Source organism: Amycolatopsis rifamycinica (assembly GCF_000695625.1).
In the GTDB taxonomy this organism is placed as follows: Bacteria; Actinomycetota; Actinomycetes; order Mycobacteriales; family Pseudonocardiaceae; genus Amycolatopsis; species Amycolatopsis rifamycinica.
The window spans coordinates 1-56,122 of sequence record NZ_JMQI01000002.1 but is presented as its reverse complement, the minus strand read 5'-3'; the positions used below and the strand labels follow the sequence as shown (position 1 = coordinate 56,122).

55 protein-coding genes (1 of these 55 cut by a window edge) are annotated in these 56,122 nt (G+C 72.9%); 19 read left to right on the top strand and 36 right to left on the bottom strand.

Features of this window, described 5'->3' with window-relative positions; all coding sequences use genetic code 11:
• The 3 genes from DV20_RS01115 to DV20_RS01105 all read right to left on the bottom strand — a co-directional run.
• A protein-coding gene (locus tag DV20_RS01115) for a hypothetical protein (protein ID WP_043775467.1) crosses the window boundary here: on the bottom strand, window positions 1-236 show its 5' end (the start). The gene continues 937 nt to the left of window position 1, outside the view; 236 of the gene's 1,173 nt are visible here — the first part of the coding sequence; its start codon is at window positions 234-236; its stop codon lies off the left edge, out of view.
• 4 nt (window positions 237-240) lie between these two features.
• On the bottom strand, window positions 241-1,476 hold the full coding sequence (locus tag DV20_RS01110; protein ID WP_051735738.1) for an SAM-dependent methyltransferase: 1,236 nt from the start codon (window positions 1,474-1,476) through the stop codon (window positions 241-243).
• Between the two features lie 72 nt (window positions 1,477-1,548).
• A complete protein-coding gene (locus DV20_RS01105; RefSeq protein WP_051735737.1) occupies window positions 1,549-1,935 on the bottom strand; it encodes an STAS domain-containing protein in 387 nt (128 codons plus the stop codon).
• A 249-nt stretch (window positions 1,936-2,184) separates the two neighbouring features.
• Between DV20_RS01105 and DV20_RS01100 the strand changes: the two genes are divergently transcribed.
• From DV20_RS01100 to DV20_RS01090, 3 genes are all read left to right on the top strand, one after another.
• Window positions 2,185-3,078, top strand: a complete 894-nt coding sequence (locus DV20_RS01100; protein WP_043775464.1) for a TIGR03619 family F420-dependent LLM class oxidoreductase — start codon at window positions 2,185-2,187, stop codon at window positions 3,076-3,078.
• Window positions 3,079-3,327: 249 nt separating this feature from the next.
• Window positions 3,328-3,990, top strand: coding sequence for a lytic polysaccharide monooxygenase auxiliary activity family 9 protein (locus DV20_RS01095; protein WP_043775461.1), 663 nt, complete (start codon window positions 3,328-3,330; stop codon window positions 3,988-3,990).
• Between the two features lie 171 nt (window positions 3,991-4,161).
• Window positions 4,162-5,616 carry an RICIN domain-containing protein gene (locus DV20_RS01090; RefSeq protein ID WP_051735736.1) on the top strand — a complete coding sequence of 485 codons (1,455 nt, stop codon included), beginning with the start codon at window positions 4,162-4,164 and terminating at the stop codon, window positions 5,614-5,616.
• Window positions 5,617-5,682: 66 nt separating this feature from the next.
• Here DV20_RS01090 and DV20_RS01085 read toward each other — a convergent pair whose 3' ends face one another.
• Entirely contained in the window at window positions 5,683-6,240 is a 558-nt protein-coding gene (locus tag DV20_RS01085; protein ID WP_043775459.1) for a TetR/AcrR family transcriptional regulator, read from the bottom strand.
• A gap of 130 nt (window positions 6,241-6,370) precedes the next feature.
• Here DV20_RS01085 and DV20_RS01080 point away from each other — a divergent pair, with 130 nt between their 5' ends.
• From DV20_RS01080 to DV20_RS46315, 3 genes are all read left to right on the top strand, one after another.
• Complete coding sequence (locus DV20_RS01080; protein ID WP_043775455.1) at window positions 6,371-7,825, top strand: aldehyde dehydrogenase; 1,455 nt, start codon at window positions 6,371-6,373, stop codon at window positions 7,823-7,825.
• Window positions 7,822-8,175, top strand: coding sequence for an MFS transporter (locus tag DV20_RS47140; protein WP_051735735.1), 354 nt, complete (start codon window positions 7,822-7,824; stop codon window positions 8,173-8,175). The genes DV20_RS01080 and DV20_RS47140 overlap by 4 nt, the downstream gene beginning before the upstream one ends.
• 181 nt (window positions 8,176-8,356) lie before the next feature.
• Window positions 8,357-8,593 (top strand): hypothetical protein, encoded by a 237-nt coding sequence (locus DV20_RS46315; protein ID WP_051735734.1) that lies wholly within the window; start codon window positions 8,357-8,359, stop codon window positions 8,591-8,593.
• Here DV20_RS46315 and DV20_RS01070 read toward each other — a convergent pair.
• Window positions 8,551-9,042, bottom strand: coding sequence for a carboxymuconolactone decarboxylase family protein (locus DV20_RS01070; protein ID WP_043775453.1), 492 nt, complete (start codon window positions 9,040-9,042; stop codon window positions 8,551-8,553). The two genes, DV20_RS46315 and DV20_RS01070, sit on opposite strands and share 43 nt — an antisense overlap.
• 126 nt (window positions 9,043-9,168) lie before the next feature.
• Here DV20_RS01070 and DV20_RS01065 point away from each other — a divergent pair, with 126 nt between their 5' ends.
• Window positions 9,169-9,777: a GNAT family N-acetyltransferase gene (locus DV20_RS01065; RefSeq protein ID WP_051735733.1), complete on the top strand. Its 609-nt coding sequence runs from the start codon at window positions 9,169-9,171 to the stop codon at window positions 9,775-9,777.
• A gap of 128 nt (window positions 9,778-9,905) precedes the next feature.
• Here DV20_RS01065 and DV20_RS01060 read toward each other — a convergent pair whose 3' ends face one another.
• The 8 genes from DV20_RS01060 to DV20_RS01025 all read right to left on the bottom strand — a co-directional run bounded on the left by DV20_RS01060 (window position 9,906) and on the right by DV20_RS01025 (window position 20,656).
• Complete coding sequence (locus DV20_RS01060; RefSeq protein WP_043775448.1) at window positions 9,906-12,650, bottom strand: bifunctional YncE family protein/alkaline phosphatase family protein; 2,745 nt, start codon at window positions 12,648-12,650, stop codon at window positions 9,906-9,908.
• A gap of 5 nt (window positions 12,651-12,655) precedes the next feature.
• Window positions 12,656-13,981 (bottom strand): ABC-2 family transporter permease, encoded by a 1,326-nt coding sequence (locus DV20_RS01055; protein ID WP_043775445.1) that lies wholly within the window; start codon window positions 13,979-13,981, stop codon window positions 12,656-12,658.
• A complete protein-coding gene (locus DV20_RS01050) occupies window positions 13,978-14,874 on the bottom strand; it encodes an ABC transporter ATP-binding protein (protein ID WP_084093258.1) in 897 nt (298 codons plus the stop codon). Before DV20_RS01050 ends, DV20_RS01055 begins: the two co-directional genes overlap by 4 nt.
• Window positions 14,875-15,139: 265 nt before the next feature.
• Window positions 15,140-15,793, bottom strand: coding sequence for a response regulator transcription factor (locus DV20_RS01045; RefSeq protein ID WP_043775439.1), 654 nt, complete (start codon window positions 15,791-15,793; stop codon window positions 15,140-15,142).
• 124 nt (window positions 15,794-15,917) lie between these two features.
• Entirely contained in the window at window positions 15,918-16,580 is a 663-nt protein-coding gene (locus DV20_RS01040) for a polysaccharide deacetylase family protein (protein WP_043775437.1), read from the bottom strand.
• Between the two features lie 2 nt (window positions 16,581-16,582).
• Window positions 16,583-17,248 carry a glycoside hydrolase family 11 protein gene (locus DV20_RS01035; protein WP_043775435.1) on the bottom strand — a complete coding sequence of 222 codons (666 nt, stop codon included), beginning with the start codon at window positions 17,246-17,248 and terminating at the stop codon, window positions 16,583-16,585.
• Window positions 17,249-17,387: 139 nt separating this feature from the next.
• Window positions 17,388-19,928, bottom strand: a complete 2,541-nt coding sequence (locus tag DV20_RS01030) for an ABC transporter permease (protein ID WP_167344352.1) — start codon at window positions 19,926-19,928, stop codon at window positions 17,388-17,390.
• Window positions 19,922-20,656 carry an ABC transporter ATP-binding protein gene (locus DV20_RS01025; protein WP_043775433.1) on the bottom strand — a complete coding sequence of 245 codons (735 nt, stop codon included), beginning with the start codon at window positions 20,654-20,656 and terminating at the stop codon, window positions 19,922-19,924. Before DV20_RS01025 ends, DV20_RS01030 begins: the two co-directional genes overlap by 7 nt.
• Before the next feature lie 122 nt (window positions 20,657-20,778).
• Between DV20_RS01025 and DV20_RS01020 the strand changes: the two genes are divergently transcribed.
• The 3 genes from DV20_RS01020 (at window position 20,779) to DV20_RS01010 (ending at window position 22,891) form a co-directional block, all read left to right on the top strand.
• Window positions 20,779-21,978 (top strand): sensor histidine kinase, encoded by a 1,200-nt coding sequence (locus tag DV20_RS01020; RefSeq protein ID WP_043775432.1) that lies wholly within the window; start codon window positions 20,779-20,781, stop codon window positions 21,976-21,978.
• Window positions 21,966-22,622, top strand: coding sequence for a response regulator (locus DV20_RS01015; RefSeq protein WP_043775431.1), 657 nt, complete (start codon window positions 21,966-21,968; stop codon window positions 22,620-22,622). The genes DV20_RS01020 and DV20_RS01015 overlap by 13 nt, the downstream gene beginning before the upstream one ends.
• A gap of 71 nt (window positions 22,623-22,693) precedes the next feature.
• A complete protein-coding gene (locus DV20_RS01010; RefSeq protein ID WP_043775429.1) occupies window positions 22,694-22,891 on the top strand; it encodes a hypothetical protein in 198 nt (65 codons plus the stop codon).
• Here DV20_RS01010 and DV20_RS01005 read toward each other — a convergent pair.
• The 9 genes from DV20_RS01005 to DV20_RS00965 form a co-directional block, all read right to left on the bottom strand.
• Window positions 22,864-23,955, bottom strand: a complete 1,092-nt coding sequence (locus tag DV20_RS01005) for an MFS transporter (RefSeq protein WP_407638306.1) — start codon at window positions 23,953-23,955, stop codon at window positions 22,864-22,866. The genes DV20_RS01010 and DV20_RS01005 overlap by 28 nt on opposite strands.
• A 125-nt stretch (window positions 23,956-24,080) precedes the next feature.
• Window positions 24,081-24,500 (bottom strand): HPF/RaiA family ribosome-associated protein, encoded by a 420-nt coding sequence (locus tag DV20_RS01000; protein WP_235190672.1) that lies wholly within the window; start codon window positions 24,498-24,500, stop codon window positions 24,081-24,083.
• 69 nt (window positions 24,501-24,569) lie between these two features.
• Window positions 24,570-25,136: a TetR/AcrR family transcriptional regulator gene (locus DV20_RS00995; RefSeq protein ID WP_043775423.1), complete on the bottom strand. Its 567-nt coding sequence runs from the start codon at window positions 25,134-25,136 to the stop codon at window positions 24,570-24,572.
• Between the two features lie 59 nt (window positions 25,137-25,195).
• On the bottom strand, window positions 25,196-26,509 hold the full coding sequence (locus tag DV20_RS00990) for an ABC transporter substrate-binding protein (protein WP_043775421.1): 1,314 nt from the start codon (window positions 26,507-26,509) through the stop codon (window positions 25,196-25,198).
• Complete coding sequence (locus DV20_RS00985) at window positions 26,496-27,560, bottom strand: branched-chain amino acid ABC transporter permease (RefSeq protein WP_043775420.1); 1,065 nt, start codon at window positions 27,558-27,560, stop codon at window positions 26,496-26,498. Before DV20_RS00985 ends, DV20_RS00990 begins: the two co-directional genes overlap by 14 nt.
• A complete protein-coding gene (locus DV20_RS00980) occupies window positions 27,557-28,408 on the bottom strand; it encodes a branched-chain amino acid ABC transporter permease (protein ID WP_043775418.1) in 852 nt (283 codons plus the stop codon). The genes DV20_RS00985 and DV20_RS00980 overlap by 4 nt, the downstream gene beginning before the upstream one ends.
• Window positions 28,409-28,446: 38 nt before the next feature.
• A complete protein-coding gene (locus tag DV20_RS00975) occupies window positions 28,447-29,154 on the bottom strand; it encodes an ABC transporter ATP-binding protein (protein ID WP_043775416.1) in 708 nt (235 codons plus the stop codon).
• Entirely contained in the window at window positions 29,147-29,953 is an 807-nt protein-coding gene (locus tag DV20_RS00970; RefSeq protein WP_043775414.1) for an ABC transporter ATP-binding protein, read from the bottom strand. The genes DV20_RS00975 and DV20_RS00970 overlap by 8 nt, the downstream gene beginning before the upstream one ends.
• 262 nt (window positions 29,954-30,215) lie before the next feature.
• Window positions 30,216-31,193: an ABC transporter substrate-binding protein gene (locus DV20_RS00965; RefSeq protein ID WP_043775412.1), complete on the bottom strand. Its 978-nt coding sequence runs from the start codon at window positions 31,191-31,193 to the stop codon at window positions 30,216-30,218.
• A 297-nt stretch (window positions 31,194-31,490) separates the two neighbouring features.
• On the opposite strand from DV20_RS00965, the gene DV20_RS00960 reads away from it, so the two are divergent.
• Complete coding sequence (locus tag DV20_RS00960) at window positions 31,491-32,531, top strand: Shedu anti-phage system protein SduA domain-containing protein (RefSeq protein ID WP_152603600.1); 1,041 nt, start codon at window positions 31,491-31,493, stop codon at window positions 32,529-32,531.
• On the opposite strand, the gene DV20_RS00955 is transcribed toward DV20_RS00960, so the two are convergent.
• Together DV20_RS00955 and DV20_RS00950 are read right to left on the bottom strand one after the other, a co-directional pair.
• Entirely contained in the window at window positions 32,528-33,772 is a 1,245-nt protein-coding gene (locus DV20_RS00955) for an MFS transporter (protein WP_043775410.1), read from the bottom strand. The genes DV20_RS00960 and DV20_RS00955 overlap by 4 nt on opposite strands.
• 82 nt (window positions 33,773-33,854) lie before the next feature.
• A complete protein-coding gene (locus DV20_RS00950) occupies window positions 33,855-34,463 on the bottom strand; it encodes a thioesterase II family protein (protein ID WP_043775408.1) in 609 nt (202 codons plus the stop codon).
• 86 nt (window positions 34,464-34,549) lie between these two features.
• Between DV20_RS00950 and DV20_RS00945 the strand changes: the two genes are divergently transcribed.
• Window positions 34,550-37,621 carry an AfsR/SARP family transcriptional regulator gene (locus DV20_RS00945; RefSeq protein WP_043775406.1) on the top strand — a complete coding sequence of 1,024 codons (3,072 nt, stop codon included), beginning with the start codon at window positions 34,550-34,552 and terminating at the stop codon, window positions 37,619-37,621.
• A gap of 771 nt (window positions 37,622-38,392) precedes the next feature.
• Entirely contained in the window at window positions 38,393-39,163 is a 771-nt protein-coding gene (locus DV20_RS00940) for a GntR family transcriptional regulator (protein ID WP_043775405.1), read from the top strand.
• A 13-nt stretch (window positions 39,164-39,176) separates the two neighbouring features.
• Here DV20_RS00940 and DV20_RS00935 read toward each other — a convergent pair whose 3' ends face one another.
• From DV20_RS00935 to DV20_RS00920, 4 genes are read right to left on the bottom strand one after another with little or no spacing between them, the layout of a single operon-like run.
• Window positions 39,177-40,487: a hypothetical protein gene (locus tag DV20_RS00935; protein WP_043775403.1), complete on the bottom strand. Its 1,311-nt coding sequence runs from the start codon at window positions 40,485-40,487 to the stop codon at window positions 39,177-39,179.
• Complete coding sequence (locus DV20_RS00930; RefSeq protein ID WP_043775401.1) at window positions 40,484-40,873, bottom strand: PTS sugar transporter subunit IIA; 390 nt, start codon at window positions 40,871-40,873, stop codon at window positions 40,484-40,486. The genes DV20_RS00935 and DV20_RS00930 overlap by 4 nt, the downstream gene beginning before the upstream one ends.
• 9 nt (window positions 40,874-40,882) lie before the next feature.
• Entirely contained in the window at window positions 40,883-42,502 is a 1,620-nt protein-coding gene (locus tag DV20_RS00925; RefSeq protein ID WP_043775399.1) for a PTS system mannose/fructose/sorbose family transporter subunit IID, read from the bottom strand.
• Between the two features lie 7 nt (window positions 42,503-42,509).
• Complete coding sequence (locus tag DV20_RS00920; RefSeq protein WP_043775398.1) at window positions 42,510-42,986, bottom strand: PTS sugar transporter subunit IIB; 477 nt, start codon at window positions 42,984-42,986, stop codon at window positions 42,510-42,512.
• A gap of 339 nt (window positions 42,987-43,325) precedes the next feature.
• Between DV20_RS00920 and DV20_RS00915 the strand changes: the two genes are divergently transcribed.
• Window positions 43,326-44,282: an MBL fold metallo-hydrolase gene (locus DV20_RS00915; protein WP_043775396.1), complete on the top strand. Its 957-nt coding sequence runs from the start codon at window positions 43,326-43,328 to the stop codon at window positions 44,280-44,282.
• Here the strand turns inward: DV20_RS00915 and DV20_RS00910 are convergent.
• A complete protein-coding gene (locus tag DV20_RS00910; RefSeq protein ID WP_043775394.1) occupies window positions 44,279-44,776 on the bottom strand; it encodes a MarR family winged helix-turn-helix transcriptional regulator in 498 nt (165 codons plus the stop codon). The two genes, DV20_RS00915 and DV20_RS00910, sit on opposite strands and share 4 nt — an antisense overlap.
• 76 nt (window positions 44,777-44,852) lie before the next feature.
• Between DV20_RS00910 and DV20_RS00905 the strand changes: the two genes are divergently transcribed.
• The gene (locus DV20_RS00905) at window positions 44,853-45,758 is read left to right on the top strand and encodes an EamA family transporter (RefSeq protein WP_043775393.1); all 906 of its coding nucleotides are present in this window, start codon (window positions 44,853-44,855) and stop codon (window positions 45,756-45,758) included.
• On the opposite strand, the gene DV20_RS45725 is transcribed toward DV20_RS00905, so the two are convergent.
• On the bottom strand, window positions 45,753-45,929 hold the full coding sequence (locus tag DV20_RS45725) for a hypothetical protein (protein WP_051735749.1): 177 nt from the start codon (window positions 45,927-45,929) through the stop codon (window positions 45,753-45,755). The two genes, DV20_RS00905 and DV20_RS45725, sit on opposite strands and share 6 nt — an antisense overlap.
• 207 nt (window positions 45,930-46,136) lie before the next feature.
• Between DV20_RS45725 and DV20_RS00895 the strand changes: the two genes are divergently transcribed.
• A complete protein-coding gene (locus DV20_RS00895) occupies window positions 46,137-46,943 on the top strand; it encodes a lipase family alpha/beta hydrolase (protein ID WP_235190671.1) in 807 nt (268 codons plus the stop codon).
• On the opposite strand, the gene DV20_RS00890 is transcribed toward DV20_RS00895, so the two are convergent.
• The 4 genes from DV20_RS00890 to folP all read right to left on the bottom strand — a co-directional run bounded on the left by DV20_RS00890 (window position 46,933) and on the right by folP (window position 50,797).
• Window positions 46,933-47,775 (bottom strand): ABC transporter permease, encoded by an 843-nt coding sequence (locus DV20_RS00890; protein ID WP_043775390.1) that lies wholly within the window; start codon window positions 47,773-47,775, stop codon window positions 46,933-46,935. The two genes, DV20_RS00895 and DV20_RS00890, sit on opposite strands and share 11 nt — an antisense overlap.
• Window positions 47,772-48,683: an ABC transporter ATP-binding protein gene (locus DV20_RS00885; RefSeq protein ID WP_043775388.1), complete on the bottom strand. Its 912-nt coding sequence runs from the start codon at window positions 48,681-48,683 to the stop codon at window positions 47,772-47,774. The genes DV20_RS00890 and DV20_RS00885 overlap by 4 nt, the downstream gene beginning before the upstream one ends.
• Window positions 48,680-49,798: a hypothetical protein gene (locus tag DV20_RS00880; protein ID WP_043775386.1), complete on the bottom strand. Its 1,119-nt coding sequence runs from the start codon at window positions 49,796-49,798 to the stop codon at window positions 48,680-48,682. The genes DV20_RS00885 and DV20_RS00880 overlap by 4 nt, the downstream gene beginning before the upstream one ends.
• Before the next feature lie 117 nt (window positions 49,799-49,915).
• On the bottom strand, window positions 49,916-50,797 hold the full coding sequence (folP, locus tag DV20_RS00875) for a dihydropteroate synthase (protein ID WP_051735731.1): 882 nt from the start codon (window positions 50,795-50,797) through the stop codon (window positions 49,916-49,918).
• 97 nt (window positions 50,798-50,894) lie between these two features.
• Between folP and DV20_RS00870 the strand changes: the two genes are divergently transcribed.
• A complete protein-coding gene (locus DV20_RS00870) occupies window positions 50,895-51,542 on the top strand; it encodes a rhomboid family intramembrane serine protease (protein WP_043775382.1) in 648 nt (215 codons plus the stop codon).
• Window positions 51,543-51,647: 105 nt separating this feature from the next.
• The gene (locus tag DV20_RS00865; RefSeq protein ID WP_051735730.1) at window positions 51,648-52,400 is read left to right on the top strand and encodes a trypsin-like serine peptidase; all 753 of its coding nucleotides are present in this window, start codon (window positions 51,648-51,650) and stop codon (window positions 52,398-52,400) included.
• A 64-nt stretch (window positions 52,401-52,464) separates the two neighbouring features.
• Here DV20_RS00865 and DV20_RS00860 read toward each other — a convergent pair whose 3' ends face one another.
• Together DV20_RS00860 and DV20_RS00855 are read right to left on the bottom strand one after the other, a co-directional pair.
• A complete protein-coding gene (locus DV20_RS00860; RefSeq protein ID WP_043775381.1) occupies window positions 52,465-53,292 on the bottom strand; it encodes a DUF11 domain-containing protein in 828 nt (275 codons plus the stop codon).
• Between the two features lie 177 nt (window positions 53,293-53,469).
• Window positions 53,470-54,102: a TetR/AcrR family transcriptional regulator gene (locus DV20_RS00855; protein ID WP_043775379.1), complete on the bottom strand. Its 633-nt coding sequence runs from the start codon at window positions 54,100-54,102 to the stop codon at window positions 53,470-53,472.
• An 86-nt stretch (window positions 54,103-54,188) separates the two neighbouring features.
• On the opposite strand from DV20_RS00855, the gene DV20_RS00850 reads away from it, so the two are divergent.
• Complete coding sequence (locus DV20_RS00850; protein ID WP_043775377.1) at window positions 54,189-55,925, top strand: TIGR03086 family metal-binding protein; 1,737 nt, start codon at window positions 54,189-54,191, stop codon at window positions 55,923-55,925.
• Window positions 55,926-56,122: the final 197 nt, after the last annotated feature.

The following is a 56,122-nucleotide window of genomic DNA, read 5'->3' as shown; positions in this document are numbered from 1 at the left end:
CCGTCGAACCGCGCCGGGGCCCGCACCACCGCGGCGATCGCCGACGGCTCCTCCGACGTGGTGATCAGCACCTGCTGCTGCCCCGCGAGCGCGAGGATCACCAGCGCCGCGCTCACGCCGAACGAGTTGAAGCCGGCCTTCGCGCGCAGCGGGCGCGCCGACCCGGTCAGCAGCCGGTTGCGGCCGAACGACCGGCCGATCAGCTGGGGTTTGAGGCTGTCCAGCGACACCGCCATGGCCTCACCTCGCCTCCGCGAGCACCTGGGTGACGTCGATGGTGCCGTCCTCGAACCGCCGCCGGGAACCGGCCAGGTAGGCCCGCCAGGCCCGCGTCCGCTCGAGCCCGGCGGCCGCGACGCAGGCGTCCCAGTGGCGTTCGAGGTTGCCCAGCCAGGCGCCGGTGGTCCGCGCGTAGCCTTCGCCGAAGCTCTCGGTGGACAGCACCCGGAACCCGGCCCGGTCGAGGTCGGCGAGCTGCCGCGACAGCGGGAGCAGCTGGCCGTTCGGGAAGACGTACCGCTGCGCGAAGGCGTTGGCGCGCAGCCGCCGTGGCCCGGTCTCGCGGCGCGTGATCGCCTGGTTGAGGTAGCGGGCACCGGGCCGCAGCGAGCGGCGGACGAGCGAGAAGAACTCCCGCGAGCGGCGTTCCCCGACGTGTTCGTACATCCCGATGCTGGCCACGGCGGTGATCCCGGCAGTGCTGCCGGAAAGCGGCAGCTGCTGCCGGTAATCGCCGTACCGGACGCAAACCCCGGGACGACCGGAAAACCTGCGCGAGGCGTATTCGTATTGCTCCCGCGACGCCGTGAACCCGATTCCGCGTGATCCGTGCGCGGTATCGGCGTGGTCGAGGAAACTGCCCCAGCCGCAACCGATGTCGAGCACGGTCGAATGCTCGCCGAGGCCCAGTTTCCCGGCGATTCGCGCGTGTTTGCGGTCCTGTGCGGCTTCGAGGGAATCCCCGGGTCCGGCGAACATCGCCCCGGAATAGGTCATCGACGGGCCGAGCAGCAGGCGGTAGAAATCGGCGGTCAGGCCGTAGTGGAAGTCGAGCTCGGCCCGGTCGCGGCCGACGGTGTGCCGTCCCGGCCGCGCCGCGCGGTATTCGCTCGCCGTGGCTCCGGCGGTGGCCAGGTCGCGGAACCCGCGCCGGGCCGCCACCCGCAGGGCGGTGGTGAGCACGGTGACGGCGACGGCCGGGTCGTGCAGATCGGGTTCGTGCGCCGCCACCGGCGTGATGTCGCCGGAGATGTCGATGTCCCCGGCGACCCACGCCCGGGCGAGCCCGAGCCCGCGCGGCGCCCGCAGCACCCGGGCGAACGCGGCGGGCGTGCGGATCGCGATCGTCGTCGCCGCGTCGGGAGGACCGCTCCGGCTGCCGTCGTAGGCGGTGACCGCGACACCGGGCAGGTGGCGCGAAAGGCGCTCGACCAACGGCTGGAGTTCCGGGCCCGGTACGCGCACGGTGTCCCCCACTTCGCCGGATCCGACGTCGGCGGGAGGATGCGGATTCCCGCGCTCGGTCAGTCGCGCAGCGAGTCCCGTTCGTTACGGTGAGTCGACGCGGTCGGCCAGTTCGAGCGCGTCGGCGAACCGCACCGGCAGCATCCGGATGACGCGCAGCACCCGGCCGCCCGGGGCGACGCGCACCGTGCTGACGATGCCCCGTTCGGTGGCGAGCAGGTAGCTGTGTTCGAGGGCCGCCAGGCCAGTGGCGCTGAGGAACCGCACCCCGCGGAGGTCGATCACGAGGCGGGTCAGCGTGCCGGCCACCTCGGCCGCGATCAGCTCCCGCACCCGCGGGGCCGTGACGAGGTCCAGGTCGCCGTCGATTTCGACGACCCCGGTGTCCGGCGCCGGCCGGTGGGCGGTGAGCCGGAACGCCGGGGAGGCGCCGGGGGAATTCGTGGGCAGCGTGCTTCGACAGCGGGTCATGGTGGCCTGCTCAAGTCGGCCACACCCCAGGTAAGACGCTGAAGCGAAATCACGGAGAACCGCGCGACAACTGATACCCCGAGCGCAGGGGGAGCATTTCGGGTCGGCCGTTGTCTCGACCGCTCGCCCCAGCATAGGCCATCCGGGACATCCGCGACAGGACCCCGGGATTTACTTGAACGAGCAACTAGACGCGAGTAGTAGTGGCAGCAGGACGATCACGTCCGTTCACTCTTCAGGGGAGAAGCAATGCCACTTGGGTTCAGCCTTCCGGTGTTCGGCAAGGCGGCGGCCACGCCCGGCGGGATCGCGCGGTACGCGCGCGAGGCGGAACGGGCCGGCGCCGCCGGTCTCTGGGTCGGCGACCGGCTGCTGTCGCCGGTCGCCCCGACGGTGCCGTACCCCGGCTACGACACCATGCCCGAGGAGTTCCACACCGCGCAGGACCCGTTCACCGCGCTGGCCATCGCCGCGGCCGTGACCGAAACCGCGGTCCTCGGTTCGAGCACCATCAACGCGACCCAGTACCAGCCCGCCAACTTCGCCCGGCTGCTGACCAGCATCGACGTCGCGAGCAACGGACGGCTGCTGCCCGGGCTGGGCATCGGCTGGTCCCCGGAGGAGTACGCGGCCGTCGGCGTGCCGATGTCCGAACGCGGCAAGCGGCTCGACGACCTGCTCGACCTGCTCGAGACGTGGTGGTCCGAGGACACGGTGACGCATGAAGGCGTCGGCTACCGGATCGCGGAATCGAACGTCGCGCTGAAGCCGGTGCGCAAGCCGCCGATCCACCTGGCCGGCTTCGGCGAGCGGTCGCTGCGCCGGGTCGCCGAGCGGGCCGACGGCTGGCTCCCCGTCTGGGCGGTGCCCGAGCAGTTCCCGGCGGACGTGATCACCTCGACACTGGCCAAGCTCCGCGCCGACGCCGAAAAGGCCGGCCGCGACCCGCGGGCGCTGGGCGTGGCCCTGCGGGTGAACGCCGACCCCGGCACGGCTCCGGAGGCCATCGCCGAGTCCGTCACCAGGATCGTCGAGCTGGTGAACCCGGACCACATCTTCGTCGACCTGACCTACCTGACCAGCAGCGTCGAAGAGCACCTCGACCTCACCGGCCGGCTGCTCGAGCTGACCGCCAAGGGCTGACCGCGCGCGGGAGTCCCCCGGACCGGAGGGACTCCCGCCGTCCCCGCCGGCGAACCCGGCCCGCCGCGAAACTTTCGCCGCGAATTCCGTTCTTTTCGAAAAGCACCCCCGCCGCCGGAGAATAACCACACTCCTTTTCCGGAGTTTGGTTGAAGTTTGTCCGGATCAGGGATAAGCTGCTGCCACCCTGGGAGCGCTCCCACAATGAACCACCACCACTCGCTCTTTTCCGAGAATGGAGGCTCATCCATGCGCAAGCGCACCTTCTCCGGGTGGGACACCGGACGACGGGGCCTGATCGCCCTGGTCGTCGCCGGGCTGGCCTGCCTGTTCGCCGGGGTGCCGACCGCCTCGGCGCACGGGACCATCGTCGGCCCCGCCACCCGGGCCTACCAATGCTGGACCGACTGGGGCAGCCAGCACACGAATCCCGCCATGCAGCAGCAGGATCCCATGTGCTACCAGGCCTTCCAGGCCAACGCCGACACCATGTGGAACTGGATGAGCGCCCTGCGGGACGGCCTCAAGGGCAACTTCCAGGGCGCGACGCCCGACGGGCAGCTGTGCAGCAACGCCCTGTCGCGCAACAACTCCCTGAACACCCCCGGCCCGTGGCGGACCACCAGCGTCGGCAGCAGCTTCTCGATGCACCTCTACGACCAGGCCAGCCACGGTGCCGACTTCATCCGGGTCTACGTCAGCAAGAACGGGTACGACCCCACCACCCAGCGCCTCGGCTGGGGCAACCTCGACCAGGTCACGCAGACCGGCCGCTTCGCCCCCGCCAAGGACATCACCTTCAACGTCCAGACCTCCGGCGGCTACCGGGGCCACCACGTCGTCTTCACGATCTGGCAGGCTTCGCACCAGGACCAGACGTACATGTGGTGCAGTGACGTGAACTTCGGCTGACCCGGTTCCGGGCCGCATTGAACGGACGCGTTCCGTTCAATGCGGCCCGGCCGTGTTCTTTCCTGACCGATCCTGAGCGTTTCGCTTCGGAACACTGGCCGCTTCCCCGCGATCGGTGTTACCAGTGTCTCGAACATTCCGGCTGCGCGAGGATCCGGGAGGACCTAGCCGATGAGACCGACCCATTCCGTGCTCCGCAGAACGCCGGCGGCGGCGTTCCGGTTCCTGGCGCTGGCCGCGCTCGCCTGCGGACTGCTGACCGCCGTCCCGGCGCAGGCCCAGGCGTCCACGGCCGGGTTCAAGGGCGTCAACTGGGCCGACGCGCGGGACAACTTCGTCAACGGCGTGCTGTACGTGTCCGGGCTCGGCGCGTCGGACACCTACGCCTCGGCCGCCACCACGGCGAACCAGGTCGTCGGCCAGCTGTTCTCGATCACCGGGGCCGACACGGTCCGGATGCCGATCAACGAACCGACGGTCTCCGGCTACTGGGGCACCTACACCGGCGCCATCGACGCCGCGCTCGGCAAGGGCAAGGTGATCCTCGCGTACTGGGCCTACACCGGCGGCAAGCCACCGGACACGGGCCGGTTCCAGCAGATGTGGGACACGGTCGTCGCCAAGTACGGCAGCAACCCGAACGCCTACTTCGAGGTCATCAACGAGCCGCACGCCTACAGCGCCGGCGACCTGAACAACTTCTACTCCGCCTGGCTGGCCCGCTACCCCGGCGTGCCGCGCGGCCGGGTGATCCTCGACGGCGCCGGGCTGGCCCAGAACGTTCCCGCGGTCGGCGGCGACCGGCGGCTCGACGGGACGCTGCTGGCGGCCCACGACTACTCGTTCTTCGCGGGCTACGAAAGCGAAACCGAGTGGGCCGACCACATCGGCGGCTACATCGGCGCGTACGCGGACCGGACGGTCGTCACCGAGTGGGGCGGCCCGATGTCGCCCGGCAGCAAGAACGGCGTGCAGTACAACACCATCGACTACAGCGTCCCGAGCGGCTCGTTCTTCGCCGACTACATCCGCGGCGTCAGCGCGAAACTGCGGAGCCTGGGCGTGGGCAGCGTGTACTGGCCGGGCCTGCGCGACGGCGACTGGTACAGCATGACGACCAAGGCGGGCACCGGCCCGGGCATCAAGCTGTCGCTGTCGAACGCCAGCGGCCTGACGAGGCTGCGGTACGCGTGGGGCGTGGGCGACGGCGGCGGCACGTACGTCCGGATCGTCAACGCGGCCACCGGGCTGTACCTCGACGGACTGGGCCGGATGTCCAGCGGCGCCACCACCGGCCAGGCGAGCGGCGACCCGGCCCGGTACGACCAGCAGTGGGTGATCGAGAACTCGGGCAACCGGGTGCGGATCAAGAACCGCGCGACCGGCCTCTACCTCGACGGCGCGGGCCGCACCGCCAACGGCGCCGCGGTGAGCCAGTACGCCGCTTCGGGAAGCGGCAACCAGCAGTGGTCGGTGGTGACGGACGCGAACAACGTCCGCATCCGCAACAGCAGCAGCGGGCTCTACGTCGACGGCATGGGCCGCACCGGCAGCGGCGCCGACCTCGGTCAGTACGCCGACAGCGGCAGCGCCAACCAGCGGTGGCGCATCGTGGCCGCCGGCTGAGCACCCGTCCGGCCCCCGCCGCGGCTGGTCGTGAGCGGTAAGGCGGGTTCCCGCCCGCCTTACCGCTCACGACGGGTGCGCGTCGCCCTTGCCGAACGACCGCAGGAACGTCTCCACGATCACGTCCGCGGCCTGCGCGTCACTCAGCCCGGGCAGGTCCCGCGTGGACAGGTGCACCAGTGACCCCAGCACGTGGCCCGGCCAGCGCGCCGGGACGTCCGTGCGGAGGAACCCTTCCTCGGTCGCCCGCTCCAGGAACCGGTCCACCTCCTCGACCGCGCGCAGGCGCCGGGCCCAGATCTCCGGGTCCGAGCGCATCCGGCTCACCTCGGCCGGCCACGTGCGGTTGACCCCGACGATCTCCTCCACGTACCGGTGCAGGGCCACCGGCACCGGCGCCTCCCGCAGCCGGGCCGCCTCGATCGCCGCCTCGATCGCGGCCAGGCGCGCCTCGTAGACCGCCGCCAGGAGTTCCTCGCGGCCGGTGAACCGGCGGTACACCGTTCTGCGGTCCACCCCCGCCTCCGCCGCGATCGCCGCGATGCTCGTGGCCGGGTCCTCGGCGAGCATGCGGGCGCCCGTGGTCAGCAGCAGTTCGAGGTTGCGTGCGGCGTCGGCTCTCACGCCCCCACCATACGTCACACCACTGAGACACTCCGGCGCGCTACTGCCCCTGTGTAGTGACTCACAGACGCGCTGCCTGTCGCAGGCAAGTGCTACGTTGATGTGACAGATAGCCGCACAGGAGGCAGCAGTGCTCACCTACGAACACCTCTTCATCGGCGGCGTGTGGACCACCCCGAGCCGCACCGACCTGCTCGACATCCGGTCCCCGCACGACAACTCGGTCATCGGCCGGGCCGCGCAGGCGCTGCCCGCCGACGTCGACCGGGCCGTGGCCGCCGCCCGGACGGCCTTCGACGACGGCCCGTGGCCGCGCACCTCGCCCGCGGACCGGATCGCCGTCGTCCGGAAGCTGGCCGCCCTGCGCGAGAAGCGCGCCGACGAGATCGCCGCGCTCATCTCCGCGGAGAACGGCTCCGCGCTGTGGTTCACCCAGGCCGGCCGGCCCGGCCTGACCCGGCAGGCCAACGCCTACCTGAAGGCGGCCGAGGAATTCGGCTGGGAGGAAACCCTCGAGCCGTCGGACCCGGCCGCGCCGTTCCGCTCGGTCGTGCGCCGGGAAGCGATCGGCGTGGTCGCCGCGATCATCCCGTGGAACTCGCCGTTCTCCTCGGCGTCCGCCAAGATCATCCCCGCGCTGCTCGCCGGCAACACCGTGGTCCTCAAGGTTTCGCCCGAGAACTCGCTGAGCATGAACCTCCTCGCGGAACTGCTCGCGGAAGCCGGCCTGCCCGAGGGCGTCATCAGCGTCCTGCCCGCCGACCGCGAGACCAGCGAATACCTGGTCAAGCACCCGGATGTCGACAAGATCGCCTTCACCGGCTCCACCCGCGCCGGACGCCGCATCGCGTCGCTGGCCGGGGAACAGCTCAAGCGCGTCAGCCTCGAACTCGGCGGCAAGTCGGCGATGATCATCCTGCCCGACGCCGACCTCGGCGCGGCCATCCAGGGCGTGAAGTTCGGCTCCCTGCTCAACAACGCCGAATCCTGCATCGCGCAGACGCGCGTTCTCGCCCCGCGCGGCCGTTACGAAGAGGTCGTCGCCGGCCTGAAGGAACTGGTCGAGTCCCTCGGCGTCGGCGACCCGGCCGACGACGGGACGTTCATCGGCCCGATGATCCGCCGCGACCAGCAGCAGCGCGTCCTCGACTACATCCGCCTCGGCGTCGAAGAGGGCGCGCGGCTCGTCACCGGCGGCCCGCAGGTCCCGCCGGGACTGGAAGCGGGCAACTACGTCACGCCGACGCTGTTCGCCGACGTCAACAACGCCATGCGCATCGCGCAGGAGGAGATCTTCGGCCCGGTCCTGGTCGTCATCGCCTACGACGACGAAGACGACGCCGTCCGCATCGCCAACGACTCCGAGTACGGCCTGTCCGGCGGGGTGTGGTCGGCCGATCCGGAGCACGCGCTCGCCGTCGCCCGCCGCGTGCGGACCGGCACGGTCACGGTCAACGGCGCCCCCATCGGCTTCGACGGCCCGTTCGGCGGGTTCAAGGCCAGCGGCCTCGGCCGCGAGTACGGCGCCGTCGGGCTCGGCACGTACACCGAGTACAAGACGATCACCGTTCCGGACGCGAAATGACCCTCGACGCCCCCCGCAGACCCGCGGTGCGGCCGGCGATGGCGGCACTGGTCCTCGCCGCCCTGCTTGCGCTCGTCGGCGACGTCGCCACCCCCGCCGACCGCGGGCGCCACCAGGGCCGGTTCGGCTCGGTCTACGGCGTCGCCGGCATCGCCGGGCCGCTGCTCGGCGGCCTGTTCACCGACCACCTTTCGTGGCAGTGGGCCTTCCTGGTCAACGTGCCCGTCGGGCTGGTGCCGTGGTGCTGGCGGCGCGGGCCCTGCCCGCCGCGGCCCGGCCGCGGCACCGCGCCCGGATCGACTACGCCGGTGCGCTGCTGCTGGCCGGCGCGGCCACCGCGCTGGTCCTGATCACCTCCTTCGGCCCGCGGTGGGGCTGGACGGCCCCGGGCACCCTGGCGCTCGCGGCGGCCGCAACCGTCCTCATCGGACTCGTCGTGCCGGTCGGACGCCGCGCCACCGCACCGGTGCTGCCGCCGGCGGTGTTCGCCTCGCGCACGGTCGTCGTCGCCGCGCGGCGGCGCAGAACGCGGTGCCGTCCGCCGACATCGGCGCCGCGAGCGCGGTGGTCACCTTCGCCCGGTCGATCGGCGCCGCGTCCGGAGTCGCCGTCTTCGGCAGCCTGCTCGGCGAGGACGTGGCCGGGCACATCGGGGGCGCGTTCCTCGCGATCACCCCGGTGGTCGTGCTCGGCACCGTCCTCGCCGCGCTGCTCGGGCGGCCCGCTCAGCCGCGTCCGGCGAAGCCCGCGAGCATGCCGGGCTCGTAGGAGCCGCCCTTCTGGTGCACGATCACGGCGAGCCGGTTGGCCGCGTTGATGAGGGCGACCAGCGCGACCAGCGCGGCGACCTGCTCGTCGTCGTAGTGCTCGCGCACCCGGGCCCAGGTCTCGTCCGATACGCCTTCGGCGGCGTCGGCGAGCCGGGTGCCCTCCTCGGCCAGCGCGAGCGCGGCCCGCTCGGCCTCGGTGAACACGGTCGATTCCCGCCAGGCGGCGACGAGCGCGAGCCGGACGGGCGACTCCCCGGCCGCGGCGGCCTCCTTGGCGTGCATGTCGAGGCACCAGCCGCACCCGTTGAGCTGGCTGGCCCGCAGGCTGACCAGCTCCCGGGTGAGCTTCGGCAGCGGCGAGGATTCGATGACCTGACCGAGGTTCGCGAACCGCTTGCCCAGCCGGGAGCCGGTTTCGGTGCTGAACAGGTCGAAGCGGGTGTCCATGGCTTTGTCCTCCGGTGTCGTCGGGGTGCAACGACCTCGAGACACCGGCCGGGCGGAGCTTGTGACAGCCGGGCCGTGCTGTCCGTCACCCGTGCCGGCGGCTGCCGGGCTGTACCATCTCTCCCGATGAGCTGGGCGGGGTGGAAGGTGCGGTTGCGGGAGGTCCGCCCGGCGGATCACCGCACCCTGATCGGGTTCGACCGCGATTCGGACCGGCAGATCGGCGGCTACCGCCACTGGGCGACGCACCGCGGCGCGAACGGCTCCGGCGACGACTTCCACTTCGCGATCGAGACGCTGCACAACCGGACGCTGGTCGGGTCGATCTGGATCCAGGCCGACCCGGCTTCCGGCCGCTTCAGCTACGGCATCGGGATCGGGCCGCAGTACCGCCGCTGCGGGTACGCCGCCGACGCGATCACGGTCCTGCTGGCGTTCATGTTCGAGCAGCGGTACCACAAGTGCGAGGTCAGCATCAACGGCAGCAACTTCGCCTCGCTGGCGCTGCACGGAGAGCTGGGCTTCCGCGAGGAGGGCCGCCCGCGCGACACGGAGCTGAGCCGCGGCGAGGTCCGCTACCCGGTGCTGATGAGCATCACCGCGGACGGCTTCGCCGAGCACCAGCCGGCGTTCCTGGCCGCCCGTGGCCCGGTCCGGCCGTGGCGAGGACGCCACTGGCGCACGCCGCGGCGGGGCCGGCACTGGCGCACCGACCACCTGCGCCCCGCCCGCTGAGCGCCCCCCCTCGCCCCACGCGGCACTTTCACGTGAAAGTGCCGCCCTCGCGGCTCCTCGAACCGGCACTTTCACGTGAAAGTGGCGGCTGACCGGGAGGCCCTCGGCGAGGACCTCCCGGCCGGCGCTCAGCCGTCCGATTCCGCGGACGGCAGGTACGCCCCCGGGACCTGATCCGGGGCGTACACCTGGTTCTCGCCCGGGTAGGGCAGCTGCCACCCGTGCGTCTGGTACCACGTGAAGTGGTTCATCTGCGCGGGGTTCGCGTAGTCCGCGACGGCGTCCGGGCCGGTCAGGCGCTGGTGCGTCGTCCACTCCTGCCACTGCGCCGCCAGCGGCCGCTTGTCCGACGGCACCGCCGAGGACGGCACCGGTGCGGCGGCCGGGTCCGGGGCCGCCGGGGTGTCCGCGCCGCACGGGGGCTGGGCCGGCAGCCCGCCGGTCAGCGATGTCCGGTTCGGGAGCGCGGTGAACGGGGTGTAGTCCGGCCGCTGGGTGAACGCCGCGCTCATCGGCGTCGCCGCGCTGTCCTTCTGGTTCATCGGCTTGACGCCGAGGATCTGCTCGATCGTGCGGATCATCGTGATCTGCGAGTAGTAGTGGCTGTCGACGACGCCGCGCTGGGCGTACGGGCTGATGATCTGCACCGGCGCCCGGTGGCCGTCGACGTGGTCCAGACCGGCCTGGGAGTCGTCCTCGACGACGAAGACGGCCGAGTCCTTCCAGTACGGGCTGTGCGAGATCGTGTCGACGATCCTGCCGACGGCGAGGTCGTTGTCGGCGACCTGGGCGGCCGCGTTCGGCGGGCCGCCGGTGTGGTCGCTGGAGAGCCAGAACATGTTCAGGTTCGCCGGCCCGTGCTTCTCGAAGTCGTCCTTCCAGATCTGGTAGCGGTAGACGTCCGGCACCGCCGTGTCGAACTTCGGGAAGCCCGGCACCGAAACGTCGTTCAGCGACGGGATCGGCGAGGACGACACGAGCGGGTAGGCGGTCGGTTCCCCGGTCGCGGCCATGTTCTTGGCGTCGCAGTACAGGTTCTGCCAGCTCGCGCCGGCCGGCTTGGTCAGGAACTGCTGGAACTCGCCGAAGTCCCGCACCGACTTCCCGGCCGCCAGCGCGCCGGTCCAGAGGAACCCGGAGGTCTGGTGGCCGAGCGCGTCGTCTTCGGTGTCGTAGCTGCGCAGGTACTCCCCCGCCGACGATTCGGTGTACTCGGGGTTGTCGGCCTGCATCAGCCAGTTGTGGCCCTCGGCGGAGTTCGTGCCGATGTCGTAGGTGTTGTCGTACAACCCGAACTCGCGGGCCAGTGCGTGCTGGTTCGGCGTGACGTTCTCGCCGAACTGCGTCACCGACGCATCGCCGTTGCCGCGCGGGTCGTCGCCGAGCACCTGGTCGTAGGTGCGGTTCTCCTTGACCAGCAGGAAGACGTGCTTGATCGTCGACGGGTCACCGAGCCGCCGCGGGACCGGCACCGGCTTGCGGTGGCCGTTGTCGTGGGCCACCTCGACCGAACCGGGCGTCCAGCCGTTCTGCCGGAACACCTTGGCCGTGTACCCGCGGATCGCCGGGTCGGCCGGCAGGCGGAACTTCTGCAGGCTCGACGTCGTGTCGTGGGTGCCGTGCCCGGCCGCCGTGGTCGGGCGGCGGGCGTCGATGCCGCGGGTGTTGGCGACCAGGACGTCCTGGCCGGTCGCGGTGATCGCCGTCGGGAAGTAGTCCGTCGGCAGCAGGCCGACGTAGCTCACCGGCTCCTGCGCGCCGGTGAAGCGGTAGACGGCGACGGCGTTGGCCCGCCCGAGCGTCACCAGCAGGTGGCCGTCGCCGGTGAGGGTGACGCCGTCCGGCTCGTAGCCGACCGTCGCCTCCGGCCACGGCTGGGTCGCGATGGTCTGGACGACCTGGTCGCGGCGGGTGTCGATGACCGAAACCGTGTCGCTCGCGGTGTTGGTGACGAACAGCGCGCCGTCCTTGGCGTACAGCGCGGTCGGGTGCAGGCCGACGTCGATGCTCTTCGGCGCGGCGGCCGCGTCCGCCAGGTCGATCACGCTGACCGTGCCGCTGGTGGTGGCCCCGGTGAACCCGCTGGCCGGCACCTGGGTGTTGTACGAGTTCAGCGTCGGCTCGCCGGGCCGCGCCGGGCGACCGCCTTCGTTGCCGACGTACAGCTTGCCGCCGACGCGGACCAGGTCGCGCGGGGCGTTCCCGACGGCCCAGCTCCGCTTGATCGCGCCGGTCGCCGCGTCGAGGGCGACGACCCGGTTCTGGCCGTTGACCGCGGAGTACACAGTGGACCCGTCGGCGGAGAACACCGCCTGCGCCACCAGGGCGTGCTTCGCGCCGTCCGCCGGGATCTTGACCGCCACCGGGGCGGCGACCGAGCCGTCCGGGTGCACCGTGAACTTCGTGTAGCCGTCGGTCTGGGCCAGCCACAGCGTCTTGCCGTCCGGCGAGTACGACGGGCCTTCCTGGCCGACGTCGTTGCCGGGGATGCGCAGGTTCGCCGTCGCGGAGTTGCCGACGAGCTGCTGCACCCGCCAGTTCTTCAGGTCGACGACGGTCAGCGCGATGCCGCCGTCGGTGGTCAGCGCGGCGAGGTGGCCGCCGTCCGGGCTGACCGCGGACGCCATGATCTTCCCGTTGTCCACGACCAGCCGTTCGCCGATCGGGTCGAGGTACTGGTCGGCGGCCACCACCCGGCCGTTCTCGGTGACCTGCCCGACCTGGTCCTCGCCGAACGGCCGCGTCGACGCGACGCCGGCGCCGGTGCCGGTGGCGACGAGCACGAGCGTGATCGACGCGGCCGTCGCGAACCGGACCCGGTGTGCGGCCCGGCCGGCCGTCCCGGCCCGCCGTCTGCGGCGTGCTACCTGCATGGGGTTCATCCCTTCGTGGTGGCGAGCAGTTCGACGTTGGCGTCGAACTGCCAGAGCGGGTTGGGCTGGTCCCCGTCGGGGGTCCGGACCTGGAAGTAGCCGTTGACCTCCTTCGGCCCGTCGCCGTCGGCGACGTACCGGCCGTCCGCGGTGACGTCGAGCTGGTAGATCGCCGACCCGGTGGCCGCGACGCCCGGCAGGTGCCAGGAGACGACGCAGCGCCAGTCGTTGCCCGGCCCTTCGGTCTCGACCAGGCCGTCGCCCTTGGTGCACGCGGCCGTGGCCGCCAGCTGCGCCTCGGTGACGTCGGGGCGGTGCAGCTGGGTGGCCTGCAGGCGGTAGAGGTGCGCGAACGCGGTGGCGACCGACCGCTGCACCTTGTCCTGGGTGATCCCGGAGCCCGGCGCGGGTGCCGCGGCGGCGAGGATGCCGGCGGTGAGGGCGAAGAGCGCGACGAGGGGCACGGCGGCGAAGGCCCGGCGTCCCGAGCCGTCGTGGGCGGCGTTGGTGAAGTCGCGGCGCACGAACAGCAGGTACGCCAGGGTGGTCGCGGCCACGGCCCACGCGAGGCTCACTCCGGCCGCGATCAGCAGCGGCCCGAGCTGGGCGGGCGCGGTGAACAGGCCGTTCCACGCGATGAAGGCGTAGCTGGGCAGGGCGAGGCGGACGGCGACGGGCAGCGGCAGCAGCTGGGCGAGCGCCATGCCGAGGGCGACGACGGCCGGCAGCAGCAGGCCCATCGGCGACCGTCCCCACCGGACGGACCCGAGCAGCCCGATCGCGGCGAGCGCCAGGGTCGGGGCGAGCACGCTGACCCAGGCGAGGACGACGTTCGCGGCCGCGTCGCCCGGGGCGAGGAGGTGGCCGTCGAAGCCGACGAGGGCCCGGTTCCCGGCGGTGAGCAGGCCACCGGCGGTGCTGGAGACGGCCATCCCGGCCACGAGCACGAGCAGGACGGTGAGGCTGGCCAGTGCTTTGGCGACGAAGAGCCGCCTCGCGGACCGGACGGCGACGAGCAGGTGCCGCCAGGTGCCGAGCCGGTCTTCGGCGGCGAAGACGTCCCCGGCGACGACGGAGGTGAGCAGCGGAAGGGCGTAGGTGCCGGCGAAGCCGAGCATGACGAGCGGGCCGGCCCACCCGGTGGCGTTCATCCAGCGGCCGAACAGGGTGTCGACGGGCAGGGAGCTCTGTTCGCCCACGGCGGCGACGAAGACCGCGGGGGCGGCCCAGCAGGCGAGGACGAGCAGGCGGATGCGCCAGGTGGCGAACAGCTTGACCAGCTCGAAGCGGTAGGTGCGGGCGAGGGGCACCGGACGGGCGGGTGCGGTCATCGGCGGCTCTCCTGCTCGGTCAAGGCGAGGAACGCCGCTTCCAGCGGCGACACCACCGGCGCCAGTTCGCGCACCGCGATCCCGTCCCGCCCCAGCCGCAGCACCAGTTCGTCGAGCGCGGGCACGAGCGCGCGCACCACCACGTCCTCGGCGTCCCGCGGCGTTCCGGCGAGCCGGACGCCGCGCGTTTCCGCCAGCACCCGGCGGGCGGCGACCGGATCGGAGGTGCGCAGCCGGTAGGCGAGCTCGCCGTTCTCCGCCGACAGCTTCGCCAGCGGGCCGGTGAAGACCACCCGGCCCGTCGCCAGGATCGTCACCTCCGCGCACAGCGCCTCGAGGTCGTCCATCCGGTGGCTGGACAGCACCACCGCCGTGCCGGTCGCCGCCAGCCGCGCCAGGACGCCGTGGACGTGCTGCTTCCCCGCCGGGTCCAGGCCGTTGGCCGGCTCGTCGAGCACCAGCAGCCGGGGCGAGGTCAGCAAGGCCGCCGCCAGGCCGAGCCGCTGGCGCATGCCGAGGGAGAAGCCGCGGACCCGGTCGTCGGCCACGTCGGCGAGGCCGACCTGCTCGAGGACGTCGCCGACGGCGTGGCCGCCCAGCCTGGCCAGGGCCGTCAGGTTCTGCCGGGCGGTGAGCGACGGGTAGAGCCCCGGCCCGTCCACGAACCCGGCGACCCCGGCGGGGGCGGCGAGCGCGCGGCCGACCGGCGTCCCGAGGATCTCCAGCCGTCCTTCGTCGGCGACGGCCAGGCTCAGCAGCAGGCCGAGCAGGGTCGTCTTGCCGGCGCCGTTCGGGCCGGCCAGGCCGTGGATCCGCCCCGGCGCCACGTCGAAGTCGACGCCGTCGAGCGCGACGACGTCGCCGAAGCACTTGGTGATCCCGCGGGCGCTCACTGCCAGGGGTGCGTTCACGCGGAGAAACTTAGGCACCGCAAGTGAATCCGGAAGGCGTGCGAAGTGAACGCGGCGGGAACGGCACCCGGCCGGCCGTCGCCGGGCCGGTGAAATGTCCGAGTTAACCGACCCCTTGCCTGACCTCCCCGGACGCACCGTCGTCTCCCTCGACGCCGGCGGACAACGGGCACTTTCGTGAAAGTGCCCTTTTCGGAGGCGGGCGGTCGTGCGCGCCGAGCTGGGCGCGACCAGCTCGAAGATAACCCTAAGCCGTGAAGCCGCGGCCCAGCCCGTGCCGCACGGCGTAACGCAGCGCTTCGATCCGGTTGCGCACGCCGATCTTGGCGAAGGTGTTGTTGATGTGCGTCTTCACCGTCGCCTCGGCGATGACCAGCTCGGCCGCGATCTCGCCGTTGCTCAGCCCGGTGGCGATCAGGCCCAGCACCTCGGCCTCGCGCGCGGTCAGCCCGTCCGGCAGCCGGTCCTTTTCGCCGCCGCGGCCGGACAGCGCGGACACCACCCGGCCGGACACGCCGGCGCCGAAGGTCGGCTGACCGGCGACCACGGCCCGCAGCGCCGCCCCGATCTCGGCGCGGCCCGCGTCCTTCGTCAGGTGGCCGCGCGCCCCGGCGGCGAGCGCACCGGCGATCGACCGGTCGTCCGCGTGGGTCGTGAGCACCAGGACGGCCACGTCCGGGTGGTCGCGGACGATCCGCTCGGTGGCTTCGACGCCGGTCATCGCCGGCATGGTGAGGTCCACCAGCACCGCGTCGACCCGGTCGAGCCGCCGCAGGAGGGCGAGCGCTGCGGCGCCGTCGGCCGCCGAGCCGGCGACCTCGACGTCGTCGAGGAGGTCCATGAGCGCCACCAAGCCTTCCCGCACGGCCTGCCGGTCGTCCACCACGACGACCCTGATCACCCGCGGCTCCCCCAATGCTCCCCTCCCGGTACCGGGAGGCAGGCTACCACCGCGAGCCCCGCCGGACGGTCCACTGTGGAGGATGGTGGCGCGGCGGGGTGCAGCCGCCGCGCCACCGCACACCTCAGGCCGGGGCGACCGCCCGCCCCGTCTGCGGTGAGATCATCCCGGCGCACAGCCCGCGGCTCGCCAGCGTCTGGGCGATCTGCGGGATGGCGGACAGGGTGTTGGCCGGCCATTCGTGCATGAGGATGACCTGGCCGTTCGTGAGCCGGGCGTTGGCGGCGACGATCGCGCTGACGCTCGCGTTGTTCCAGTCTCCCGAGTCGACGTCCCAGATGATCTGCCGGAGGCCGTACTTCGACGCCACCGACTGGACCGTCGCGTTCGTTTCCCCGTACGGCGGGCGGAACAGCCGGGGCGTGCCGCCGCCCGCGGCCGAAATCGCCTGCTGGGTCCGGGAAATCTCGGAATCCACCTGCGCCTGGCCCAGCTGGCCGAGGTGCGGGTGCGTGTAACTGTGGTTGCCGACCCACATCCCCGCGCTCACCTGGGCGCGGACCTGCGCCGGGTACGCGGCCGCGTACTGGCCCTCGTTGAACATCGTGGCCCGCAACCCGTTCTGCCGCAGCGCGTTCAGGATGGCCGGGGTGTGGGCGTTCGACGGCCCGTCGTCGAAGGTCAGGCCGACGTACCCGTTGCACGCCGCCGCGTGCGCCGGCGTCACGGCCACCGCGCTCGCCACGGCGATGGCCGCCGTGGCCAGAAGAGTGCTCCACACGCGCATGGTCAGCCCACCGTGATGTTGGAGTTGCCGCTGCTCTGGTAGCCCTCCGTCGCGAGGATCATGTAGTAGTTGAAGCTGCCCAGCGGCATGCCGGCGCGGCCCCACGCGTCGAAGTGGTTGCCGGTGGTGATGCTGCCGCCGGTCCGCCGCTGCTGGCGAACGCTCCAGTACTGGTTGAACGTCTTGTTGCCCTCGACGGACGGCGCGTTGTAGCGGGTCGTCTGGTAGATGTCGTAGGTCCCGCCGTCGCTGGTCACGGTGCCCTTGTAGGTCCCGGTCGGCCGCCAGCTGCCCCAGTTGTCGACGATGTAGTACTCGACGAGCGGGTTGGACGTCCAGCCGTAGAGCGCCAGGTAGCTGTTGCCGGAGGGGTTGAAGCTGCCGGAGTAGTTCACGGTCCGGCGGCTGCCGTTGCCCCAGCCCTTGCCGGCGACGAAGTTGTTGACGTTGCTCCAGTTCGTCCGGTAGTTGCCGCCCGAGCTGAGCGTCATGGAGACCGAGCCGCCGCCGGCGGTCCAGAACGAGTAGTAGTACCCGTTGTCGTAGCCCGTTCGGTTGCTCGTGATGACGGTGTCGGCCCAAGCGGTTCCGGGCAGGAATGCGGCGATCAGCGCAAGGACGGCGCCGCCGGCGAACACCCTGCTGCGGCCGCGTTTCTTGGTGAGCATGCTTCCTCCTCGTCGAGGCTGGCAGGCGAGCCAGGATGGCCAAAGCATGCGAGTTGTTCCGCTGGTAGGGCAATAACTTTCGGAAATTTTCGATGATCTCGCGGGGCGGGGTGGGCCGGCCGGGCCCACCCCGCTTTCCCTACTCGCGCAAGCCGATCGCGTCGATCGGCCGGGCCCGCAGCGCCACCGACGTCGCCACCCCGATCGCCACCATCCCGAGTGCGGCCGCGCCGGCGATGATTCCGAAGTAGACCGACAGCGGCCCGGCCGGGACCGGGGTGCCTCGCAACCCGAAGTTGAGCAGGGTCAACGGGATCAGGGCCACCAGCGTGCCCAGCACGACCGCGATGCCGACCGTGGCCAGTGCTTCGAGCCGCATCATGCGGGTCACCTGGCGGCGGGTCGTGCCGACCAGCCGCAGCAGCGCGAACTCGCGGCCGCGCTGGGCGGTCGTCAGGACCAGCGTGTTGGCCACCGAAATCGCCAGGTAGCCGACGATCACCCCGGCCGCCACCAGGTTGAGGTAGAACTGCGCCTGCCGTTCGCCGCCTTCCGGGGCCGTGGTGGCCGACGCCGGCGCCAGCACCAGGCCCGGGTACGGCAGGGCGGCGAGCGCCGCGGCCACCGTGCCCGCGTCGGCGCCGGGTTGCCGCCGGACCAGCACCGAGTCGTCCAGGCGGCCGCCGATGTGCTCGCGGGCCAGCGCGACCGGGAGCACGAAGTCGCCGAAGGCCAGGTCGTGCGTGTACGTGGCCACCAGCCGCAGTTTCGCCGGGACGCCGTCGCCGAAGTAGAACTCCACGTCGTCGCCGATCTTCTTCTCCAGCCAGTCCGCCTCCGCGCGGCTCAGCGCCACCGTGTCCCCCGTCAGGTCGGTGAGGCGCCCGGCGTCGACGCCCAGTTCGAGGGCGGCCCCGGCCCGGTCGCCCGCCACGCCCTGCGCCGGCGTCCGCTGGACCTCCACGCTGTCACCCAGCGGCGTCGCCGTGATCACCGACGTGCGCACCACCGGCGTCGCCGCCGCGACCCCCGGCACCCGGCCGGCCGCCGCGGCCACCTCGGGCGTGACGCCGCCGGGTGCGGTGAGCACGTAGTCGGCGGTCGTCGACCGCGCCGCCTGTTGCTGGGCCGCCGCCGTGGCCGCCGTCGGGCCGTAGAAGGTGGCCAGCGCGAACGCCACCGCCAGCATCAGCGGGGTCACCGCCGCGGCGACGCGCCGGGCGTTGGCGTGGGCGTTCGCTCCGGCGAGGTACCCGCTGATCCGCCAGCCCCGCGCCAGCACCGGGACCAGGAACCGCACCACCAGCCCGGTCACCTGGGGACCGACCACGGCCAGCCCGATGACGACGACGAGGGTGGCCATGGTCGAGCTCGCGGCGGCGATGTCCCCGCGCAGGAACAGCGGGACGAGCGCGCCGCCGACGCCGGCCAGCACCAGGCCCCAGCCGGTGAGCAGGCGGCCCCGGCCGAGCTCGCGGCGTTCGACCGCGGCCTCGCCCAGCGCCTCGACGGGCCGGATCGACGACGGCCGCCGCGACGCCGCCCAGGCGGCCAGCCGGGCCGCGCCGAGGCCGAGCAGGACCGCCGCCAGCAGCGGCAGCGGGCTGATGGCCAGCCCGAAGTCGGCCGGGATGACCCCGATCGCGGCGAAGGCGTCTCGCAGCCCGGACGCGACCGCAAGGCCCAGCACGCTGCCCAGTACCCCGGCGACGAGCGCGACCAGCGTCGTCTCGGTGCCGATGAGCTTGCGGATCTGCCGCGGGGTGGCCGCGACCGCGCGCAGCAGCGCGAACTCCCGGCGGCGCTGGTTGATGGTCAGGGCCAGCGTGCTCGCCACCACGAACACCGCGACGAGCAGCGCGAACCCGCCGAACGAGCCGGCGACGGCCAGCAGCAGCACCCGGCTCTGGCTGACGTCGAGGAACTCGATGCTGCTGCGCTCGACGCCGGTCGTCACCTCGGCGCCGCCGGCGACGGCCCGCACCCGCTCGGCGAGCGCTTCCGGCTCGGTCCCGGGCTCGGCGAGCACACCGATCGCGTGGGCCTGGCCCGGCCGTCCCGCCAGCTCCGCGGCCCGCTGCGGGGTGAAGAACACCGCCGACTGGCGCGAGGTGCCGTCGACGACCCCGCTCACCTTGAACGCCACCGGCCCCGAGCGGGTCGTGATCCGCACCTGCCCGCCGATGCCGACGTCGGCCCGGCGCGCCAGGTCGGCGTCCAGCACGACCTCGCCGTCGGTCCGGGGTGCCTCGCCGCCGCGCAGGGCGAACGGCGCCAGCACGGCCGCGTCCCAGTTGTGCCCCAGCGATTCCCGCTCGGCGAGCACCCGGCCGTCGCGGGTCACCACCTGCGCCGGGAAGCTCTGCTCCGCCACCGCCGCGCGCACCCCGGGCACCGCGGCGATCCGCCCGGCCAGCGCCGCCGGGACCGCCGGCTGCTCGCCGACCTGCTCGGTCGACAACGCGTCGGCGCCGGGCGGCCGCACGGACTGCGCCCCGCCGACGACGACCGCCGCGGCGGCGTAGCGCTGGGTGGGGACGCCGGCGCGCAGGCCGGATTCCATGAGGATCCCGCAGGCGGCCACCAGTGCGGTCCCGCACAGGATCGCGATGAAGGCGCCGGCGAACCCGCCGAGCCGGCTCCGGATCGTCTGCCAGGCCAGTGCCAGCACGCTCACCACTCCCCGAGGTGCGTCATCCGCTCCGCCACCCGCTCGGGGGTGGGGTGCGGGAGGTGCCCGGCCAGCTTGCCGTCGGCCAGGAAGAGCACGCCGTGCGCGGCGGAGGCGGCGACCGGGTCGTGGGTGACCATCAGCACGGTCTGGCCCATCTGCTCGACGATCGCACGGAGCAGGTCCAGCACCTGCCGCCCGGTGCGGGTGTCGAGGGCGCCGGTCGGCTCGTCGGCCAGCACGACCTCGGGCCGGGTGACGAGCGCCCGCGCGATCGCGACGCGCTGCTGCTGGCCGCCGGACAGCTCCGCCGGGCGGTGTTCCAGCCGGTTCGCGATGCCGACGCCGTCGACGATCTCCCGCAGCCACCGCGGGTCCGGCTTCCGCCCGGCCAGCCGCAGCGGCAGCGTGATGTTCTGCAGCACGTTCAGCGACGGCAGCAGGTTGTAGGCCTGGAAGACGAACCCGATCCGGGTGCGCCGCAGTTCCGTCAGCCGGCGCTCGTTCAGCCCGCCGATCTCGGTGCCGCCGAGCAGCACCCGCCCCGACGTCGGGCGGTCGAGGCCGGCCGCGCAGTGCAGGAAGGTGCTCTTGCCCGAGCCGGACGGGCCCATCACGGCGGTGAACGTCCCCCGCGCCACCCCCGCCGACACCCCGTCCAGCGCGGTGACGGCGCCGTCGCCGGAGCCGTACACCTTCCGCACCCCGGTCATTTCCAGCGCATACGCTGTGGTCATTGCGATCCCCTTCGTTCTCTCACCGAAACCTAGGCCGGTACGGCCGGCGCATCGATCCCGTGGAGAGGTGGATCCGGGGTAGCGCCAGCACCACCCCCGCGGTGGGGTGGAACACTGGGGGCGTGACGACCCGCTTGCGCGAGTGCTGGTCGGCGGTTCGTTACCTCGTGGTCGGCGCCGGCACGTCGCTGCTGTCGATGCTCGCCCTCGCCGGGCTGTTCGCCGTGCTGCTGCTGTGCCCGTTCGGCGTCGGGATCCCGTCGCTGGCCCCGGCGATCCGGCTGGCGCGCCGTCCGGTCGGGATCGACCGCCGCCAGGCCGCGCGCCACCTCGGCGAACCGATCCCCGAGCCCTACCGCGACGGCTCCCCGCTGAAGGATCCGGCGACCCGCCGCGACCTCGCGTGGCTCGCGCTCCACGCCGCGACCGGGACGATCATGGGGGCGCTGGCGTTCGGCCTGCCGGTGGCCGCGGTCGAGCAGGTCGTCTTCGCCTTCCTCTGGCCGGCTGTCCCCGGCGGCATCGAAGGCTCCTTCGGCCTGGTCGTGGACTCGTGGCCGATGGCCGCGCTGAGCGTGCTCACCGGGGTCGCGATGGCGGCGGTGTCCCTCCTGCTGCCGCGCGTCGCCCGCTGGAAGGCCAGGACCGCGAAGCGCCTGCTCGAGCCCGCCCCGGGTGTCGTGCTGGCGGACCGGGTCGCCGAGCTGACCGCGACCCGGGCGGCGGCGCTCGAAGCGCACGGCGCCGAACTGCGGCGCATCGAGCGTGACCTGCACGACGGCACGCAGGCCCGGATCGCGGCGGTCGTGCTGCAGCTCGGTCTCGCCGACCAGCTCTACGAGCGCGACCCGGCCACCGCACGCGACCTGCTGGTCAAGGCCCAGGACACCGCGACCGACGCGCTGGCCGAGCTGCGCACGGTGGTCCGCAGCATCCACCCGCCGCTGCTGAGCGAGCGCGGCCTGGCCGGGGCGGTGCGCGCGCTCGCCGAGCGCAGCCCGGTGCCGGCCGCCGTCGACGTCGAGGACGAGACCGGCCGCCCGGCCGCGGTCGAGGCCGCCGCCTACTTCGTCGTCGCCGAGGCGTTGGCCAACGTCACCAAGCACGCCGACGCGTCCCGGGTGGACATCACGCTGGGCGGAACGCCTTCGGTGCTGCGCCTGGAGATCCGCGACGACGGCCGCGGCGGCGCCGACGAGTCGGGGGGCAGCGGGCTGGCCGGCATCCGCCGCCGCGCCGAAGCCTTCGACGGAACCCTGACCGTGACCAGCCCACCCGGTGGGCCGACCGTGCTGCGAGTGGAGCTGCCATGCGGGTCGTGATCGCCGAGGACGACGCGTTGCTGCGCGAAGGCCTCTCCCTGCTGCTGAAGACGGCGGGCATCGAAGTGGCCGCCGCGGTCGACAACGCCGAGGACTTCCTGGCGTTCATCGAAGGCGAGCGGCCGGACGCGGTCGTGATGGACGTGCGCATGCCGCCGACCCACCGCGACGAGGGCCTGCGCGCGGCCGTCCGCGCCCGCGAGATCCACCCGGCGCTGCCGGTGCTGGTGCTCTCGGCGCACGTCGAGACCAGTTACGCGGTCGAGCTGCTCGCCGACGGCGTCGGCGGGGTCGGTTACCTGCTCAAGGAGCGCGTCGGCAAGGTCGAGCGGTTCCTCGACGCACTCCGGCGCGTCGCGCAGGGCGGCACGGCGATGGACCCGGAGGTGATCGGCAGGCTGATGGCCCGTCGCCGCGCCGCGGACCCGCTGGAGGCGCTGACCGCCCGGGAGCGCGAAGTGCTGGGGCTGATGGCCGAGGGCTACAACAACAGCACGATCGCGGAGCTGCTGGTCGTCAGCGACGGCGCGGTGCTCAAGCACATCCGCAACATCTTCGCGAAACTCGGGCTGCCGTCCGACGAAGGCGCGGGGCACCGCCGGGTACTGGCGGTGCTGGCCTACCTCGGCCGGGACGCGGGGTAGCGCAGGCACCACCCCGCATCCGGGTGCGGACGGCATTCCCGCGGCCGCGGCGGGTCCCTAGCGTTCAGGGCATGAACAACGACAACGTTTCCACGCGTACTTCGAGCCCGGCCCTGCTGTGGCTGGTCCTGGTGGTCAGCGCCGCGGTCAACGCGGCGGGTCCCTTGGTGGGCCTCGGGTTGCCGGTGCGGATGGTCGCCGGCGGCGTCGCCATCGGGGCGATCGCCCTGCTGATCACCCATCACGTCCGCCGTCGCAGGCAGGCGTAGGTCGTGAGCGCGCCCGCGACCAGGACCGCGGCGGGCCAGAACGGGTTCGCCGCCGCCCCGGCGAGCACCGGACCGGCGGTGGCCCCGACGTTGAGCGCGGCGGTCGCGTAGGCCCCCTTCATCGTCGGGGCGCCCTCGGCCAGCCGCAGGATCCGGGCGATCACGGTGCCGCCGACGGCGAAGGACAACGCGCCCTGGGTGAAGGCGAGGGTCACGAGCGCCACCGGGTCGTGCGCGGCCGGCACCGAGGCAACCCACCCGGCGAGCAGCAGCGAACCGCCGACGGCGACGACCCGGCCGGGCCACCGGTCCGCGAGCCGCCCGGCCGCGGTGATGCCGGCGAAGCACCCCGCGCCGAAGGCGCCGAGCACCACCGGCACCGGAGCGACGCCCGCGGCCACCGGCGCCAGGGAGGTGAACACCCCGAAGGTGGCCGCGTTGACGAGCGCGCCGGCGAGGAGCAGCCCCGCCAGCGGCCGCACCACGGCGAGTTCGGCCCGCAACCCACGGGGCCGATCGCCCGCCGGGGTGTCGGGGATCCGCCGGACCGCGGCGAAGGCGGGCAGGCACAGCAGGGCGACCACCCAGAACGCCGACCGCCAGCCGAACGCCGCGTCGAGCAGCGCCCCGCCGGGCACCCCGGCGACGCACGCCACCGTCGAGCCGCCCAGCAGGACGCCGAGCGCGCGGCCGGGCCGCGCCAGCGCGGTGGCCGCGGTCAGCGCCACGGCGAGGAACCCCGCGTACGCCACCGCGGCCAGCACCCGCGTCCCGAGCAGGACGGCGAACGACGTCGTCAGAGCGCCGGCGACGTGGGTGAAGGCGAACAGCGCCAGGAACCACAGCAGCGCGGTGCGGCGCCGCCACGACCGGGCGAGCGCGGCCGTCAGCGGTGCGCCGGCGACCATGCCGAGGGCGAAGGCGGACGTCAGATACCCCGCCTGCGGCAGGGAAACCCCGAGCGCGGCGGCGATGCCGGGCACCAGCCCGGCGAGCATGAATTCGGACGTGCCCATGGCGAACACGGCCAGGGCGAGGAAATACAGGGGCACACGAAACTCCAGGGAGCACGAGATCGACGGACGATTTCGTGGTCACCCGGGGAACCCGGGAAAGCGGGGCTTACCGGGCCGCCGGGACGACCGGCGGCCCGCTCCTGGACGCTTCGGGGCTCGACACGCGACAGAGGTTAGCCGACACCCGGCGTGGTGTCGCGGGAGTTCTCCCCGTCTTCGATCACGCCGACCTGAGCCGGGTCTTCCGGAGGGGGCATGTGCCGGATGCTGTCACTGCCCTTGTGGTCGTGGGCGCGGTCGTACCGGGAATCCAGCACCCGCACCAGTTTGTGCTTCGCCCCGGCGAAGGCGTCGTCCACAGTGGCCGCGTGGTGGGTGACCGCCACCGGCTGCTTGCCACCCGGCCGCGCCTCGATCACGCACTTCTTGTCTTCCGGTTTGCCACCGCCGTCTTCGCTGAGGTGCACTTCCACCCCGGTCAACCACCCGCCGAACCGGGACAGGCTCTCCTCCAGGTCGGTGCTCACGTAGGCGGCCAGCCCTTCGCCACCGTGGACGTTGTGGTCGGTGTTGACCTGGATCTGCACGAGCACCCTCCAAAGCGGGACAGCGTTGAACCCGGTCAATACCACGGCGGCCGCGGAGTCAAACGGGCTCGCGGGCTACGGGCAAAGGCTGCGCAGCATCAGGTCCGCGAAGTGCTTCCCCACCTGCTCCCCCGACAGCTCACCGTCGGCGTGGTACCACATCCCCAGCCGGTGGATGGCGCCGAAGTGGTAGTTGATGACCAGGTCGGCCGGGACGTCGTCGCGGAAGACGCCGGTCCGCTGGCCTTCGGCCACCAGGTCGCGGACCCGCTCGTGGTAGGTCCGCCGCTCCGCGCGCACCTGGACCTGCTTGGACTTCTCCAGCAGCGGGAACGACTGGAAGAACACGGTCGCCGCGTCGAGGTCGGCGATGCTGGTGACCACGACGTCGGCGACGATCGTGTGCAGCCGCTCCGGCAGCGGCAGGTCCGACTCGGCGATCGTCACCATCCGCCGCGTCTGCATCCGCAGCATCGCCGCGTAGATCTCGAAGAGCAGGTCGTCCTTGGACTCGAAGTAGTGGTACAGCCCGCCCTTGGTGACGCCGGCCTCCTCGACGATCTCCCGGACCGTCGTCGCCTCGAAGCCCTTCTCGGCGAACAGCCGCACGGCCGCCCGTACGACCTTCTCCCTGACACTCATGTCGCCACCCTATGTGAGCGGACGGGCCGGCCCGCGGCGCCCACGAGCCGGCCCGGTCGTCACTTGCTCACCAGGTTGACCTGCTCGGGCGTGGCGCGCTCACCGGAGTACGGCGTGATCGCGCCCGTGCCGCGGTCGGTGACAGCCGGTGGCTGGATCACCGTCGTCGTGGTGTCCGGGTTGATCTTGAACACGTACGCGCCCGTGTAGCCGGCGTGCGAGTCCTTCGAGAACCCGAACGGCGTCAGGCCCGGCCCCTTGAGCGCGCCGGAGCTCATCGCGTCGACGACCTTCTGCCGCGTCGGGTCCGGTCCGGCCGCCTTGAGCGCCTGGGCGAACGTGTAGGCCTGCACCATGCCGAACAGCACGGTGTTGGTGAACGGCTCCTTCGCGATGTACTTGTCGTGGAGGCCCTTGAAGTAGGCCACCCACGGGTCCGAGGTCTGGGCGACGTCCGGCAGGTAGCCGGTGCCGATCAGGCCGGCCAGCAGCTGCCCGCTGGAGACGCTGGCGCCGCCTCGCTTGGCGAAGTCCTGCAGCAGCCCGGACAGCGTCGCCGGGTCCGCGCCGATGCTGCTGACCACGAACTGCGGCTTGTACCCGATCTTCGCCGCGGCCAGGATCGCCAGCGCGGTGAACGCCGGGATGCACGCGCAGACGACGACCTCGGCGCCGGCCGCCTTGAGCGCGGACAGCTGCGGCGTGACGTCGGTGTTGGCGCTGTCGTAGCCCTGCCGGACGACGACCTGGTCCTTGACGAACTGGTCGAGCCCGGCCTGGGTGTCGCGGCCGACGTCGTCGTTCTGCGTGAAGTAGCCGACCTTCTTGCCGGCGAAGGTGTCCTTGACGTACTTGCCCTGGATCTTGCCTTCGCGGGTGTAGTCCACCTGGTACCCGAAGGTCATCGGCGCCTTCTGCGGGTTGTCCCAGGCGAGCGCGCCCGAGGACACGAGCAGGTCCGGCACGCCTTCGGAGTTCAGGTAGTCGACGACCTTCGAGTGCGTCGGCGTGCCCAGCCCGCCGACGATCGCGAACACCTTGTCCTGCAGGACGAGCTTCTTGACGACCTCGACGGTCTTCGTCGGGTTGTAGCCGTCGTCCTCGACCTTGTATTCGATCTTCCGGCCGTTGATCCCGCCGCCGTCGTTGATCGCCTGGTAGACCGCGCGGGCACCGGCGGAGATCTTGCTGTACCCGGGCGCGGCCGGGCCGGTGAGCGGCTGGTGGGTACCGATGACGACGGTGTCCTTGGTGACGCCGACCGCCGAATCGGTGGCGGCCTGCTGCCCGCCGCCGCTCTCCCCCGCGCCGCCGCACGCGGTCAGCGCCAGGGCGAGGGCGGCGAAACCCGCGCCGAGCTTAGTGCTTCTCATGGTTCTCCTTCAGGTTCGCGGATCGACGGGAGAGCAGGCGGTGCACGCCGCCTTGGATGCCGCGCGGAAAGGCGAGCACGACGACGATGAGGATCACGCCGTACACCGCGAGCGGGAGGTTGTTGGCCACGTCGGTGTTCAGGTGCAGGACGTCGGCGAGGTCCTCGGACCAGGCCTGGAAGTACACGAGCGCGACCGCGCCCCACAGCGCGCCCCACAGCGAGCCGAGCCCGCCCAGCACCACCGCGGCCAGCAGGCTCAGCGACAGCGCGGGCGTGAACGAGCCGGGTGCGGCGGTGCCCAGCAGGAACGCCTGCAGGCCACCGGCGAGCCCGCCGCACACCGCGCTGACCAGGAACGCGAGGATCTTCGTGCGCCCGACGGGGATCCCGCTCAGCGCGGCGGCGACCTCGTCGTCGCGGACCGCGCGGAAGTCCCGCCCGAGCCGGCCGCGGACGATGTTCACCACCAGCACCAGCGCGAGCAGCACGCTGAGCCAGACGATCCAGGTCTGCCACCGCAGTTCCGGGACACCGATCCCGGCCGGTCTGCTGTGGACGGTGAAGCTCAGCCCGTTGCTGCCGCCGAGGAAGTCCGGGAACTTCCGGGTCAGCGCGGGCAGCCCGACGGCCAGCGCCAGCGTCGCGCCGGCGAGGTACGGGCCGCGCAGCCGGGCCGCCGCGGCGCCGGCCAGCAGCCCGGCGAGCCCGCCGGCGGCCGAGGCCAGCAGCAGGTCGGCCCACAGCGGGAACGACGGCACCCGCCGCACCAGCAGCGCCACCGTGTAGGCGCCGATGAACATGAACGCGCCGTGGCCGAGGGATACCTGACCGGTGAGGCCGGTCAGCAGGGTCAGCCCGGCCACCGCGACCAGGTAGTAGCCGATGGTCGCGATGCGCAGGTTGGTGAACTCGTCGGTGACCAGGGTCAGCAGCACGACCACCGCGAGCGCGCCCAGCGCGGCGAGCGTGTGGACGAGCAGCGGCGGCAGCGTGCGGCGCTTCCGCGTCGTCTCCACGCGCGTTTCCGGGACTTCCGTGCGCACGCTCATACCCGCCTCACCTTGGCCCGGCCGAACAGCCCGCTGGGCCGCAGCGTCAGCACGACGACCAGGATGGCCAGCGCGGCGATCGTCACCATCTCCGGTCCCAAGTAGCCGGACACATAGGACAGTCCGACGCCGAGGACGAACCCGCCGGCGATGGTGCCCAAGGGGTTGTCGAGACCGCCGAGCACCGCCGCGGTGAGCGCGTAGACGAAGACGCCGTCCAGCACGTTCGGGAAGAGGAACGGCGGGGTGGCGAGCAGCCCGGCCAGCGAGCCGACGGCCGCGGCCAGTCCCCAGCCGACAGTGAGCATCAGCCCGACCCGCACGCCGAGCGTCCTGGCCACTTCGGGGGCGAACGCGGCCGCGCGCATCCGCAGGCCCAGCGGCGTGTACTTGAACACCACCAGCACCAGCGCGGCGATGGCGACGACGATCAGCACGACGAACAGGTCGTTCGCGGAGAACCGGCCGCGGAAGTCGAAGGCGTACGGGAACGCCAGCGGCTCGTTGGACCAGATCATGCCCGCGACCGCCTGCAGCACCAGCAGGAGGCCGAGCGTGACGATGATCGAGCTGAGTTCGGAGCGGTCCCGCAGCGGCCGGATGAGCAGCCGTTCGGTGGCGACGCCCAGCACGGTCCCGGCGACGATCGCGACGGCGAAGCCGAGCCAGTAGCTGCCCGTCGCCTTCGTCACCGAGTACGCGAGGTACGTCGAGATCAGGGCGAGGGCGGGCTGCGCGAAGTTCACCACCCGGGTGGCCCGGTAGATGATGACCAGGGCGAGCCCGAGCGCCGCGTACACCGCGCCGGCCGAGATCCCGCCTAGGGTCAGGTCGAAGAAGTCCTGCATACCGGACCGTTCACCTCCTGGTGGGTGGGTCAGAAGCCTCAGAAACCGAGGTAGGCGTGGCGGAGGCCGTCGTCGGCCAGCAGTTCCGCCGCGGTGTCGACGGCCACGACCCGGCCGAGCGCGAGGACGTACCCGCGATCGGCGATGGACAGCGCGGAGTGCGCGTTCTGCTCGACGAGCACGACGGTGAGCCCGGTGGTGGCCCGCAGGTCGCGCAGGATGCCCATGATCCGGGCGGTGATGAGCGGCGCGAGGCCGAGCGACGGTTCGTCGAGCAGCAGCAGCCCGGGCCGGCTCATCAGCGCCCGGCCGATGGCGAGCATCTGCCGTTCGCCGCCGGAGAGCGTCGAGGCGGGTTTCGCCGAACGTTCCGCCAGCGCCGGGAAGAGCTCGTACATCTCGGTCCGCGCGGCGGCCCGGTCGGCGCGGTCACGCCGCCACAGCGCACCCAGCCGGAGGTTTTCGTCGACGGTGAGCTCGGTGATGACACCGCCGCCTTCGGGTACGTGCGCGACGCCGCCGCGCGCGATCCGGTCCGGCGCCAGCCCGGTGAGTTTCCGGCCGTCCCAGGTGATGCGGCCGCCGCGGGCGGGGTGCAGGCCGCTGATGGTGCGCAGCAGGGTGGTCTTGCCGGCCCCGTTCGCCCCGAGCACGGCGGTGATCCCGCCGCGTTCGACGGTGATGCCGACGCCGTCGAGGGCGCGGACCGCGCCGTAGGCCACGGACAGGTCTTCGATCTCAAGCACCGGACACCTCTTCGGCGGGGTCGCCGAGGTAGGCCTCGGCCACGCGGGGGTCGGCCTGGATCCGCGCCGGGGTGCCCGCCGCGATCACCTCGCCGAAGTTCAGCACCACCACGCGGTCGCAGACCTGCATGACCAGGTCCATGTGGTGTTCGACGAGCACGACCGCCATCCGCCGCCGCAGCGAGAGGATCAGCGTCGACAGCTCGGCCAGCTCGGCGGCCGACAGCCCGCTCGCGGGTTCGTCGAGCAGCAGCAGGTCGGGTTCGGCCACCAGCGCCCGGGCGAGCGCCACGCGTTTTCGCACGCCGTAGGGCAGCACGCCGGGCAGGCGGCCGGCGAGGTCGGCGATCCCGAGTTCGCCGAGGGTCTCGCGGGCGCGGGCGGCCAGCTCGGCTTCGTCGCGTGCCGACCGTCCCGCGCCCGCCAGTGCCGGGACCAGACCGGTGCGGGCGTGGCGGCCCGCGCCGGCCACCACGTTCTCGAGCACCGTCAGCCCGGGGAACAGGCCCAGGCCCTGCAGCGTCCGGACGATCCCGAGCCGCGCGAGCTGTTCGGGGCGGTGCCGGACCAGCGGCCGCCCCCGCCACAGCACGCGGCCGGCCTGGGGCCGCACGAACCCGCAGACGACGTTGAACAACGTCGTCTTGCCCGCGCCGTTGGGCCCGATGACCCCGACCACGGTACCGGCGTCGACGCTCAGGTGGACGTCGTGCAGGGCGGTGAGCCCGCCGAAGCGGACGGTGAGGCCGTCGACCACGAGCAGGTCTTCGCCGGGAGGTGCCTCACCAGGAAGCGTCATCGATGACTCTCCGTTCCCACCATGTGGACAACGCCGTACCGCGCGGTCGGTATGAAGAGGGTGGGCTGCGGCGGCGATCGTGTCAAGGTGCGAATCACCGAAACCGGACCGGCGGGCGCGGTCGGAAAATTTCGGCATCACCGCGAGGCGCGGGAAGTGGTGGCGGCCCGGAAGCGGAGTCGCGGCGGCGGGAAGCCGTGGCCGCGAAAAAGCCGAGGGCGGGTACGCGAAGCGCACCCGCCCTCGGCGACCGATCGACGGCTCAGCCGGTGCCGGCCTGCGGCGCGATCATCGAAGAGGCGTCGATCTTCGTCTGGACCACGCCGAGCTGCTGCAGCAGGTCCGGCACCCGCTGGATGCGGCGGGCGTCCAGGGTGGACCCGAAGGCGGGCATCACCATCAGGCTGGCGATGTCCTGGTCCACCTTGGCGTTGCGGACGACGAGCGGCTCGATCCGCGCCCGGTCGACCGCGGCGCGGGTGGCGTTGAGCATCGCGCGCTGGAACGCCCGCAGCGTCTTGGGGTGGTCCTGGACCCACTTGGCGGTGGCGCCGTAGCCGGTGAGGGGGAAGCTCTGGGTGCTGCCGCTGGCAGCGTCGATGACCGGGTACGCGCCGGCCGTCCGGGCGGCCTGGGTGAGGAACGGTTCCGGCTGGTAGGCCGCGTCGACCCGGCCCTGCGCCAGCGCGGCGCTCATCTCCGGCAGCGGCATCGGGACCCACTGGACCTTGCCCGGGTCGACGCTGTGGTCGCGCATCACCGACCGGGTCAGCACGTCGGACGCGGCGTTCTTGGAGCTGATGGCGATCCGCTTGCCCTCGAGGTCCTTCACCGTCTTCACCGGCGAGTTCGGCACGGTGACGACCTCGTTGCTGCGCGGGCTCGCCGAGGTCCCGTCCGTCACCAGCTTGACGTCGGCGGCACCGCTGCTCTTGGCCAGGAAGAACAGGGTGTAGGTGGACAGCGCGAGGTCGTCCTGGCCGCTCGTCATCCGGCTCAGCGTTTCCTGGCCGCTCGGGGCGACGTCCGTCTGCACCTCGAGGCCCTCGGCCCTGAAGTACCCGCCTTCCTGCGCGAGCCAGAGCGGCGCGAGGTCGACGGTGGTGAGGATCGCGACCCGGATCGACGGCTTTTCGACGCCCCCGGCGGCGGGGGAACCCTTCAGCTGGCTGCACGCGGTCAGCAGAACGGCGACCATGGCGAGCACCGCGAGCCGGCGTGTCGAGGCGCGTTGAAGCATGCCACTCCTCGGAGAAGATTATGGGGATCACGGAATACGGCTCGTTCGGCCGTGATCAGCCGGACTGTAGATGACGATTTGCGGGGCCGCAAATGTGTTGCCGAGAAATATGTCACGTCACGTTCACGCGAAAGAGTGACAAGAGGACGAACGGGTAACCCACTGACAGGGTGACAACAGCCGGCGGAAAGAAACCGGCGTCACGGCGGCGGGTTTCGTGATCTTGCCACCGCAGGTAGTGACCTCGGGTTGCGCTGATCGTCGTAACGCCACCGAGTGGCGGCGCGACTGCCTGGCGTGACCTCCACCTCCGGCGAACCAGACCCCGCCGAAGAACTGATAAGGCGGATAACGCAGTCGACCCCCGACGGTTACCAGCACGTCGAATCCACCGTCGTCCGCCGCGGCGACAAGGTCTACAAAACCGCGACCATTTATTACGTGCCCGCGGAAGGCGATGACGGGCAGCTCATTCTTGTGGTCAATTCCTGGACACCACGACCGGATTTCTCCGGATTCGACCTCCGGCCCGGCGCGAGCAGGTGGACGTGTGAAGACACCGGCATCGGCGAACTCCACCGGTTCCTGTCGGACCGTTTCGGCACCCCGGAGCCGAGCGCCGGGCCGGACGCCCCGCTCGCGGCGGTCATCCGGAAGGTCCAGACGGGCGAAGCCGATGCGGGCCAGTTGGCGCAACTGGCGGAAGCGCTGGCGGACGCCCCGAACGCGGCCGGGATCCTGGCCGCGCACGGGGCCGGGCAGGTGCTGCTCGACGGCATCCAGGCCGCGAAGCAGCGGGACGTCATCGCGGCGCTTTCGGAAGTCGTCCGGGATCCGGCGGCCAAGGAGAACGAATTCCAGCGGATCCTCGAGGAAAGCTGGTGGATGTTCGGCGGGAGGTTCGTCGAGAAGGCGAAACGACGGCAGTTGACGGTGCTGACCCAGCTGGACGTTCCCCTGATCCGGGCCGACGGCGCGCTCCACGTCGTCGAACTGAAACGGGCCTGCGTCCCGGATCTGGTCATCCCGCACCGGAACTTCTTCGTCGTCGGCCCCGAAGTGAACAAGGCCGTCGGCCAGAGCCTCAACTACCTGCGCGAATTCGACGAGGAACGCAACACGATCCAGCAGAAACTGGGCATCGAATGCCGGCGCGCCTTCGCCACGGTGGTCATCGGCCACCCGCTGCACGTGCCGGACCCCCGGGTGCGCGAGCAGGTCCCCGAGACGCTCCGGACGTACAACGCCCACCTCGGGCGCGTCGAGGTGATCACCTACGCCGACCTCATCCAGGGCGCGGAGAAGGCCATGGAACTCGCGCCGTCGGCGGCGGGTTAACGCGCCACGGTCTCCCCAGGGGTCGCGAAGCGGCGCAGACCGGGCGTGGCCGCGCCGACCAGCGCCACCGCCACCACGCACAGGACCCCGCCGCTGACCAGCGCGAAGGTACCGGACACAGCCCCGGCGACGAGCCCGCCGCGCAGGTTGCCGAGGTCCGGGCCCGCCTGGCCGACGATCTGCTCGGCCGCGGCCGCCCGGCCGAGCAGGGCGTCCGGGGTCGCCAGCTGGACCAGCGCGCCCCGCGAGACCACCGAAACCGTGTCGGCCGCCCCGGCGAGCACCAGGCAGGCCAGGCCCAGCCACGGGTCCGGCGCCAAACCGAACCCGATCAGCGCGGCACCCCAGGTGGCCGACCCCGCGAGCATCACCCGGCCCGGCCGCGACCGCCGGGTGAACGTCCCGGAGAACACCGACGCCGCGACCCCGCCGACCGCGATGGCCGAGAGGAACAGGCCGAGCGTGCGCGGGTCGCCACCGAAGCGTTCGGCGTTGACCAGCGGGAACAGGCTGATCGGCATGGACAGCACGGTGGCGGCGAGGTCGGTGAGCAGCGCACCGCGCACGACGGGCGTCCGCACGAGGAAAGCGAGCCCGTCGAGCACGCCGCGCAGCCCCGGCCGCGACGGCTCGCCGTCGGGCCGCATCGCCGGGAGGCCGAAGACGCCGTAGAAGGCCACGCCGAAGGTGAGCGCGTCGACGACGTAGCAGCCGCCGACCCCGATCCACCCGAGGAGGAGCCCGCCGAGCGCCGGGCCCAGCAGCATCGCGCCCTGGAAGGCGATCCGGTTCAGCGCGAGCCCGGCGGGCAGTTGCTCCGGCGGCAGCAGCCGCGGCACGAAGGTGCGCCCGGCCGGCCCGCCCGCCGCCACGAAACAGGACTGGACGGCCACCAGCCCGAGCACCGCGGCCACCGGCACGTCGCCGAGAAACCCCTGCACGGCGAGGAAAACCGCGCAGACGGCTTGCCCGGTCGTGGCGACGAGGGCGAACTTCCGCCGGTCGACCCGGTCCACGAGCGAGCCGGCGAACAACCCGAACACGACGACGGGCAGCGCCTGCGCGAGCCCGACGGCCCCGGTCCACAGGGTGCTCCGGGTCTGTTCCCAGACCTGGAACATCACGGCGACGAGCGTCATCTGGCTGCCGAAGCCGGAGCAGACCCGGCCCAGCCAGAGCCGCCGGAACGGTGGTGACGTGCGAAGCGGGGTGAGGTCGACGAAGGCGCGGGTCAGGGGCATGGCCGCATCACGCCGAGATTTTAACAGTGCTTACGTACCTCTGGAGGCCGTACGGACCCTGGTGTCCCGGCGGGGAACCGGCCTACGCCCCGGGGACCTTCGGCGCCGTCATCGCGGAGAGCAGGTGCGTCGAGCGCAGGACGGCGTCACGCAGCAGCGCGGCGCTGTCCTGCGCCCTGGCCGGCGTCAGCACGAACCCGGCGCTGGTGTGTTCCCCCCAGCCGGTCATCACGTGCGGCTCGCCGAACCCCCGGATCGGGCACGGCAGCGGCGGTGCCACCGGCAGGTGCGCGTCACTGGCCAGCAGGCTGACGTCCGCGCGGCCCGCCTGCTCCGGCACGGCCCGCGCCGCCCGGGACGGCGGCGCCTGGTGCGCCACGACGAGTGCCCGCGAGACCCCCAGTCCCGCGGCCACCCGGCGCTGGGCCAGCCGGTAGGCGACCAGGGCGCCGAGCCCCGCGCCGAACAGCACGTGCGGGCTCTCGAGCGCGCCGGCCAGTTCCCCGGCCAAGGCCTCGACCAGCAGCCACATGTCCCGGTAGGGATGCTCGTCCCGGCGTTCGCCCCGCCCGGGCAGCTCCACGACCCGCACCGCGATCCGCGGATCGCGCCAGGCCCGGTAGCGCCCGGCGGCTTCCCCGGCGTCCGGGAAGCAGACGAACAACAGACGCGCTACGTCGTCTCGGTCCACCCGTGGCCTCCCTCGCCGCCTGCCCGGGGATAGGGTCGGCCACGGCACTTCCGTTCCGCTTCGGTCCGCCTTCCGGGGGGCATCACGTGCGCTACCGCCTGCTCGGACCGGTCACGGTCCTCGGCGACACGGGCCCGGTCCGCCCCGGCGGCCAGAAACAGACGTCCGTGCTGGCCGCGCTGCTGCTCAACGCCAACCGCGTGGTCACCGAGGACCGCCTCATCGACCTGACCTGGGGCGAGAACGCGCCGCCGAGCGTCCGCGGGCGGCTGCAGGTGCACATCTCGGAACTGCGGAAGCTGCTCGGCCGCGACGTCATCGTGCGGCGCGCGCCCGGTTACCTCATCGAGGTCGCACCCGGGGACCGCGACCTCGACGTGTTCGACGACGAGGTCGCCAAGGCCAGGGCCACGTCCGGGGCGGCGGCCGTCGCGCACCTGCGGGCCGCGCTGGCGCTGTGGGAGAGCACCCCGCTCGGCGGGGTGAGCGAGGCGCTGGCCGAGTACGAGGGCCCGGCGCTGGCCGAACGCCGGCTCGTCGCGCTGGAAGAGCTGTACGAGCAGGAACTCGTCGCGGGACGCCACGGCGAGGTGGTCGGCGAACTGCGGCGGCTCGTCGACGAGCACCCGTTCCGCGAGCGCTTGCGGGCCGCGCTGATGCTGGCGCTGCACCGCTGCGGCCGCACCCCGGAGGCGCTCGAAACGTACGCGCGGGCGCACGAACTGCTCGTCGACGAACTGGGCATCGAACCCGGCCAGGCCCTGCGGGACCTGCGGATGCGGATCCTGCGCGGCGAAGGCGAGCCTGCCCCGCCGCCCGCCGCGCCGCGGCCGGCCGAGCTGCCCTTGGACGTCCGGGGGTTCGCCGGCCGGGCGCCGGAGCTGGCCGCGCTCGACGAACCCGGGGACGTCTGGGTGATCACCGGCACCGCCGGCGTCGGGAAGACCGCGCTGGCCGTGCACTGGGCCCACACCGCCCGGGCGCGCTACCCGGACGGCCAGCTGTACGTGAACCTGCGCGGCTTCGACGCCGAAGACGAGCCGCTCACCCCCGCCGCCGCGCTCGCGCAGCTGCTGCGGACCCTCGGCATCGACCTGCGGGACGTGCCGCCGGGCGTCGACGACCAGAGCAAGCTCTACCGGTCGCTGCTGGCCGACCGGCAGGCACTGGTGGTGCTGGACAACGCCCGCGACACCGCCCAGGTGCTGCCGCTGCTGCCGTCGTCGGGGCGGGTGCTGGTGACCAGCCGCCACCGGCTCGACGAGCTGGTCGCCCGCGTCGGCGCGCGGTCGCTGGGGCTGGGGCAGCTGCGCGAGGCCGACTCGCGGGCACTGCTGACCGCCCTGCTCGGCGACCGGGCCGCGGCCGAGCCGGAAGCGGCGGCCGAGCTGGCGCGCCTCTGCGGCCACCACCCGCTGGCCCTGCGGATCGCCGCGGCGAACACCGGCGTCGCCAGCATCGGCGAGCTGGTCGACGAGCTGCGCGGCGACCCGCTGGCCCACCTGGGCTTCGACGGCGAAAGCGCCGTCGCCAAGGCGTTCTCGGTGTCCTACCAGGCGCTCGCGCCCGGATTGCGGCAGGCGTTCCGGCTGCTCGCACTGGTGCCGGGGACCGACTTCACGGCGATCGCCGCGTCGGCCCTGCTGGAGGTGCCGGTCGAGGAGGCGACCCGGCGGCTGCGCGGGCTGGTCGCGGCGAACCTGCTGGAGGCGCACGCGCCGCGCCGCTACCGCTTCCACGACCTCGCCCGCCGCTACGCCGAGCGGTGCGTGGCCGCCGAGGAGGACGAGCCCGCGCGGGACCGGGCGTGGGAGCGGCTGTTCACCGGCTACTGCGCGGCCGCGGACGCCGCCGTCGCGCTGCTGGGCGCCCGGATCGTGGCGCTGCCCCGCGAGGACGCGCCGTCGGCGCCGAGCCCGGTCGTCTTCGCCGACGCCGCCTCGGCGGTGGCGTGGCTGGACGTCGAGGTGCCCAACCTCTCGGCGGCCCTGCGGCAGGCGGCGGCCCGCGGGCCGTACCCGGGCGCCTGGTACCTCGCCGACGCGTTGCGGCGGTTCTTCCACGACCACGGCCGTCGCGCGGAGTGGCTGGAGCTGGCCCCGATCGTGCTGCGGGCGGCGCGGGACCACGGCGCCCAGCCTGCCGAAGCGCTGGTGGAGCTGTCCATCGGCGGGGCGTACTTCCGCGAGGGCCAGCACGAGGCGGGCATCCGGCACTCGGAGAAGGCGGTGCTGGCCAGCCGGGCGTGCGGCTGGCGGCAGTGCGAGGCGACGGCGGTGGCGAACCTCGGCGCGATGCTGGAGTGGACGGGCCGGTTGTCGGAGGCCGTCGAGCACAGCCGCCGCGCGATCCAGCTGTTCCGCGAGCTGGCCAACCGGTCGGGCGAAGCGCTGGCCCTGAACTCGCTGAGCTGCCACTACCGGCAGCTGGGCCGGCTGGAGCAGGCCGAGGACTGCCTGGTGGAGGCGATCGCGCTGGCCCGCAAGGAGGACCTGCCGTTCTGGGAGGCGGCCAACCTCGCCGACCTCGGCTCGATCCTCCTGGCCACCGGCCGGCTGCCCGAGGCCGGCGAGGTCCTCGACGAGGCGTTGCGGGTGTTCCGCGACCTGGGCTCGAGCTTCGGCGAGGCGACGGCGTTGAACGTGGTGAGCGCGCTGCAGCGAGCCCGCGGCGACCACGCGGCGGCGGCTTCGACGGCGCGGACGGCCCTGGAGTGCGTCCGCCGTGACGGAGACCGCCAGGTGGAGGCGGCGGCCCTGATCGCACTGGGCCGGGCGGAGGAGAGCCGCGGCGACCTGCCCGCGGCGGAGCGCGTCCTGAGCGAGGCCCGCTCTCTGACGGCGGAGTCGGGATTGCGCGGCCAGCTGGCCGAGGCGTCGGCGACGCTGGCCCGGGTCCTCGCCGCGGACGGCAGACCGGGTGAGGCGGGCGAGCACGCGCGAACGGCGTTGGACGCGGCCCGCGCGGGCGGCTTCCGCGTGGTGGAGGCGGAGGCCCTGCTGGGACTGGCGGCGGTCCAGGAGGCAGCGGGCCGCTCGATGCTGGCCGCCGGAACGGCCCGGGAGTCACAGGCGCTGTACCGCGCGGTCGGCCACGCGACGGGAGAAGCACTGGCGGCGGGCTTCCTCGCGCGGCTCGGAGACCGGGCGACGGGCTGAGCGGAACCGGCCGGCGCGGTGAAGCCTGCGGAAGGTCGCTGGAGAGGGTTCCGGGCGCGGGTGGGTTCCGCCACACCGGGCAGGTTCCGCCCGGCCGGGCCAGATTCGCCCAGCGGGCCAGCTCCACGCGGCCGGGCCAGCCTCGCGCGGCGGGCCAGATCCGCCACACCCGCACGCCCCACACGGCCGAGCCAGCCCCACACGGCCGAGCCGGCCCCGCCCGGCCCGGCCAGCCCCGCCCGGCGGGCCAGATCCGCCACACCCGCACGCCCCACACGGCCGAGCCAGCCCCACACGGCCGAGCCGGCCCCGCCCGGCCCGGCCAGCCCCGCCCGGCGGGCCAGATCCGCCACACCCGCACGCCCCACACGGCCGAGCCGGCCCCGCCCGGCCGAGCCAGCCCCGCCCGGCCCGGCCAGCCCCGCCCGGCGGGCCAAATCCGCCACACCCGCACGCCCCACACGGCCGAGCCGGCCCCGCCCGGCCGAGCCAGCCCCACCCGGCCCGGCCAGCCCCGCCCGGCCCGGCCAGCCCCGCGCAGCGGGCCGATCCGCCACACCCCGCACCCCCCACACGCCCGGGTGGGCTCCGCCACACCGGCCAGGCTCACCGAGCGCCCCGCCCCGCCGGACGCACCCCATCACACCAGGCGGGCCCCCTGCCCCAGCCCGCGGGAAAGCCGCTTTGCCGGCCCTTTGCCCCCGCCTTCGGGGCCCCGCCCGAGCCGCGCCGGGTGTTACCTCGCCGGACGGCGCGAGACATACTGGAGGCATGCCCCGTCCGAAACACGTCGCCGCGAGCGATCTGCGTCTGCCGGACGCGCTGCAGCCGGGGCGGCCGAAAGGCGACCAGCTGCGGGAAATCCTCGAAGCCGTCGCCACCGAGGCCGGGCCGGGGCGGCTGATGCCGTCCGAGCGGTTCCTCGCCGAGCACTTCCAGGTGGCCCGCGGCACCGTGCGGCAGGAGATCAACCGCCTGGTCGCGGACGGCGTCCTCTACCGCCAGCACGGCACCGCGACCTTCACCGCCCAGCGGCAGGCCGCGCACATCGACATGCTGACCTCGTTCACCGAGGACATGCAGGCCCGCGGCGTCGTGCCCAAGACGAAGGTGCTGCACGCCGAGGTCGAGAGCGCGGGCCCCCGGATCGCGGGACGGCTCAACGTGCCGCCGGGCGCCCGGGTGTTCCGGCTGGAACGCCTCCGCTACGTCGAGGACGAGCCGTTCGCCGTCGAGCGCACCAACCTCTCCGTCGACCGGTTCCCGGACATCGAGCTGTTCGACTGGGAGACCCAGTCGCTGCACCGCACGATCGAGGAACGCTGGGGCGTGCGCCCGGAGTGGAACGACACCGCGATCTCCGCGGTCCTGCCCAACAGCCACGACGCGGCCCTGCTCGGCATCGAACCCACTCAGCCGTGCCTGATCATCGAGGGCACCCTGCACGACCAGAGCGGCGGCGTCATCGAAGCCGGCCGGTCGCTGTACCGGGCGGACCGCTACACGGTGTTCACCCAGGCCCGGCGCAGCCCGGCGTCCTGAGCGCACCCCCGGCTCAGCGGGGGCCGTCCCGGTGCGCCCGCAGCACCTTGAGGCAGTGCTCCACCAGCACGTCCGCGGCCTCCGGGCCGAACAGCGTCACGTACGACTCGTAGACGCCCCCGCGGTGGCCCTCGGCGTCCGGCAGGTAGCCCAGGTAGCCGTCGGTGTAGCCGATCACCCGGGTGTGCCGGAACGGGCTACCCCGCCGGATGCGCAGGCCCAAGGACGCGAACAGCTCGAACGGCGTGTGCAGCCAGGCGATCTCCCCCAGCGACACGACGCTGACCGGCACCTCCGCGCAGCCCGTCGGCCGCCCACCCGCCGCCATCGTCGCCAGCATCGCGCAGCCTTCGTAGCGGGTCTGCGCGATGCGGACCGCCGGGTGGTCCTCGCCGTGGTGGGCCAGCTCGCGCTGCCACTCCGCCTCCGCCGTCTGCCGCAGCTGGAGGCTGTCCTCCAGCGACGGGATGTCGCGGTAGGGCAGGTGCAGCGTCGACCGCGTCAGCCGGACCGGCCCGGCCGTCGCCGGCGGGGACGACACCGCCGCCAGCGTGCGCGCGATCGACGTCGCCAGGTGGCCGCCGAGGGTGCGGACTTCGGCGTGGTCGCGGCCGCGGCGGACGAACCGGGAGCTGGCGTCGCCCGCCGCGCCCTGCAGGAACGCCGCGACCGGCTGGCCGACCAGGGTGGCCAGCTCGCGGCGGGTCGCGCCCGGCCAGTCCGCCGACCAGGCGAGGTTGTCCGGGCCGAGCACCGTGGGGTGGCTGGCGTAGTCGAACAGCAGCGCGGCCGGGGTGCCGTCGTCGCGGCGCAGCTCGAGCACGCCGAACGACGTGTCGTGCGGCCCGTCGGGCCGGTAGCGGTTGCCGCCGACGGCTTCGGTCGAGCCCGCGTGCCAGCGGGCCCGGACGCGGCCGCGGCCGGCCCGCAGCCGCAGCGCGGCGCCGGTGACCTTCTCCGCCATGCCGCCGACCAGCCCGGCGTCGCGCCGCCCCGGCAGGCCGGGGTGCAGCGGGCCGGTCCAGCCCTCGGGCCCGGAATGCGTGTGCGACGCGCAGACGAGCACCCGATCCGGGTCGATGTCCACCGCCGCGGCGACCGCGTCGGCCAGGGTGCGGGTCAGGCCGGCGTCGACGGCGAGGGCGTCCAGCGCCACCCACACCACGCCGGGGTCGTCCTCGGTGGACAGCCAGATCAGCGACGCTTCGAGGTCGTCGTGCGTGCCGGTCGCGACACCGTGCCGGGCCAGGTAGCCGCCGAGCGGGTGCCCGGGCCCCGGCGTGATCCGGACGTCTTGCGCGGCGAGCAGGAGCGCGGCGGTCACCAGGTCGATTCCAGGACGTCGACGACGCCGTCGCGGCCGGCGGCCCGGGCCACTCCCGCGAGCTCGGTGACGTCGTCGGTCGTGTGCAGCAGGACTTCCAGCAGCATCGGCAGGTTCAGCCCGGACACCAGCTGGAACCGCGGGTGCGCGGCCGCGAGCGCGCGGACGGCGTTGAACGGCGAGCCGCCGTGCAGGTCGGCGAGCACGAGCACGCCCTCGGCGTCGTGGGCCAGCGCGAGCAGCCGGGCACCGAACTCCTCCGGGCTGTCGCGCGGGCTCAGTTCGCACACCTTCAGCCGCGACTGCGGGCCGAGGATCATTTCGGCGGCCTCGCCGACACCGGAGGGCAGCCGGCCGTGGCCGGCGAGGATGATCGGGACGGACATGGCGGACTCCTAACTCTTCGCCGGGGCCGACGGCGCGAACCAGCCGAGCCACCCCAGGACCACTCCGGCGACGACGACGATGCCGATGACCCAGACCGGCCGCAGCCGCGCCTTGACCGTCAGCAGGTACACCCCGGCCGTGACGAGCACCGGGAGCAGGAACGGGAGCAGTTCGTCGAGCCGGTCCTGGATCGCCACCGACTGCGTCACCGGCTGCCCCTGGACCGTGGTCGTCTGCCGGTAGGTCAGCGTGGTGACGACCTTGACGATCGACGGGATGAACCCGCCGAGGACGACGAACCCGAGCACGGTCGCCCCCTGGGCGACCCGCGCGAGCGCGCCGGCGGCGAGGTGCCCGGCGAGCCGCTTCCCCTCACGGTAGGCGAATCCGAACTGCCAGCGCCGCACCAGCGCGTACGGCACGAGCACCATCACGGCGGCGAAGGCGGGCCCGAGCCAGTTGCCCTGCAGCGCCCAGGACGCGCCCATGGTGAAGACGATGCTGTTGTACAGCGCGAAGACGACGGTGTCGCCGATGCCGGCCATCGGCCCCATCAGCGCGACCTTCGTGCTCGCGGCCGACTTCGGCGTCCCCGCCTCCTCGAGCGCGACGCTGGAGCCGAGGATCAGCGGGCCGCCGACCAGCACCGAGGTGTTGAAGAACTGCAGGTGCCGCTGCAAGCCGGCGACGTAGTCCGCTTTCTCGGGGTACAGCCGGCGCAGCACCGGCTCCATCGAGTACGCGAACCCGAGCGCCTGCATCCGCTCGTAGTTCCAGGAGATCTGGCTCGACCAGAAGTACCGGCGGAACACCCGGCGCAGGTCCTGCCTGGTCAGCCGCGGGTCCGCGGTGGACTCTTCCACGGCCGCCTCCGGCACGGCGAGCACCGGTTCGTCGCGCTTCAGCGTCACGAACAGCATCGCGACCGCGACGCCGACCAGCGCGATCCCCAGCACCGGCAGGTGCAGGTAGGCGAACCCGACGAACCCGATGAGCAGCAGGTACCAGTACCGCGACAGCTCCATCATGCCGAGCAGCAGCGCGAAGCCGACCGCCGGCAGCAGCGACCCGGCCAGCGTCATCCCGTGGACGAACCCGGCCGGGATGCTCGCGGTGATGTCCTTGACCAGCCCGCCGGACGCGGCGAGCGCGGCGAGGAACGTCGGGATCGCGCGCACCGCCACCCACGGGACCAGGCTGACCCAGTGGACCACCGCCAGGCCGCGCGCGTTGCCGTCGGCGGCGTAGCCGTCGGCCCGGTGCACCAGCGCGGTGGTGACCATCTTGCCGACCGGGTCCAGCGCCGAGAGCAGGATCGCCGCTGGCAGCCCGACGCCGATCCCGATCGCGGCCTGCGCGGGCGCGTCCCCCGCGGCACCCGCGGCCAGCGCGGTGCCGACGATCGCGCCGGTCTGGTAGTCCGGGATGGTCGCGCCGCCGTAGGTGTAGACACCCAGGGCCGCCAGCTCCAGCGTCGCGCCGACCAGCAGGCCGAGCAGCGGGTGCCCGGTGATCAGCCCGGCCACCGAACCGGCGATCAGCGGGCGCTGGGCGTAGATGAGGAACGGGCCGAGCCCGTCGTAGGTGCAGTAGATCGCCCAGAGGGTCAGGGCCAGTGCGACGAGCATGCTCCGGTTACAGCCCTTTCCGGTCGAGCAAGGGGACGAATTCGGCCGCCTTGTCCTGCGGCAGCAGCTGGGTGACCAGCGGGACGCCCGCGGCGGCGAGCTTGCGGTAGGCGTCGGCCTCGTCGGCGGTGACCGCGACCGAGCGGGTGACCATGGTGTAGGGGTCCCCCGGCCGGGGGGCGACGTTGCCGACGTTGACGACCTCGGGCCGCAGCCCGCCCTCGACGAGCCGGAAGACGTCCGCCGGGTGCTTGACGATGATCATGACCCCGGCGCCGGCCTCGGCGGCCAGCGTGGCCTCGACCGACAGCACGTCCGTGGGCAGGCCGCGGGCGGCCTGCGGCAGCAGGATGAGCTGCAGGTCGTCGGTGGCGACCTCGTCGTTGCAGACGATCAGCCGGCGCACGCCGAGGCGGCGGGTCCACGCGACGGTGACCTGACCGTGGATCAGCCGGTTGTCGATCCGGACGTGTGCCCCCGCCATGTTTCTCCTCCCGGACGGCAGGAGACATACTGGTTCGTACCAGTATCTGTGTCAACACTGCCGGTGACCGGCCTTCGCGCGGCCGACGGAAGGACCCCTCAGACCTTCCGTCGGCCCACGAGCGCGAAGTCCCCCTGGATTTTTCTCCCGGACCCTCCCATAAAGGTATATACCAGTATGGACGGTCGTGATCGACTGTCAAGACCTTTGACCGGGACCGATCCGAAAAAAATCTCGACCGGTCAGCCGACAGAAATGGGCGGAAACATTCCGGGAGAAACCGCGCAACCTCACCCGGTGACCGTCGTTAACCGCATCGTCCGTTCAGGGGAGGAAAGCATGCCGGCCGTCAGATCGAACATCGTCCCGCTGCGCCACGCGCGGCCGGGAGTGGTGGCCTACGTGAAGAGCCCGGCCGAGTGGTTCGTCGCGAACAGCGGCTGGATCCAGGGCACCGAGGGCGTCGCCCTGATCGACACCTGCGGCACCGAGCAGGCGACGCTGGAGCTGCTGCGCGACGTCCGCAAGTACGCGGGCGACCAGGAGCTCACGGTCGTCATCACGCACGCGCACGGCGAACACCACAACGGACTCGGTGTCGCCCTGCGCGACGGCGGGACGGCGCTGGCCGCGCCGGGCAGCCTCGACCTGGTCAAGGCCGGGCCGCAGACCTACGGCAACGTCTTCACCTACACCCGCTGGGGCGTGCTCGAGCCCCCGGAGCCCGGCGCGGTCCGGCCGGTGACCGGCTGGCAGAAGCTGGACCTGGGCGGCGCGGTCGTCGACGTCGTGGCGGTGCCCGGCGTCGCGCACACGGCGGGCGACCTGGTGGTGCACGAGCCGCGGTCGGGCACGCTGTTCACCGGCGACCTGGTGTTCATCGGCGACACCCCGATAGCGGTGCACGGGTCGATCCCCGGCTGGCTCGACGCGCTCGCCTGGCTCCAGGACACGTTCCGGCCGCGCACGCTGGTGCCCGGCCACGGCCCGGTGGCCACGCCCGGCCACACGGCCTTCCACGGGATGCGCGTCTACCTGGAATGGCTGCTGGAGGCGACCACGCGGCAGTCCAACTTCGCGAAGCTGGCGAAGCAGGCGTCGATGCGGTGGCCGTCGTGGCGGAATCCGGAGCGCCACATCGGGAACCTGATGCGCGCGTACGCCGACCAGCACGGCCGGAAGCTCGATGTCGATCTGGCGATCGACGCGGTGCTGGCCGCGGCGGGCGGCCGGATCGACCTGGATCTGCTGCTGGGCGGCGAACCGGTCCGGCAGATCTCCTGGGCGATCTCCTAGGCGACCGAGCCGCCCAGGCTCTCCAGCAGGGTCCGCAGCGTCGCGGCCAGCCCGTCGCGCTCCCCGGCGTCCAACGCGGCCAAGATGCGGTGCTCGGTCTCGACGTGCTCCGGCAGCACCCGATCGATCAGCTCGCCCCCGGCTTCGGTCAGCCGTACCCGCACCCCGCGGCCGTCCGCCTCGTTCGGAGTGCGCTCGACCAGGCCCCGCGCCTCCATCTTGTCCAGGCGCTGGGTGATCGCCCCGGACGTCACCATCGCCGACCGCATCAGCTCGGTCGGGGTCAGCCGGTACGGCGGGCCGCTGCGGCGCAGGGTGGCGAGGACGTCGAACGTCGCCCGGTCCAGGCCGTGGCGGGCGAAGGTCCGGCGCAGCTCCGCGTCGACCAGTGCGCTCAGCCGGGCCAGGCGGCCGATCACGGCCATCGGGGAAACGTCGAGGTCGGGACGCTCGGCGTGCCACTGCGCCAGTATCCGGTCCACGTGGTCGGCCATCGCCCCAGCGTAACCGATGCCTTAGCGGTAAGTGAAAGGGTAGCCAATTACCTTAGCGCTGAGGTAATCTACCTTAGTGCTCAGCAAACAGCTCGTCCTCACCGCGCTGGCCCCGGCCCTCTGGGGCACCACCTACCTCGTCACCACCGAGTTCCTGCCGCCCGACCGACCGCTGCTCGCCGCCGTCATCCGGGCCCTGCCCGCCGGGCTGCTGCTGGTCGCGCTCACCCGCCGCCTGCCGAAGGGCGACTGGTGGTGGCGCTCGCTCGTGCTCGGCACGCTGAACATCGGCGCCTTCCTCGCGTTGCTGTTCGTCGCCGCCTACCGGCTGCCCGGCGGGGTGGCCGCCACCCTGGGCGCCCTGCAGCCGCTGCTGGTCGCCGGCCTGTCCACCGGCCTGCTCGGCGAACGCTTCACCCGGCGCACGGTGCTCGCGGGCATGGCCGGGGTCGCCGGCGTCAGCCTGCTGGTGCTGCGGGCCGGCGCGCGGCTCGACGCGCTCGGCGTCGCCGCCGCGGCCGGCGGGGCGATCGTGATGGCCGTCGGGGTCGTGCTGAGCAAGCGCTGGACGTCCCCCGCACCCCTGCTGGCGACGACCGGCTGGCAGCTCGTCGCGGGCGGGCTGGTGCTCGTCCCGGTCGAGCTGGCCGTCGAGGGCGCTCCGCCCGCGTCGCTGTCCGCGGCGAACCTCGCGGGGTACGCCTACCTGTCGCTGATCGGCGCGGCGTTCGCGTACGCCTTGTGGTTCCGCGGGATCCGCGCGTTGACGGCGACCCACGTGACGTTCCTCGGGCTGCTGAGCCCGGTGGTCGCCACCCTGCTCGGCTGGCTCGTCCTCGGCCAGCGGCTGACGGCGTGGCAGCTGCTGGGCGCCGCGGTCGTGCTGGCCGCCGTCGTGGCCGCGCAGTGGCGGCCGCCGGTCCGGACGGGCGCGGTCGATCACCGGTCTCCGGCCACCGCTCGCCTGCACGTCCGGCTATAGCTTCACGACGACCTCGCCGGGTACGACCGGCGTGTCCCCGAGCAGCTCGCACCGGGACACTCCGGTGCTCGACGGCACCGGCCGCGCCCGGCCTCTCACCTCCTCCGCCGGCTGTCCGCACGCGACCAGTTCCGCCACGAGCACGACGAGCACCACGATGCGAATACGCATGACCGGCTCACCCCGATCCGTCTCCACCACTCCCACCGGGCACACGGCGGCGACCGGGGAGCCGTTCAGGCCTTCCCGGCCCGTCACCGGATCGGCCGAGCCATCCGGAGCCCCCCTCCAGGTCACTTTCACGTGAAAGTGTTCCGGAGGGCGGTCCTCCGGGTCACTTTCACGTGAAAGTGCCCCGGGCGGCGGCATGATGGAAGGGTGCGAGTTACGGCTTGGTGGGGCGGGCTCAGCCCGCGACGGCGGCTGATGCTGAGCAGCGTCGCCGTCGCCGTGGTGGCCGTGGTCGTCGTCGCCCTTGCCGCCGCATCGGGGGCGAAAGCCGCGCCCGAAGCCGGGACGCCGGACCAGAACACGCCCGGCCCGGTGCTGCTCGTCCCCGGCTACGGCGGCGGACGCGGTGCGCTCGAAACCCTCGCCGAACGGATCCGGCAGGCCACCGGCCGGTCCGCCGAGGTGCTCACCCTGGCCGGCGACGGCACCGGTGACCTCGTCGAACAGGCCGCCGTCCTCGCCGACGCCGTCGAGCAGGCCTACCAGCGAGGCGCGCCCTCGGTCGACGTCGTCGGGTACTCCGCCGGCGGGGTCGTGGCGCGGCTGTGGGTCAGCCGGGAGGGCGGCGCGCACCAGGCCCGCCGGGTCGTGACGCTCGGCGCGCCGATGCACGGCACCGGCCTGGCCACGGCGGGCGGCGCGCTGGTCCCGGGCGGCTGCCCCACCGCGTGCGTCCAGCTGGCGCCGGGCAGCAGCCTCCTGCAGGAGGTGGCCAAGCGGCCGCTCCCGCCCGGCCTGCCGTGGCTGTCGCTCTGGACGGAGAACGACGAGACGGTGACCCCGCCCGACTCGGCCCGGCTCGACGGCGCCGTCAACGTCGCGCTGCAGGAGGTCTGCCCCGGCAACCAGGCCGGCCACGGCGACCTGCCCACCGATCCCGCCGTCACCGAGATCGTCCTGCAGGCCCTCGGCACTTCCCCGCTGGAAGCGCCCGCCGAGTGCCTCAGCTCGTGACGTCCTTCGTCGCGAAGTTCGCCCACGCGGCCCCGAAGAACACCACGATGTAGCCGGCCTGCAGCAGCAGCCCGTGGTCGATGTTGCGCCACAGCACCGGATCCCGGAAGAAGTCGATCCAGGACAGCCAGTAGTGCGTCGGCAGGTAGGGCTTCACGGACGCGGCCGCGTCCAGGGTCTCCAGCACCGAGCTCGTGATGAGCACGGCCAGCCCGCCCAGCGCCGCCCCCAGCGCCGAGTCGGACACCGTCGAGAGGAAGACGGTGATGGCCGCGAACCCGAGCATCGACACGACGATGTAGGTCACCGCGCCCAGCAGCCGCAGGCCCAGCGCCGAGGAGCTGAGCGACTGCCCCGACAACGACGTCACGCCGGTCGGCTGCCCGCCCGGCCCCGCCACGCCGGGGTTGCCGCCGGTGCCGAACAGGATCACCCCGAGCACCAGCGACGTCAGCACGACGATGACGATCGCCGCGGTGACGTACACGGCGAGGGCGACCATCTTCGCGCCCAGCAACCGGGTCCGGCCGGCCGGGCGCACCAGCAGGTAGCGCAGGGTGCCGGTGGCCGCCTCGCCCGCGATCGCGTCGCCCGCGGTGACGGCGACCGCGATCGGCAGGAACAGCGGCAGCACCAGCGCGAGCGCGGCGGCCGGGTACAGCGCGCCGTCGTTCACCACCGCCGAGAGGAACGCCCCGCCCTGCCCCGGCGGCGGCGCGAAGTCCGCCGTCGCCAGGAAGACGCCGACGATGGCGGGCAGCAGGCACAGCAGCAGCACGCTGAACCAGACCCGCGGCCGCAGCGCGAGCTTCCGCAGTTCGACGCCGATCATCCCGCCGCCCCGAACCGGTCCGAGCCCGGACCCGTCACGTCGAGGACGACCTGTTCCAGCGTCCGCTGTTCGGCGTGGATCGACGTCACGCGCACCCCCGCCTCGACGAGCAGGACGTTCAGCGCCGCCGGGTCGTCGTGCCGGATGACCAGCCGGTCGCCGTCGCGGGCTTCGAGCTGGCCGTCGAGGACCGCGGCCGCCGCGGCCGCGTCCGGCGTGCCGACCAGGACCCGGCCGGTGGCCGCCCGCAGCGTCGCCAGGTCCTCCTCGAGCACGAGCCGGCCGCGGTCGACGACGCCGACGCGCGTGCAGAGCTGCTCCACCTCGGCCAGCAGGTGGCTGGACAGGAACACCGTGGTGCCGCCCGCGTTCAGCTCGACCAGCAGTTCGCGGATCTCCTTGATGCCCTGCGGGTCGAGCCCGTTGGTCGGTTCGTCGAGGATCAGCAACCGGGGCCTGCGCAGCAGCGCGCCGGCGAGCCCGAGCCGTTGCCGCATGCCGAGCGAGTACGCCTTCACCGGCCGCTGGTCCACCCCGCCCAGCCCGACCTGGTCGAGGGCTTCGTCGATGCGACGGCGTCGCGTGCGCCGCCCGCCCCCGCGGCCGGCGGCGTCGAGCAGCGCCAGGTTCCGGCGCCCGGACAGGTGCGGGTAGGCGGCCGGGCCTTCGACGAGCGCGCCGACCTCCGGCAGCACCTCGGCGACCCGCTTCGGCACCGGCTTGCCGAGCACCTCGATCTCCCCGGCGGTCGCGTAGACCAGGCCGAGCAGCATCCGGACCAGGGTGGTCTTGCCGGAGCCGTTGGGGCCCAGGAAGCCGTAGCGGTCGCCTTCGCGGACTTCGAGGCCGACCGCGTCGACGGCCACCGTGCGGCCGTAGCGCTTGGTCAGCGCGTGCGTGACGATCACGGGCCGCTCCGGCGCAGCCGCGACAGCTCGTCGGCCGCGGACTTCAGGACGGCCGGCGTCACCGTCCCGGCCAGCAGGTAGGAGCGCCGCGAGACCGACGACCGCACGATGCCCAGGGACAGCGGGGTGATCGACAGCTGCACGACACTCCCCGCGGCCAGCTTGACCTGCACGGCACCGGCCTTCCCGGCGGCGTCGCCCGCCGCGTTGGCCACCGCCCGCGGCACGGCGATCACGGCGAAGGCGGCCAGCCCGCGGCCGTAGAGCGCGGCGCCCTGCACGCCGCCGAAGCCCGACGACACCACCGGCCGCCCGGCGAGTCGCGACGGCAGCGTGACCTGGCTGAACGCGCCGAGCGTGTCGGTGACGTCCGGGGCGCTCGCCACGGTGAACCCGGACCCGAGCACCGGCCGCGGCGCCTCGACCACCGGCGTCGTCTGTTCGAGCTCCCGGAACTCGGTCACCAGGATCGGCGCCTCCTGCCCCCGCGCGGTCACTTCGACCCGCACCGCGACCCCGGTCACCGGGTCCGCCCAGACGTCGACGCGCCCGAGGGTCGTGTCCGGATCGGCGGGCACGAGCCGCAGCCCGGACGCGGCGACCCCGGCGACGTTCCGCCCGGGCAGCGCGCTCACCGGATCGCCGGTCGCCGCGCGCAGGATCCGCCGCGCGAGCTCGGGCGGCAGCAGGTCACCGGCCCGCGGCAGCCGCAACCCCGGCTCGCCGATCAGCTCGGTCAGCGTGTTGTCGCCGTAGTCCCAGGTGTATTCGCCGTCGGGGAGCCGGTAGACGTCGTGCTCACCGGCGGTGCCCAGGATGTCGACCCGGTAGCGGTCGGGCCCGGCGTACCAGGCGCGCATCGGCGTCCGCATCGAGAAGAGCGCGGTGACGGCGGCGAGGTTCGGCAGCTCCGGCAGGGCGAGCGAGCCGGCGCTTTCGGCGTAACCCTGGTACGGCTTTTCGGCGGAGTCCAGCACGAGCGTGCGCAGTTTTTCCGGGTCGGCCGCCGCTCCGGCGGGGGCGAGCGCGGCAACGACCGACGGCGCGGAAACCAGCACCACGGCCACGGCGGCGACGACCGCCCACCGGCGCCGCTTCCCGTGCCGCAACCCCATCGGACATCACCTCTTCGTCCTTTGTACGCCATGGCTCCGGGTTCGCAGGTAGTTCCCGCTCCGGTTCTCCGCACCTCGCGCGGGTCGGCCGGGGCCCGGCGGTTAGTCCACAGTGGACTACCGAGCGGTGGCGGCCTCGAAACGCGCGACCGCTTCCACGGCTTCGCGTGTCTCGCGGACGTTGTGGGCTCGGAAGACCGCCGCACCCGCGTGCGCCGCTATCGCCGTGGCCGCCAGGGTGCCCGCCAGCCGGTCGTGGGCTTCGACGTCCAGCGTTTCGCCGATGAGGTCCTTGTTCGACAGCGCGACCAGGACCGGCCAGCCCGTGTCCACCAGGCGGTCGAAGTGGCGGAGCAGCTCGAGGCCGTGGCGGGTGCTCTTGCCGAAGTCGAACGTCGGGTCGACCAGGATGCCGCCGCGGGGCACCCCGGCCGCGGCCGTGCGCGCGGCCGCGGCCGTCAGCTCGGCGACCACGTCCGCCACGACGTCGTCGTATCGGGGCCAGAACGGCCGCTCCGGGGTCGGTGCCGGGTACGGGTCCGTGCGGACCGGCATGCCGCCGACGTGCGAGCAGACGTAGCCCGCGCCGTACTCCGCGGCCACCTCGACCAGCTTCGGGTCGGCGCCCGCCCAGGTGTCGTTGAGCAGGTCGGCGCCCGCTTCGCAGACCCGGCGGCCCACCTCGTGGCGCCACGTGTCGACGCTGATCACCAGACCCGGGTGGCGGCGGCGCACCTCGGCGACGAACGGCACCACCCGGCGGCTCTCCTCGCCCACGTCGACCTCGGGGCCCTCGCCCGCCTTCACACCGCCGATGTCCACGATGTCGGCGCCCGCGGCCACCGCGCGGTCCACCGCGTCCAGGGCCGCGGTGTCGGCGAAGGTCGCGCCCTTGTCGTAGAACGAGTCGGGCGTGCGGTTGACGATGGCCATGACCAGGGCGCGGTCGCCGGGCATGCGACGGCCCCGGAAGACCATCTCCGGCCGGTGTGACGTCATGGTCCCAACCCTGCCAGGTCACGGGTGGGTCCGAAACGGCGCGTCCGCGGCCCGCGCCCGTTATCCTCGGGCGCGCGAACCGAGCATGGGGGACGAAATGACCGAGGAACCGGCCCGTAGCGACGCCGAGGCGATGATCGCCGAAGCCAAGAAGGCCCTGTGGGTGATGGTCGGCCTGCTGGCCGTGCTGTGGGTGGTCCAGCTGATCAACGCGCCCAGCGGCTACGACCTGAGCCGCGAGTACGGCATCGAAGCACGCGACCCGTCGTCGCTGCCGGAGATCCTCAGCTCCCCCTTCCTGCACTTCAGCTGGGCCCACATCGAAGGCAACTCGGGACCGCTGTTCGTCTTCGGCTTCCTCGCCGCCTACCGCGGGGTGAAGAAGTGGCTCAGCGTCAGCCTGCTGATCATCGTCGCCAGCGGCCTGGGCGTCTGGTTCATCTCGCCGTCGCACTCGGTCACGGTCGGCGCCAGCGGCCTGGTCTTCGGGTACTTCGGCTACATCATCGTGCGCGGCCTCTTCGACCGGCACCTGATCGACATCGTGATCGGGCTGGTGATGGCGCTGTGCTTCGCCTACCAGTTCGCGTCCCTCCTGCCGACCGAGGAAGGGGTCAGCTGGCAGGGTCACCTGTTCGGCTTCGCCGGCGGCATCGTCGGCGGCTGGCTGTTCCGCGACCGGCGGCCCAAGGCGGTCGCCGCCCCGGACGCGGCGACCACCCTGCTCCCGAAGAACCTCACCTAGGCCGGCGGGTCCCGCCGGGCCGATGCGGCGCTGTGCGGTCGCTATGAGGTCGCTGTGCGTCCGGCGCCACACGCTGCGGATACGGCGGCGCTGTGGTGACCTGGAGTGGTGGCGATCAAGTTCCCCCGCACCGCGCTGACGGCCGCGGCGGCGTTGCTGGTCCTGGGGACCGGGCTGGTCCTCGGCACCGGCACGACCGCCGACGACGCCTACGCCGAGGGCGCGCCGGCCCCGGTCACCACGCCGCCCGCGGTCACCACGTCGGCCAAGCCCGCGGCGTCTCCCATCGGGGCGCTGTTCGCCGACGAGAGCCACTTCTGCACGGCGAGCGTCGTGCACTCCGCCGCCGGAGACCTGGTCCTGACCGCCGCGCACTGCGTCCGGGACGGCATGGCCTTCGCTCCCGGCTACCACGACGGCGTCGCGCCGCTCGGGATGTGGGCGGTGACCTCGGTGGCCGTGGCCGACGGCTGGACGTCCTCGGCCGACCCGGATCTGGATTTCGCGTTCCTGACCGTCCGGCAGGCCGGAAACCCGGCCGCGCTGGAAAGCCTCACCGGCGCGAACGTGCTCGGCACGAATCGCGGATTCGAGCACCGAATCACCCTTACGGGCTACCCCGACACGGTCGATTCCCCGGTCGTTTGCGACGGGGACACCGCCCGTTCCGGCACGTATCAGCTGCGCGTCGCGTGCCCGGGTTTTCCGGACGGAACCAGCGGCGGGCCGTGGGTGGCCGACGGCGCGGTCATCGGCGTGATCGGCGGTTACCAGCTCGGCGGCGACACCCCGGACGTTTCCTACAGCGCGTATTTCGACGACGACATCGCGAAGCTGTACGCGTCGGTGACCGGCTAGAAAAGGCCGAACCGGGCCCGTGTCCTGGCGGTGGACATGAGCCCGGTTCGGCGGTTCGCGGACCTCAGCAGGTCACGATGAGCCCGGTCAGCGCCGCGCACGTCTTCGACGCGCTGTCGTTGGCGGGGTTGGGATCCGACGGCGAGCTCGCCGTCCGCCGCGCCGTCGCGGTGTACGAACCGACCGCGAGCAGGCCGCCGTTCACCGAGAACTTCGGCGTCGCCGACGCGCCGCTGGCCAGCGAAGCGACGTCGCAGTTGACCGTCCGGGTGCCGCTGACGTGCGCACACCCCGAGCCGCTGGCGAAGGACAGGCCCGCGGGGAACGTGGCCACGACCCGGATCCCGGTCGCCGCGGACGGGCCGATGTTCGTCACGGTCAGCGCGTAGTCGATGCGCGCGTTCAGCCCGCCGTGCCCGGTGGCGCCCAGCGCGACCTTGACGTCGGCGTTGGTCACCGGGCTGCCGATCGTGATGACCGGGCCGTCGAAGGTTTCGAAGGAGTAGTTGTCGCCGACGAACTGGTGCTGCAGCGTGAACTGCCCCGGCGCCGCGGTGTCCTTGACGCGCAGCGTCCACACCGTGGTCTTCGTGCCGCCCGCCTCGAGGTCGCCGAACGCGGCACGGTAGCTGCTGCCGGCCTGGAAGCAGCCGACCGCCGTGGTGTTGGTGCAGGAGACGACGTCCACGACGTCGGTGATCGCGGTCGGCGTGCCGTAAATGGCGGCCTTCGCGAAAGTCACCGTGAAATCGCGGTCGTTGTGAATGGTTTGCGTGACCGTGAATGTCTGTCCCGGCACCACCGTGGTGGGACTGACTCCGACGGAACTGGTGGGCGTGTCCGCCTGCGCGGCGGGGGCGAGCGCGAGGAAAGCGGTGGCCAGTGCGGCCACCGAAGACAGGATCGTGGTCCGTCGCCAGCTTCTTTGCATAGTCGTCATCTCGCTGTTCCGGTCCGGGGATGCCGCTCTGACTGATGGTGCAATGGGGTCTTTTTGGACAGCCGACGCTGATCAGTCGTCACCCTTCCGGAATTCGTTACCGCCATCGGACGCGTCGCGGCGGCGCCTTCAGGCGGGGCGCCAGCGGCCGTTCATCTCGCCGGGCCGCGGCGGCGGGCCCGGCAGATCCGGGCCTTTCGCCGCCAGCCCCTCGATGAGCAGCGCGAGGTACCGGTGGCGCAGCTGCGACGTCCGCTCCGGGTCGTCGACGCGGATGGCGGCGCAGCATTCGAGGATCATGCCGATGTCTTCGGCGACGGCGTCCGGGCGCAGGCGCCCGGTTTCGCGCGCCCGCTCGACCAGGTGCGTCGTCAGCTCGCCCGCCCGCCGCGCGTCCCGGCCCATCTCGGGAGTCGGGGTGAACGTGCCGGCGAGGTGGACGGTCAGCGAGTGCACGTCGAGTTCGACGATCCGGGCGAGGAAGCCGGTCAGCGCCGCCCAGCCGTCCGGCTCCTCCGCGGCGAGCTCGGCTTCGCCGATGTACAGCATGAGCCCGTCGTGACAGATGTGGCGGAGCAGGGCCTCCTTGCTCGGGTACCGGCGGTAGAGGGCGCTGATGCCGACGCCGGCGCGCTCGGCGACCTGCGAGATCGGCGCCTTCGGGTCACCCAGGAAGACGTGGCGGGCGGCGTCGAGGATGACGATGTTGTTGCGGGCGGCCTGGCCGCGGCGCCCGGGCAGGGCGGTCTCCGTCTCACTCATGCCTCCGAGATTAACACTGGAACGGATCGTTCCGGTCTGCTACAGTTCGGAACGAAGCATTCCGTTCCACGTCGAAGGAGCCAGTCATGACGGTCCCCGCCCTCCGCCCGTTCCGCGCCGAGGTCCCGCAGTCCGCCCTCGACGACCTGCAGAACCGCCTGCGCGGGGCGCTGTGGCCGGACGACCTGCCCGCCGAGTACGGCGTCACGAACGAGCGGGTCCGCGCGCTGGCCGAGTACTGGCTGGAGAAGTTCGACTGGCGGGCGTTCGAGGCGAAGCTCAACGCCCACCCGCAGTTCGTGACGGAGATCGACGGCGAGACCATCCACTTCCTGCACGTCCGCTCGTCGCGGCCGGACGCGACGCCGCTGGTGCTGACCCACGGCTGGCCGGGCTCGATCGTGGAGTACCTCGGCGTGATCGGCCCGCTGACCGAGCCGGCCTCGGCCGACGAGCCGGCGTTCCACCTGGTCATCCCGTCCCTGCCGGGCTTCGGCTTCTCGGGCCCCACCAAGTCGGCAGGCTGGGGCACGCACCGCACGGCGGCCGCGTGGGCCGAGCTGATGAGCCGGCTGGGCTACGAGACCTACGGCGCGGTGGGCAACGACGCGGGCTCGATGGTTTCGCCGGAGATCGGGCGGCTCGCGCCGGAGAAGGTCGTCGGCGTGCACGTCACCCAGCTGTTCGCCTTCCCGTCCGGCGACCCGGCCGAGATGGCGGACCTGAGCGAAGCCGACCAGGCCGCGCTGGCGCACCTGCAGTGGTTCTACGAGAACATGTTCTCCTTCAACACGCTGCACAGCCAGCAGCCGCACACGCTGGCGTTCGCGCTCGCGGACTCGCCGCTGGGCCTGCTGGCGTGGAACGCCCAGCTGTTCGGCGAGCACCTGGACCCGGAGTTCGTGCTGGCGAACGTGGCGCTGTACTGGCTCACCCGCACGGCCGGCTCGTCGATCCGCTTCTACTACGAGAACGCGCACGAGACCGCGCAGCCGGAGGGCCCGACGACGGTCCCGACGGCCCTGGCGATGTTCGCGGGCGACTTCCAGTCGATCCGGCGGTTCGCCGAGCGCGACCACGCGAACATCGTCAGCTGGAACAGCTACGACGTGACGTCGAGCAGCGGCGGCCCCCGCGACGCGGCGGGCCACTACGCGGCCCACGAGGCCCCGGACGTCCTGGTCGGCGACATCCGCCGGTTCTTCGCCGGCTTGACCGGCGGCTCGAACGGCGGCTCGGATGACGGCTCGACCGGCGGCTGGCCGATCCTGGCGGCGGCCCACGAAGCCCTGCGCGCGGCGATCGCGGGCGTGCAGGACTGGTCGGCCCCGACGCCGTGCTCGGAGTGGAACGTCACCCAGGTCCTCCAGCACGCAGCAGGCGACCAGCTCGGCTACGCGGCCGCGATCACGGGCACGGGCGGCCCGGACTTCAACCCGTTCGCCCCCTCGGGCTCGCTGACGGGCGAGCCGGCGGAGTTCCTGGAGCCGACGTTGGCCGCCGCGGCGGCGGCGTTCGCCACGGTGCCGGAGAACGCGACGGAGGTCCCGACGCCCCTGCCCCAGGGAGCCCTCCCGGCCCCGGTGGCAGCGGGAGCGGCAGCCTTGGACGCGGCGGTCCACGCATGGGACATCGCAACGGCGGCGGGCCGGCAATCCCCGCTGACGCCGGAGCTGGCCGAGCAGCTCATCCCGGTGGCCGAAGAACTGGCCGACCCCCTGCGCGGCTTCGCCTACGCCCCGGCCCTGGAGCCGGCCTCCAACGACGACGCGGTCGCGAAGCTGCTGCGCTACCTGGGCCGCAACCCCGAGTGGACCGCCTGAGAAAGAACCCGAGTACGCCGGGGAGCCGCGGTCGCGGTCCCCCGGCAAACTCGCACGCCCGCCCCCGGCGCACCCACCCTCAGCGCATCCACGCTCGACGCACCCGCGCCGGCCTCCTCACCGCACCCCGAGCTCCCCGGCTCCCGGCTCCCGGCTCCCGGCTCCCGGCTCCCGGCTCCCGGCTCCCGGCTCCCGGC

Coding starts and splice junctions, on each gene's coding strand:
- DV20_RS01100 (WP_043775464.1), top strand. CDS start 2,185: ATGCCACTTGGGTTCAGCCTTCCGGTGTTCGGCAAGGCGGCGGCCACG.
- DV20_RS01065 (WP_051735733.1), top strand. CDS start 9,169: ATGAGCTGGGCGGGGTGGAAGGTGCGGTTGCGGGAGGTCCGCCCGGCG.
- DV20_RS00965 (WP_043775412.1), bottom strand. CDS start 31,193: ATGCTTCAACGCGCCTCGACACGCCGGCTCGCGGTGCTCGCCATGGTC.
- DV20_RS00910 (WP_043775394.1), bottom strand. CDS start 44,776: ATGGCCGACCACGTGGACCGGATACTGGCGCAGTGGCACGCCGAGCGT.
- DV20_RS00890 (WP_043775390.1), bottom strand. CDS start 47,775: ATGATCGGCGTCGAACTGCGGAAGCTCGCGCTGCGGCCGCGGGTCTGG.
- DV20_RS00940 (WP_043775405.1), top strand. CDS start 38,393: ATGCCCCGTCCGAAACACGTCGCCGCGAGCGATCTGCGTCTGCCGGAC.
- DV20_RS01090 (WP_051735736.1), top strand. CDS start 4,162: ATGAGACCGACCCATTCCGTGCTCCGCAGAACGCCGGCGGCGGCGTTC.
- DV20_RS00915 (WP_043775396.1), top strand. CDS start 43,326: ATGCCGGCCGTCAGATCGAACATCGTCCCGCTGCGCCACGCGCGGCCG.
- DV20_RS01055 (WP_043775445.1), bottom strand. CDS start 13,981: ATGACCGCACCCGCCCGTCCGGTGCCCCTCGCCCGCACCTACCGCTTC.
- DV20_RS01010 (WP_043775429.1), top strand. CDS start 22,694: ATGAACAACGACAACGTTTCCACGCGTACTTCGAGCCCGGCCCTGCTG.
- DV20_RS01060 (WP_043775448.1), bottom strand. CDS start 12,650: ATGCAGGTAGCACGCCGCAGACGGCGGGCCGGGACGGCCGGCCGGGCC.
- DV20_RS01035 (WP_043775435.1), bottom strand. CDS start 17,248: ATGCTCACCAAGAAACGCGGCCGCAGCAGGGTGTTCGCCGGCGGCGCC.
- DV20_RS00995 (WP_043775423.1), bottom strand. CDS start 25,136: ATGAGTGTCAGGGAGAAGGTCGTACGGGCGGCCGTGCGGCTGTTCGCC.
- DV20_RS45725 (WP_051735749.1), bottom strand. CDS start 45,929: ATGCGTATTCGCATCGTGGTGCTCGTCGTGCTCGTGGCGGAACTGGTC.
- DV20_RS00980 (WP_043775418.1), bottom strand. CDS start 28,408: ATGCAGGACTTCTTCGACCTGACCCTAGGCGGGATCTCGGCCGGCGCG.
- folP (WP_051735731.1), bottom strand. CDS start 50,797: ATGACGTCACACCGGCCGGAGATGGTCTTCCGGGGCCGTCGCATGCCC.
- DV20_RS00925 (WP_043775399.1), bottom strand. CDS start 42,502: ATGCTCGTCGCACTGGCCCTGACCCTCTGGGCGATCTACTGCACCTAC.
- DV20_RS01040 (WP_043775437.1), bottom strand. CDS start 16,580: ATGCGCGTGTGGAGCACTCTTCTGGCCACGGCGGCCATCGCCGTGGCG.
- DV20_RS00970 (WP_043775414.1), bottom strand. CDS start 29,953: ATGACGCTTCCTGGTGAGGCACCTCCCGGCGAAGACCTGCTCGTGGTC.
- DV20_RS01025 (WP_043775433.1), bottom strand. CDS start 20,656: ATGACCACAGCGTATGCGCTGGAAATGACCGGGGTGCGGAAGGTGTAC.
- DV20_RS00985 (WP_043775420.1), bottom strand. CDS start 27,560: ATGAGCGTGCGCACGGAAGTCCCGGAAACGCGCGTGGAGACGACGCGG.
- DV20_RS01070 (WP_043775453.1), bottom strand. CDS start 9,042: ATGGACACCCGCTTCGACCTGTTCAGCACCGAAACCGGCTCCCGGCTG.
- DV20_RS47140 (WP_051735735.1), top strand. CDS start 7,822: ATGACCCTCGACGCCCCCCGCAGACCCGCGGTGCGGCCGGCGATGGCG.
- DV20_RS00930 (WP_043775401.1), bottom strand. CDS start 40,873: ATGTCCGTCCCGATCATCCTCGCCGGCCACGGCCGGCTGCCCTCCGGT.
- DV20_RS01105 (WP_051735737.1), bottom strand. CDS start 1,935: ATGACCCGCTGTCGAAGCACGCTGCCCACGAATTCCCCCGGCGCCTCC.
- DV20_RS00850 (WP_043775377.1), top strand. CDS start 54,189: ATGACGGTCCCCGCCCTCCGCCCGTTCCGCGCCGAGGTCCCGCAGTCC.
- DV20_RS01095 (WP_043775461.1), top strand. CDS start 3,328: ATGCGCAAGCGCACCTTCTCCGGGTGGGACACCGGACGACGGGGCCTG.
- DV20_RS00870 (WP_043775382.1), top strand. CDS start 50,895: ATGACCGAGGAACCGGCCCGTAGCGACGCCGAGGCGATGATCGCCGAA.
- DV20_RS00955 (WP_043775410.1), bottom strand. CDS start 33,772: ATGCCCCTGACCCGCGCCTTCGTCGACCTCACCCCGCTTCGCACGTCA.
- DV20_RS00920 (WP_043775398.1), bottom strand. CDS start 42,986: ATGGCGGGGGCACACGTCCGGATCGACAACCGGCTGATCCACGGTCAG.
- DV20_RS00855 (WP_043775379.1), bottom strand. CDS start 54,102: ATGAGTGAGACGGAGACCGCCCTGCCCGGGCGCCGCGGCCAGGCCGCC.
- DV20_RS01015 (WP_043775431.1), top strand. CDS start 21,966: ATGCGGGTCGTGATCGCCGAGGACGACGCGTTGCTGCGCGAAGGCCTC.
- DV20_RS00880 (WP_043775386.1), bottom strand. CDS start 49,798: ATGGGGTTGCGGCACGGGAAGCGGCGCCGGTGGGCGGTCGTCGCCGCC.
- DV20_RS00990 (WP_043775421.1), bottom strand. CDS start 26,509: ATGAGAAGCACTAAGCTCGGCGCGGGTTTCGCCGCCCTCGCCCTGGCG.